Raw genomic sequence first — 56,149 nt, forward strand, 5'->3', positions numbered from 1 at the left:
GCTGACGGCCAATGATGTGTTGAACAACTGCTATCTCAACAATCTGGCCAGCTACTGTGCCGACTACGGTCGCGACGCGGTCACCGGCCAGGTCACTACGCTGAGCCGCGGCAACGTCAACCTGGGCCGTCTGGAAACCGAAGGCTATAACTTTGGCGTGCGTTACCGCATGCCGGAAACCGCCTACGGCAAGTTCGCCGTCAACCTGGACACCAACTACCTGACGACCTACAAGTCGCAGGCCGAAGCCGGTGCCGATTGGTCCAACGCGGCTGGCTACTGGAACTTCCCGCGCGTGCGCGCCACCTTGGGTCTGGACTGGTCGCTGGGTGCGTTGTCGGCCAACTGGAACCTGCGCTACTACGGCGGCTTCCGCGATTACTGCTGGGATGCAGCGGCAGGCATCGAGTGCAACGACCCGAACTACCAGACGCCGAACCCGGGTTGGGGCGGTGGCACCGGTTCCAACAAGAAGGGCTCGATTTCCTATCAGGACGTCTCGGTCACTTGGCAGGCTCCGTGGGACGGCAGCGTGACGGTTGGTGCCCGTAACATCTGGAACAAGCAGCCGCCGATCACCTATTCGATCACCAACAGCAGCACCGCTGCGATCGATCCGATGCTCGACTACGACCGCTTCCTGTTCGTGCAGTACAACCAGCGCTTCTGATCACCGAGGTGTTGTAAGTAGAAAAAGCGGGCCGAAAGGCCCGCTTTTTTTGTGCTTGTGACTGGCCGTGCCGAGTGTGCTGCGTGCCTGAAAGGCGCGGCGATTGCCAGGTGGTGGGTAGACAATGGAGCGCTGCCGGATGACGCGACCTACCTCCGATGTTCGGTTGAAGGTTCATAGCGCAAACCACTCGATGCGCGGGCGCGATTGAAGATCATTCGAGTGGCAGGTCGAGGTCGATCAGAGCAGCACGGGTATCGATCTGGAGAGCGGGTATTGCATGCGCTTTATGTCAACTTGGCTTGCCGATTGCCCGCTCCCGGCGTGGTGGCTCTGCAAGCCGCAACGCCCGTCGTGTAGCCTGCAGATGCTAATCCCGAGTGCGTCGTGCAGCAAAGGCCAAAAAAAAGGCGCGATGTCATCGCGCCTCTGGTGACTTCAATCGCTGCCATCCACCGCTGCCGCTTACGCCTCGGCAAGCCCCAGCAACGTGTCGGCCTGTTCGCGCCAGCTCGGCAGGCGAGCGATGACGCCGACCTTGGTCAAATATTCTTCATCCACGCTTTCGCCACTGGCCAGTGCCGTGGCCACATGCACGGCGCCGGTGACCCAGAAGCTGCGCAGGCTGGAGCGCTGCGGATGGCGATGGAAGGCCACCGCTTCGATGATCGGCATCGGCAAGCCCCACAAGCCGAGCAGATAGGCGCCGGCTTCGGTGTGGCCCAGACGGTCGTCGCCAGCCTCGGCCGGCGGTTCGCGCTCGTCGCGCACGCCGGGCAGCAACAGGCCGATATCGGCCAGCAGCGCGGCGGTGGAGCCGAGTTCGGCACTGGTCGGTGGCAATACCTTGGCTGCCAGGCGCGAGGAGAGCAGGGCGCGGCGCTGCATCGCGCTGCGCTCGGCCGGGGTGAGCGTCTGGACCGAGAACACTTCGCTGGCCAGCACCAGATCGCGCAGCGTCGCCACACCCAGGCGGGTCACGGCCGTGCGTAGGTCGGTGATGCTGCGACCACCGGAGAAGAACGCCGAATTGCAAAGTTGCAGTACTTTCGCCGCAATCGCCGGGTCGCCGGCGATCAGCTTGGCGATATCGGCCGCATCGGCGCCGTCGTCTTCTTCCAGCGCATGCATCAAGCTCAGGTACAAGTGCGGCGGCGAGGGCAGTTTTTCGATGCGCCCGATTGCCGCGCGCAGGCGCGGATTGCTCAGCAGGTCGCGCAGCTCTTCCAGGCTGGTCACGGCTTCGAGCAGCACTTCCGGTGCCAGCGGCATCGGCAAGAAGCGATGTGCCACGCCGATGATGCGGGCCGGCGGCGTACGTTGGCCGTCCTGCGTATCGATCAGCGCAATACGAATGGTGTCTGGGCGCAGCGTGCGGATCTGCCCCAGCAAGGTGGCGGCAGTCAGGTCCGGCAATAGTGGTGCAACGATGACCGCATCGAATGGCGACAGCGCGGCAGCTTCGATTGCCGAGTTGCCGTCGGCCACCTGCTGCGCCTGCCATTGGTCGCCGAGATCGGTAACGTAATCGACAAGGTCGGACGGAAGACTGGCTTCGTCCCCAACAAACAGAATACGCAAGACACTTCCCCAGAAGTCACCGGTGACGGACACCGGCCAAACGCTATCGGCAATGTACCCAATCTGCCGGCTGCGGTCACCGGGATCACGCGTGAAGCGTGATCTCGATCGCCCCGCATGGGCGGGGTAGCAGCACGGTCACTGGATCAGGGTGCGTCGGAATTGTAGCGTTCCACCGACTCCACCAGGATGCGCTTGGCCTCGGCCGCGCCGCCCCAACCGTCCAGCTTGACCCACTTGCCCTTCTCCAAGTCCTTGTAATGCTCGAAGAAGTGGCCGATGCGCTCCATCCAATGGCTGGAGACCTGGTTGATGTCTTCGATATGCGCGTAGCCGGAGAAGATCTTCTCGACCGGCACGGCCAGGATCTTTTCATCGCTTCCTGCCTCGTCGCTCATGCGCAGCACGCCGACCGGACGGCAACGCACCACCGAGCCCGGGACCAGCGGCAGCGGCAGCACCACCAGTACGTCGGCCGGATCGCCGTCGCCGCACAGGGTGTTGGGAACGTAGCCGTAGTTGCAGGGGTAGCGCATCGGGGTCGACAGGATCCGGTCGACGAAGATCGCGCCACTGGCCTTGTCCACTTCGTACTTGACCGGCTCGGAATCCTTGGGGATTTCGATGACGACGTTGATTTCTTCCGGCAGATTCTTGCCAGAGGTGACCAGTTCAAGACCCATGCGCGTAGCTCCGAGGCGTCAGCAGTGTGTGGAGCGCGATTCTACGCGTTCGGCTGTTGCGCTGCAGCGACACTGAATAGGCAACGTTCTGATAGCCGAATGCGGCATAGCCTGCATTCATCACAGGCAACGGCCCGATCCCGGCGGGCCGGCCCCGGAGCGCACGCTGCAGGCTCATCCACCGTTAGGGAACCGTTATGTCCAGGCTCACGCGCTTGCTCGTTGTCTTGCTGCTTTCGCTCACCGCACATGCCGCTGCCGCGGCAACGCCACCACCGACCTATATAGATGCCGTGGACTGGCCCGCCGATGGCGAAGGCTGGGAAGCGTTCATCGACCTGGAGCAGCGGCTGGATCGCGATTTCGACAATATCTGCGGCGACACCTTCTGCGCTGGCGAATTCAGTGACTACCAGCCGCTGCGCTTTCGCTGCTCGGTGCACCGCGTCACCGGGGTGGTGCGTAGCTGCATCTGGACCTTCGGCGCCAGCGAGGCGAGCGTCGACCCGCGCAGCGGCTACCTGCGCTCGGACAGCCGTGTCTGGCGCTGCACGGCGCCGTTGAAGTCCGGCACCCGCCTGGACGAGATGTATCGCGCGCTTGCCGTCACCAATCCGCTGTTCGAGCCACTGCCGGGCGGCGCACCGCCGATCTATGACGGCTTGATCGGCTGCCTGTGATCGATTGCCGAAGAGGGGCCTTGCCAGAGCTGGCGGGCCTCCTCTGCGTCGGTCTCCTGCTTCCCGTCGGCATGGCCGCAGGTCTGGCGACCTGCGGCCATGCCCCATTACAACAATGGCACCAGCAACAAGGCCACGATATTGATGATCTTGATCAGGGGGTTGATCGCTGGCCCCGCGGTGTCCTTGTACGGGTCGCCGACCGTGTCGCCGGTGATCGCGGCCTTGTGCGCCTCGCTGCCCTTGCCGCCGAAGTGGCCGTCTTCGATGTATTTCTTGGCGTTGTCCCAGGCGCCGCCGCCAGTCGTCATCGAAATCGCCAGGAACACGCCCGTGACAATCGTGCCGATCAACACGCCGCCCAAGGCCCGCGGCCCGAGCAGCAGCCCGACCACGATGGGAACCACCACCGGCAACAGCGAAGGCACGATCATTTCGCGGATCGCCGAGCGGGTCAGCATGTCCACCGCACGGTCGTATTGCGGCTTGGCAGTGCCGGCCATGATGCCCGGGAGTTCGCGGAACTGGCGTCGCACTTCTTCCACCACCGCGCCTGCCGCGCGGCCCACCGCCTCCATCGCCATCGCACCGAACAGGTACGGAATCAGCCCGCCAATCAGCAGCCCGATGATCACCGTGTGGTCGGACAGATCGAAGGCGAACACCTCGCCGGGATTGGCCGCCTGCAGGTTGTGCGTGTAGTCGGCGAACAGCACCAATGCGGCCAGCGCCGCAGAGCCGATCGCGTAGCCCTTGGTCACTGCCTTGGTGGTATTGCCCACCGCATCCAGCGGGTCGGTGATGTCGCGGACTTCCGGCGGCAACTCGGCCATCTCGGCAATGCCGCCGGCGTTGTCGGTGATGGGTCCATAGGCATCCAGCGCCACGATCATGCCGGCCATCGACAGCATTGCCGTGGCGGCGATGGCAATGCCGTAAAGACCACCGAAATGGAACGCGCCCCAGATCGCTGCGCACACCGCGATCACCGGTAGCGCGGTGGATTTCATCGAGATGCCCAGGCCGGCGATGATGTTGGTGCCGTGACCGGTGGTGCTGGCCGATGCAACGTGCTGCACCGGTTTGTATTGCGTGCCGGTGTAGTACTCGGTGATCCATACGATCAGGCCGGTGAGCACCAGGCCGATCAGTGCACAGGCATACAACGCCGTTGCACCATGGGTGTTGTCGCGCATCAGCGATTGGGTGATAGGCCAGTAGGCCAACGCCGCCAGTACGCCGGACACGATAACGCCTTTATAGAGCGCTCCCATGATCGAGCCGCCGGCTTTGACCTTGACGAAGGCCGCGCCCACGATCGAGGCGATGATCGAGACACCGCCCAACACCAGCGGATACAGCACCGCATGCGGCCCAGTCTCGGCCAGGGTGAGGCTACCGAGCAGCATCGTGGCGATCACGGTGACGGCATAGGTTTCGAACAGATCCGCCGCCATGCCTGCGCAGTCGCCGACATTGTCGCCAACGTTGTCCGCAATCACCGCCGGGTTGCGCGGGTCGTCCTCGGGAATGCCGGCCTCGACCTTGCCGACCAGGTCCGCCCCCACGTCGGCTCCCTTGGTGAAAATGCCGCCACCCAGGCGCGCGAAAATCGAGATCAACGACGACCCGAACGCCAACCCGACCAACGCATGCAGATTCCGCTCCAGCGGCAGGCCCATCGCTTTCAGCACCGCAAAGTAGCCGGCCACGCCAAGCAGCCCGAGGCCGACCACCAACATACCGGTGATCGCGCCGCCACGGAACGCCACATCCATCGCACGGCTGATGCCGTGCCGCGCCGCTTCAGCGGTACGTACATTGGCACGCACCGACACGTTCATGCCGATATAGCCGGCCAACCCCGACAACACCGCACCAAGCGCAAACCCGATCGCTGTGTACCAACTCAGAAACAGTCCGACCAAGACGAACAACACGCCGCCGGCAATCGAAATGGTGAGGTATTGCCGGTTGAGGTAGGCACGTGCGCCTTCCTGGATCGCGGCGGCAATCTCCTGCATGCGCGCATTGCCGCTCGGCTGCGCGACCACCCAGCGTGCCGACACGATGCCATAGACGATTGCCAAAACCGCACAACCTAGCGCGAGCAACAACCCGTAGTGTTCCAGCATGACCCCTCTCCCACAAGAATGGATGTCGTCCGGTCGGGACGAACCAAGGGCGATGCACACAACGAGTGGACTGACGAATACGGACTCGACGGCCGCATGGGCCGTAATGCGCGTCGCGAATGTTCAGGTGGCCGGATCGCGACCGAGTATGCGCCGCAGCTTGCGTAGCTGCCAGCGCCCAGGCTTTGGCGCGTCGTTCAGTTGAATCATGACAGCCTGCGGCCAACGTGATCCGGCCGACCCCAGGAGTCTCCATGTCCACTCATGTCGCACAAAAATCTGCCGCGATGCTTGCAGCGTTGCTACTGACGAGCCAAGCGTTTGCGGTCGAACCCACGCCCGAACTCAAGCAGCGCCCGCCAGGCACCGCACAAGCGGTTGGTGCCGTGCACACCTTGCGCCAGATCCCGGAAGCCTGCGCGCGCCTGGAAGGCGCGTTCACCGGCAATGCTGCACAGCCGTACACCTTGTCGGTGGTACGCAGTAGTCCCACCTGCCAGCCCCGCGCACGCTTTGTGGATTTCGCCAAGGCCGCGCCCAGCGTTGCCTCGGGGTGGATCTTCAATGATGTGATCCGCGTGCCGAGTGCGGCGTGCCCGGCGCAACAGGCGGTTGTCCGTGTATGGCGCAAGCCGGTGGATGCCAAACCGCAGCTCGACGGACAAGGCCAGTCACGTATCTATCTGGAAGATGCCAAGCAACAAGCCGCCGCCGGTAAGCTCCCGCAGGTACCGATGTTCGCTGCGCAGATGACGGTGGAAGGCCAGGCGTGTCAGTGATGAGGTCGTGTCCGCACCGGGCTCGATCCCGATGCGGACATCTCCTTTATTCGGCGCGTTCCAGCTTGGAAGCCATGCCATCGAATGTCGCTTGATCTGACGGCGACAGGTTCGGACGGCCGGAGAGAATACCCATGGTGATGCCGCCCTGGACGTAATAGGTCTCGCCTGCGTCGACTTCAATATTCAGCACATCTTTTTTTTCCGAGTGCACCGTGTACTGATGGGCGCCCGGTGCAACAAGCGACACAAAGTATTTGCCGCTGCGCAGTTTCCCCAATTCGGTTTCGCCCTCGCGCACCTTGAATCCGACGGCTCCGCCCGCGAATTTGGACGGCCGAAAAAACACGATTTGTGCCTTATCTGCCGGTGCAGGGCCGATCACATTGGTTCCAACCAAAGCCGTGGCCTCTGCGGAAGCGGTATTTCCTCCACTGATTGGCACTGCCAGCGCTTGAGCGGTCGTCAACAACAAGGCAAGCGAGGTGATACTCAACAGTTTACGTATGGTTACGCCAGTGGATTAGTGGAAGGAAATACGTGAATTGCGCAGATTGCGCGAGGTATTGCGACTGCAATTTTCCCGGTACCACGAGTGCCAGGCGGAATTTCGATCTGTCCGCCACGGACAAACAGTCCCAACGGCCCACCCAGGGTGGCAACGCCAATTGCGGACGCGCTGTGGTCTTTTCCGGTTGCGCCTAAGTTGAAGCTGCGTAATGCGACGGTTTGCGCGTTGCATTGGAGGCTGCGCGCTGCAAGCAGAAGTTCGCCCGCTGCACCGCCTCCGCGAGCTGCTGCGGCATGCACCACTTTTCCTGTGCCCGGCACTCCTGCTGCAAGCAGCTGCTGTCCATCAATGACCAAAGGCTCCGCCAGCCGCAGCCGGAAACGATCGCCGCATCGATGCGTCGCCGAAGACACTGCTTCGGCGAGCTCTATGGTGACAAGCGTGCCTTCCGGAAAAATGAGGGCGGACGATTGCGCACCGTCAGCTGCCGCCCCGGTATCGGAAGATAATTGCAACAAAGATGGTTGCGACCGGTGCTGCATCGCATCTGCGGAATGAGCTGCCTGTTCTGCGTGTGTGTTTCCAATCACTAACTGCAACGCGAGCAATCACATCGCGCCCGCCGTTGCCGACCGGGATGGCGTTCCTTGCACTGGTGGTTCCCCTAAACGCAGCGACGACCGGCGTGGTCGTCGTGCAAGCGAAGCCTAGTGCAACTTCTGCATCGCGCCAATGTCAACGTGGGATCGTTCTTTGACTTGGTCATGCTCTGGGACGCGTGTCAGATCAGTCGTATAGCTCGTCGCCAGTCATAAGCGTGGTTACAAGCTATCCCTCCCACACCGGCAGTTTCTTCGCCACCGCCACATTCTTCAGCGTCACATACTTCGGCAGTCCGTCGTTGCCGTAGGCCAGCGGGGCTTCGCCCTTGATCAATGGGGCGAAGTAGCGGCGCGCACGTTCGGTGATGCCGAAGCCGTCCTTGCGCAGAAAGCTGGGCGGCATTTTCTTTTCGTGGTTCGCCACCTTGTGCAGCGGGGCGGGCACGATCTTCCAGCGGTACGGCGCGTCGCTGACGCGTTCGATCACCGGGATCACCGCGTTCATGCCCTTGAGCGCGTATTGCACGGCGGCCTTGCCCACGGCTTGCGCCTGTTCCCAGTCGGTCTTCGATGCGAGGTGGCGTGCGGAGCGCTGCAGGTAATCCGGCAGGGTCCAGTGCACCTTGTAGCCGAGTTCCTGCTTGACCTGCGCGGCCAGGAACGAGGCCACGCCGCCGAGTTGTGCGTGGCCGAACGAGTCGGCCGCGCCGCCGGCGTCGGCGACGAAGTGGCCGTGTGCGTCCTGGATGCCTTCGCTGGCGACCACCACGCACCAGCCGACCTTGTCCACCACCTGTTTCACCTTGGCCAGGAAGGCGGTCTGGTCGTACGCGCGCTCGGGCAGCAGGATGATTTGCGGTGCGTCGTCGGGGCCTTGACCGGCCAGGCCTGACGCTGCGGCGAGCCAACCGGCATTGCGGCCCATCGCTTCATAGATGAAGACCTTGGTGGAAGTGTCGGCCATTGCGGCGACATCCAGGGCAGCCTCGCGCACCGACACGGCGGTGTACTTGGCCGCCGAGCCGAAGCCGGGACAGGTGTCGGTGACTGCCAGATCGTTGTCGATGGTCTTGGGCACGCCGATGCAGTGCAGCGGGTAGCCGTAGGCCTTTGCGAGTTGCGAGACCTTCCACGCGGTGTCGGCCGAATCGTTGCCGCCGTTGTAGAGGAACCAGCGCACATCGTGCGCGCGCAGCACGTCGAGCAGACGCTCGTACTTGGCGCTGTCTTCTTCCAGCGACTTGAGCTTGTAGCGGCACGAGCCGAATGCGCCGCCGGGCGTCTGCGCCAATGCGGCAATGGCGGTGGCGGATTCTCTTGAGGTGTCGATCAGCTCCTCGCGCAAGGCACCCAGGATGCCGTTGCGTGCGGCCAGCACCTTGATCTTGCGTGCGCGCGCTTCGGCGATGACGCCCGCAGCGGTGGCGTTGATGACGGCGGTGACGCCGCCGGATTGGGCATACAACAGGTTGCCAGTGGACATAGGGGGACGGGCTCCTCACATGGAAACATGGCGCAGGGGACAGTGCCGGGACATTCCCCGGATGGGGTAAGCTGCACGACCATACGGTCAGCGTCGGCGAAGGCTTGAGTCTAACGCCGCCAACCGCAACGCGTTTTTATTCGAAAGTGGAGTCCACTGATGCGACTGGTTCTGTTGGGACCGCCCGGTTCGGGCAAGGGCACCCAGGCGACACGTCTTAAAGACACGTTTGAGATCCCGCATATTTCTACTGGTGACCTGTTGCGCGCCGAAGTGGCCGCCGGCTCGCCGCTGGGTCTGAAGGCCAAGGAAGTGATGGCACGGGGCGATCTGGTGTCCGACGACATCCTGCTCGGCATGCTCGAGGCGCGCCTCGGTCAAGCCGATGTGGCGAAGGGGTTCATCCTGGATGGCTACCCCCGCAACGTGGCACAGGCCAATGCGCTGGATGCGCTGCTCAGCAAGATCGGGCAGCCGCTCGATGCGGTGGTGCAGTTGGATGTGGCCAGCGAATTGCTGGTCGAGCGCATCGCCGGTCGCGCCAAGGCCGAAGGCCGCGAAGACGACAACCCGGAATCGGTGCGCAAGCGTCTGCAGGTCTATACCGATTCCACCGCTCCGGTGATTGGGTTCTACGAGCAGCGTGGCAAGTTGGCGCGCGTGGATGGCGTTGGGTCGTTGGACGAAGTGCTGGAGCGCATCCGCAAGGCGCTCGGCCACTGAGCCGGCAGGGACCGGGCGTAAGGCCCGGTCCGTCGCAGTCGCGGCTACGGGGCGCGTTGCTGTTTCAGCGTGGGCTCGCCCACAGGCGCGACCGCCCAAAAGAAAAACCCCCGACGTACAAAACGCCAGGGGCAGAATAACGCCAGTAATAGACTTGCTCAGAGCCCCAACAGCATGAGCTCCCTGGGGATGTGGCCTCTTGGGGAGTAGGACCAAAGGGATACTGCGACTTGCGTTCAGTAGAGTGATGTATGTGATGAAGTTCGCATATCGGGAGATTCCCGACAGTACGCTAGGAATTTTCTGACACGCCGCGCTGCGGCGGATTGGAATGTCCCGCAACTCCGGCGATCGGCGACAATGTGCAACATGAGCAAACTCCACATCCTCGGCATCGCCGGAACTTTCATGGGCGGTGTGGCCGCCCTGGCGTGTGAGCTGGGCTGGCAGGTGGAAGGCAGCGACCAGGCCATCTATCCGCCGATGTCCACACAGCTGGAAACGCTGGGCATTGCGCTGAAGCAGGGCTACGCGCCGTCCAATATTTCGCCGGACGCGACCGACATGGTGATCGGCAATGCCTTGTCGCGCGGCAATCCGGCAGTGGAAGCGGTGCTGGATGCGGGCCGCCGCTATACCTCGGGCGCGCAATGGTTGGCCGAGCAGGTGCTGCCTGGCCGCGACACGCTGGCGGTCGCCGGCACCCACGGCAAGACCACCACCACCACCATCCTGAGCTACCTGCTGGAGGCCGCCGGTCGTGCGCCGGGGTTTTTGATCGGTGGCGTGGCCGAAAACTTCGGCGTGTCGGCGCGGCTGGGCCAGGGGCGCGAATTCGTGGTGGAAGCCGACGAGTACGACACCGCGTTCTTCGACAAGCGCAGCAAGTTCGTGCACTACCGGCCGCTGGTGGCGATCCTCAACAACCTGGAATACGACCACGCCGATATCTTCCCGGACGTGGCGGCGATCCAGCGCCAGTTCCATCATCTGGTGCGCACAGTGCCTGCGCGCGGGCGGCTGATCGTCAATGGTGAAGACGCGCGCCTGGCCGAGGTGCTGGCGATGGGCTGCTGGACGCCTGTGGAGCGCTTCGGGTTCGATGCGTCGCTGGACTGGAGCGCGCGCTTGATCGCGGCCGATGGCAGCGCCTTCGCGGTGCTGCACCGTGGCGTGGAAATCGGCCAGGTGCAGTGGCCGCTAGTTGGGCGGCACAACGTACTGAATGGATTGGCGGCGCTGGCGGCGGTACATGCCGTGGGCGTGGATCCGGCAACGGTGATGCCGGCGTTGGCGCGCTTCCAGAGCGTCAAACGGCGTCTGGAAGTCATCGGCAACGCGCGCGCGATTACCGTGTACGACGACTTCGCACACCATCCCACCGCGATCGCGACCACGTTGCAAGGCTTGCGTGCGAAGGTCGGTGCAGCGCGTGTGGTGGTCGCGATGGAACCGCGCAGCAATTCGATGCGGCTGGGCGCGCATGCGCAGGCATTGGCACCGTCGCTGCACGATGCCGACGCAGTGGTGTTTCTGCATCGGCCGGAACTGGCCTGGGATGCGGTACCGATCATCGCGCAGGTGCGCGGGCAGGCGCACGTAGCGCAAGACGTGGAAACCTTGTTGCGTACGCTGGGCGACATCGCGCAGCCGGGCGACCACGTGGTGTTCATGTCCAATGGCGGATTCGACGGCGCGCCGCGTCGCTTCCTGGAGCAGCTGTCGTGATGGCATCGATCCCCGACACTGCCGACACCAGCGCATTGCCGCTGTTTCCGCTGCACAGCGTGTTGTTGCCGGGCGCGGCGATGGGGCTGCGTGTGTTCGAGCGCCGCTATCTGGATCTGGTGCGCGAGTGCGGGCGCAACGGCACCAGCTTCGGCGTGTGTCTGATCCTGGAGGGCAACGAGGTTGGCGTACCGGCCACACCGGCCGCATTTGGTACCGAAGTGCGCATCGAGGATTTCGATGTGGGCGCTGATGGTGTGCTGGTGCTGCGCTTGCGCGGTACGCGCCGCTTTCATGTGCAACGCTCGCGTATCCGCGACAACGGCCTGGTGGTTGGCGAGGTGAGCTGGTGCGAGCCCGACAGCGATGACGAATTGCGCCCCGAACATAGCCTGCTGTCCACGGTGCTGGAACGCATGCTGGAGCAGGTGGGCGGGGAGTTCGCCTCGGTGGGTCCGGGATTGCTGGATCAGGCCGCTTGGGTCGGTTGGCGGCTGGCCGAGTTGCTGCAGCTGGACGAACAGCAGCGCCTGTCGTTGTTGCAGCAGGACGATCCGCATCGGCGCCTGGATCAGTTGCTGGCCTGGATGCGCTGAGAGCGACCCGCAGACGACTGCGCAGCTGCCAGGCGGGTGCGACAGGTGCTCGAACGTGCATCTGCCGCCCGCCGTACAGTCCGGTTACTGCGCGCGGTTTACACCCACCTGAGCACTGCTCGCCACGTTTTTTTTAGCACTTCAAACAGGCGAGCCAATCGTTTCGATCGACCCCATCACCACGCTTGCACCGCGGCGACGGCAAAGTTTGCGTGCTTGAGTGCGCTACCGATGGCATCCATGCACTGGATGCGCGCCATGGCGACACTCGTTCCTTCACTAGGGAGTGTGCCTTTGATTGTCGATGCAAAGCCACGTGTGGCCGAAATGATCAGCCAGGTCTGGCGGACCCTGGCGGTGTTATTCGTATGGGACGTGTTGATCACCATCAACTACTACGTGCTGCCGTTCCGTGCGCCCGCATTGCCGTTGACCATCTTCGGTTCGGCGCTGGCGTTGTTCCTCGGCTTCCGCGCCAATTCCACCTATCAACGCTGGTGGGAGGGGCGCGTGTTGTGGGGCCAGATGATCAATGCATCGCGCAATCTCGTGCGTTTGAGCGTGAGCATTCTTTCCGCGCCGGACGCCGCAGCGCTGGGACGCACGATTGCGCTACGTCAGATCGCCTACGTCAATGTATTGCGCTGCCAGCTGCGTCGCTTACCAGTGGCAATGGCGTTGCAGCCGCGGCTGGACGCCGACGAAGTCGCAGCGGTGATCACCCGCACGAATGTGGCCAATGGCCTGCTCGACACGACAGGCCGCGCAGTCGAACAGGCGCGCCGCGATGGCTGGATCGACAGCATCCAGCAGGCCAGCATCGAGCGCATCCTGGTGGACATCGCCAACGCGCAAGGCGGCATGGAGCGACTGAAGAACACGCCGCTGCCGTATCAGTACCGTTTCTATCCCAACCTGTTTACGCGCGTGTTCTGCCTGCTGCTGCCGATCGGTCTGGTGGAGACGCTGCAGTACGCCACGCCGGTTGGTTCGACCGTGGCCGGGTTGATGTTTCTGGCGGTGCTCAAGATCGGCGACGAGCTGGTCGACCCGTTCGCCAACACCATCCACGACCTGCCGCTGGAAGCCATGTGCCGCACGGTGGAGATCGATGCCTTGCAGGCCATCGGCGAACCTGCGCCGGAGCCGATGCAGCCGGTAGATGGCGTGTTGTGGTGAAGCATCGTGTGTCAGGCCAATGCGGCCTTTGCATCGCCGGACTGCGCTGAGTCGCAATCTCCCGTTCGCTTTGAGAAACGATTGAACGGTGCGAGCAGGTGTAGAGCGGCCAACCTGCTTGTTTTCTGCAGGGCCCTTGCCCGCCCACCATCGCGGGACACGCTGCAAGTACGTCCTTGTAAGCCTTTACACGGGATCCATGCCGTGTCAGGTCCCGCGACGGTGGTCGGGTAAGGACCCGTCGAGTTGGCCGGTGCGCAGAGTTTTCAACAGAGCAGCTAACAGCCAGCGGCACGGTATTTCTCGCTCTTCAACAAACCACCGACAAACGTTCTGGTGCGGTGTCCTCGCCGCTTGCGGGACTGTTGGCGGCATGGATGCCGCCATCAAGCCCCCAGGGACGGGTTCACGGCGTGTCCCGCAAGTGGCGAGGGCAACGCGCGCTCGACCAGCGAAGCTTTCACCCGGAAAGTTCAGCTGCTTCTATCAGCTGCTTCTACATGACGCCAGCACGTGACTGCCATCGATACAGCGTTCAAGATGCGTTGCTGGCACCCCATATCGACACGACTGCGCGATCGCCGACCGATCGCCTGTTGCCCGATCGATCAACGGCGTTGGTGTAGCGGACCCGATGCAGCGGAATCGGACGCAGTGGCTTGGGTCTGCGGTGCAACCTTGTCGTTGTCCTCACTGCGCACCGCACTACCCGAGGTGCTGTCGATCAAGATCACCGGCACCTGCGAGCGGCGACGCTGCCCCACGCGATGCGGCAGCGGGCCGAGCGCGTCGCGCAATGCGCTCAATGCAGGGTCTACGCCGCGCAACGGATACCACAGGCCGATCAAGCTGAAATGGCGGCTGTAACGCAAGGTCTGGGTGCTGCCCACCCACAGCGGCTGCGCATCCGGTTGAAGGCGTGCGGCTGCCGGCCACAGGCGCAGCACATGCACGTGGCCGGGCGCAGCGTGGCGCACCATCAACAGCGCTTCGACCTGGGTGTCCAGCGTCGCCGGCAGGATCGGCACCTCGTCGGGACGGCCGCTGACGTCGAGCAGATGCAGCGCCTGTTCCCAGCCGGCCTGCGGTTGCGCCCGCCAGCCATGCGCTTCGAGCTGGCGCTGCAGTGGGGCAAGCGGACCGGCCAGCTGCACATCCAGCGGCCAGCGCTGGTCGTCGTCGAATTCGTTGCGGCGTGCCGGCAGCAAACGCCATTGGCCTTCCCACCACGCGTTTGCCGGCAACTCCATCAGCAACGGCGGCGGCGGTTCGAACTTTGCCAGCTTGGCATCGAGGTTGCGCGGAGCAAAGAAGATCGCGCAGCTCACGAACACGCCGTAGAAGATCCACGACACCGGCTTGACCCAGAACGCGCGCGTGGCGCGGCGGCGATACGCAATGCCCAGCACCAGCAGCCAGAAGATGCCGAACAACATGCCGCCGACCACGTCGCTAAGCCAATGCGCGCCCAGGTACAGGCGTGCGAAACCGATCAGCGAGACGATGGCGCCGCTGACCAGGTACGGCCACACGCGGCGGCGGCCGGGCAACTCGCGCGCGATCAGCAGCGCGAAAAAACCAAAACCAATCGTGGCCATGGTGACCGCGACCGATGGAAACCCGAAGCCGCTGCTGGCTGCCGGCGGGCGCACCACCTGCACGGTGGCGCCGAGCAATTGGGTGAGCGCAAGGCCGAACGCCAGCGCGATCACCCAATGGGCCACGGCCATCCAGCGGCGGCGCCAGGCCAGGTAGCCCATCGCTGCGGCAATGGCCGGCAACAACACTTGCCAATCGCCCAACGAGGCCAGCGCGACCATCGGGTAGTCGGCCAAGGGATTGCGCAGCGCCAGCATCAGGTCGTGTACGGCCAGGTCCACGCGCAGCGGCTCGCCGTGCGCCAGCACCACCATCAGCAGCACGAACCAGCCCCAGCCCAGCAGCAGCAACATCAAGGCCATCATCGCCAGCGGCACCGATTCGCGGCGCCGCGGGTCGAACACGCTGACCGACCAGTTGCCCAGCACCGGATGCCGGTGCGACCACTCCAGCAGCCGGGCCAGCAGGGCATCCAGATGGCCGGCGGACCAGCGATAGGAATACAGCACCACGGCCCAGGCCAGGCCGATCACCGCGGCCATCAAGGCGACCACCACGAACAGGCGCCCGGCCACCGCAGCCACCGCGTCGTAGGCGGTGCCCAGCACCCAGCCCGGCACCAGGAACAGCAATGCCCAGGAAATGCAGGCCAGCCCGCTGGCGGTCAGATAACGCTTGAACGGCATGTGGGACATGCCGGCGATGGCCGGCACGAACGGCCGCACCGCGCCCACATAGCGGGCGATCAGGATGCTCTTGAAGGCATTGCGCCGGAACAGCAGCTCACCACGTTCGAGCAGTTGCGGATAGCGCCGGAACGGCCAATAGGTGTGCAGCTGGTGGCCCCAGCGATGGCCCACCCAGAAACTCAGCATGTCGCCGACGAAGGCGCCGAAGGTAGCGCACACCATCGCATAGGGCCCGTTGATCTGGCCGAGCCCGATCAGCACGCCGATGGCGAACAGCAACGGCAGCGCGGGCACGATGGCGCCGAGCACGATCACCGCATCGCAGAATGCGATGGCAAAGATCGCCACGCCAGCCAGGGTAGGGTGGTGTCCGATCCACTCCAGCGTGGCGTCGATCCATGAGTTCATTTCCGAATTATAGGTGGGCACGGTGATGGCTGACTTGTGCCCTGCTCACATCGGGCGGTTTGCTTCACATCAGGTTGCAACCGGCCCGGCGTTGCCTGCTCTTGGCACAGCGGCGGCGTTGGCGATGTGGCGATGCGGACCGCCCGTCTACAATGGGCGATGAGCGACGATCCCGCCGGCAACCTGCCGCTGAAGTCCGATACCTTCGGGCGCATTTTGTTGATCCGCGATGGCGAGCGCGTCTTCGTGCGCCGCGACCTGAGCGTGGCGCCGTGGCTGCTGCGGGGCGTGGCGTGGTGGCTGGCGCGGCGCGAAGCGCTGGCGCTGCGCCAGCTGGATGGCTTGCCGCGCACACCGCGTCTGCTGCACTGGGACGGACGCCATCTGGACCGCAGCTACCTGGCCGGCGATGCAATGTATCAGCGCCCGCCGCGCGGCGACCTGGCCTATTTCCGCAACGCGCGCAGGCTGTTGCAGCAGTTGCATCGGCGCGGTGTGGCGCACAACGATCTGGCCAAGGAAGCCAACTGGCTGGTACAGGACGACGGCAGCCCGGCGGTGATCGATTTCCAGCTGGCGGTGCGCGGCCACCCGCGCGCGCGCTGGATGCGTCTGCTTGCCCGCGAGGATCTGCGCCACCTGCTCAAGCACAAGCGCATGTACTGCCCGGCCGCACTCACTCCGGTAGAACGCCGCGTGCTCAAGCGCACCTCCTGGGTGCGCGAGCTGTGGTTCGCCACCGGCAAACCGGTCTACCGCTTCGTGACCCGTCGCGTGCTGCATTGGGAAGACAACGAAGGGCAGGGGCCGAAGCCGTGAGGGCGGGGAATTGGGAGTGGGGAATCGGGAATGGGCAAGGCAGCATCGCGAGAACTTAGAGTCTGTCGCGCGATCAAGGCGCTAAGCTCTTCCCGATTCCCGATTCCCGATTCCCGATTCCCCAATCCCATGACGTTAAATGGCAAAACCCTCTTCATCACCGGTGCCTCGCGCGGGATCGGGCTGGCGATTGCGGTGCGGGCGGCGCGCGATGGGGCGAATGTGGCGATTGCGGCCAAATCGGCGGTGGCCAACCCCAAACTGCCCGGCACCATCCATAGCGCGGCTGCGGCGGTGACTGCGGCCGGCGGGCAGGCGCTGGCGCTCAAGTGCGATATCCGCGAAGAAGATCAGGTGCGTGCGGCCGTGGCGGCGACGGTCGATGCGTTTGGCGGGATCGACATCCTGGTCAACAACGCCAGCGCGATCTGGCTGCGCGGCACGCTGCAGACGCCGATGAAGCGCTTCGATCTGATGCAGCAGGTCAACGCGCGTGGCAGCTTTCTGTGCGCGCAGGCGTGCCTGCCGCATCTGCTGCAGGCGGCCAATCCACATCTCCTCACCCTGGCCCCGCCACCAGCGTTGAACCCTGCATGGTGGGGGGCGCACACCGGTTACACGCTCGCCAAAATGGGCATGAGCCTGGTCACCCTGGGGCTGGCAGCGGAATTCGGCCCGCAAGGCGTGGCGATCAATGCGTTGTGGCCGCGCACCGTGATCGCCACCGATGCGATCAACATGCTTCCCGGCGTGGACGCAGCGGCCTGCCGTCGGCCGGAGATCATGGCCGACGCCGCGCACGCAGTGCTGACGCGCACAGCAGCAGGGTTTCATGGGCAGTTCCTGATCGATGACGCGGTGCTCGCCCAGGCCGGCATCACCGACTTGAGCGGCTATGCGGTGGACCCGTCGCGTGCGTTGTTGCCGGACCTGTTTCTGGACTGACGACGAACACGTAGCCGCTGGCTGCCAGCAGCGCAGTCCCTGCCGGCGAGGAAGTCACGCACCGCAGGTGCATGGCGGCCGGCATGAATGCCGCCTGCAGCCTTCGAGCATTGAGACACTGCACATTCTCGTCTCGGGTTCTCGTCTCGGGCACGCTGCGGCACGCACGAAAAGTTCACAGCCCGGTCTGCTACCGTGCGCGTCTGAAAACGCTTCCAACAAGGATGTTTCGCCATGACTCTCGACGTCTTGCGGGCAATGCGCCGCACGCTGGTCGCTGATGCCACGCGCCAGGATGACAACGACGACCGATACGCAAGGGCACACCGCTGTCCTCGTCCCTGATGGTCGCGCTTGCGGTGAATCCGCAGGCCATTCCCAGACACTCCCCATGGAAACCCACATGACTCATCGCCTTCGTTATGCGCCGCTGACCGCGGCGATCGCCCTCGCCGCACTGCTTGCCGGCTGCCAGAAACACGCGCCCGCCGCCGCCGTGGAGGGCGCCGACAAGATCAATGCCTACATCGCGTGCTTCAACGGCGTCGAGCAGCCGATCCATGAGAGTTATCAGACCTACATCGCTTGGATGCAGGACCCGCAGGCCGGCCCCACCGGCAAAGAGCGCGGTATTCGTGCGCCGGGGACGGTGCTGTCGCATCGGGTCGAGGCATGCGGTGCGCCGATGACTGCGGCGTTGGCACAGCAACCGGCCAATCCCGAGCTCGATCCGGTGGCCAAGACCTATCAGGATCGTTTCACCGCGCTCAACGAGCGGATCGGCGAAGCGGTGCGCTACTACGACCGCGAGGATTATCTGCGCGACGACGGCAAGGGCATGAAGGCGCTGCACGCGCCGCTGATGCAGGCCTATCACGCGTTCTTCGAAGCCGGCGAAGCCATGAATACCGTGCTTGAACGCAATGAAGACATGCGTCGCCAGGCGCAGATCGATGCGATCGAAAAGGAGGAAGGCCGCAGCGCCTCCTGGTATCACTTGAAGATCATCGGCGAGGGCAAGCAGCTGGTGACGGTGCTCGACAACGACACGCCGGATCTTGCCGCAGCGCAATCCCAGCTCGCGCGCTACCAGGGCATTCTGGAAGAGGCGCAGAAGGCCAAGGTCGGCCAGGGCGATGCGATGTGGGGCCATATGGAACGCTCTGCCGACAAGCTGGCGCGTGAGTCGGGGCGACTGGTGGAGCGTATCCGCACCAAGACCCCGTTGAACAAGAGCGAGCAGATGCTGCTGGAAAGCGGTTCGATGCCGCCGGGGGGCACCCGCCAGGCCGTGTTGGCCAGCTACAACGATCTGATCGACATGAGCAACCGCATGTCGCAGTGATGCTGTGCACGCATCTGTTGCCCTGTGGAAGCGCATCGAGCAGGTGATTGTGCAAGCTTCAAAGATGCTGCTATCTCGACCTTCGGCGCCGTGGGATGTTTCCCAGCAGAACTGGTTGAGGGCGTGGTGCCCTCACCGCTTGCAACACACGCGGCGAATCCGTCCCTGGACGCCGCGTGGCAGCATCCATGCCCGCACGCGGCACGCAATCGGCAAGGACACCATACCTGCCAGTGTGTTCGTGCGCTGATGGGAGCCGCAAAGCCGGCTGTGGCCACGTATCGGTGGGTGCAGTCGTCGCTTTACGCCCGCGGCACCGGGTCAGCCGGTGGAGATTTCCGGAAGCGGCTCGGCGCATTGCCGGCAATAGCGTGCGTCGGCTGCGTGGCCTTCCAGCCCGCAGCGCGCGCAGTTGCGCACATCGCGTTTGCCGGTGTGGCCGCCTTCGCGCAATGAGCTGGCGAGTTCGGCGGTATAGATGCCGGTGGGCACGGCGATGATGCTGTAGCCGATCAGGATCAAGGCCGAGGTGACGAAGCGGCCCAGCGTGGTCTGCGGCACCAGATCGCCGAAGCCCACCGTGGCCATGGTGACGATGGCCCAGTACATGCTGGTCGGGATGCTGGTGAAGCCGTGCTGCGGACCTTCGATGATGTACATCGTGGCGCCGGCGATCACGGTGATGGTGATGACGGTGAACAGGAACACCAACACCTTGCGACGGCTACGCCAGAGCGCGTCCAGCAGTTGCCCGCTTTCTTCGATGTAGCGGGTGAGTTTGAGAATGCGGAACAGCCGCAGGATGCGCAGCACGCGCACCACCAGTAGCGTCTGCGTGCCGGGGACGAAGAAGGAGAGATAGCTGGGCAGGATCGACAGCAGATCGATCACGCCCCACACGCTGAGCGTGTAGTGCAGCGGGCGCCGCACCACCGCCAGACGCAGCGCGTATTCGATGGTGAAGATCACCGTGAACGCCCATTCCAGTGGCACCAGCCAGTGCGCCGCGTGCGAATGAATGCGCGGCACGCTGTCGATCATGATCACCACCACGCTCGCCAGGATCGCGACCACCAGCATCAGGTCGAAATTACGCGAGGGGCGAGTGTCGTGGCGGTAGATGATGTCGAACCACTGCCGGCGCCAGCCGTCGTTGCTGGCAGGAGTGAGTTGCGGATCGGAGAAGGGGCGCATGCGCGCATTGTGCCGCAGGCCGGCGAATGCGCGAGAATGCCGGCTCTCCCTCCGTTTCTGCGACCCATCCTCATGAGCACCGCTGCCGATTCGCCCCTGTCCCTCGCGCATTACTACCTGCCGGTGTATCGCCCGCGCCAGGTGGTGCTGGAGCGCGGACAGGGCAGTCGCGTGTGGGACGACCAGGGGCGTGAGTATCTGGATCTGTCGTCGGGTATCGCGGTCAGCGGGCTCGGCCATAGCGATCCCGATCTGATGGCGGCACTGACCGAGCAGGCGGGCAAGCTGTGGCATACCAGCAACGTGTTTTTCAGCGCACCGCCGCTGAAACTGGCCGAAGAACTGGTGACCGCCTCGCGGTTTGCGCACAAGGTGTTCCTGTGCAATTCCGGCACCGAGGCCAACGAGGCGGCGATCAAACTGGTGCGCAAGTGGGCCAGCAGCCAGGGCCGGCCGGCCGACAAGCGCGTCATCGTCACCTTTCGCGGCAGTTTCCATGGCCGCACGCTGGCATCGGTGACCGCCACCGCGCAGCCCAAGTATCAGGACGGCTACGAACCGCTGCCCGGCGGATTTCGCTATGTGGATTTCAACGACGTTGCGGCGTTGGAAGCGGCGATGGCCAGCGGCGATGTAGCCGCGGTGATGGTGGAGCCGATCCAGGGCGAGGGTGGGGTGATGCCGGCCGCGCCCGGCTTCCTGGGCAAAGTACGCGCGCTGTGCGATCAGCACGATGCGCTGTTGGTGCTGGACGAAATTCAATGCGGCATGGGCCGCACCGGCACCTTGTTCGCGCATTGGCAGGAGCAGGTGACGCCGGACATCGTAACCCTGGCCAAGGCGCTGGGCGGCGGGTTCCCGATCGGCGCGATGCTGGCCGGGCCCAAGGTTGCGCAGACCATGCAGTTCGGCGCGCACGGCACCACCTTCGGCGGCAATCCATTGGCTGCGGCGGTGGCGCGCGTGGCGTTGCGCAAGCTGGCCTCGCCGCAGATTGCCGATAACGTGGTGCGGCAATCTGCGGCGCTGCGCGCCGGTCTGGAAGCGCTCGATGCCGACTTCGGCCTGTTTGCACAGATTCGTGGACGTGGCTTGATGCTGGGCGCGGTGCTGGCTCCTGCACACGCCGGGCAGGCGGGCGCGATCCTCGACCTGGCGGCCCACCATGGCTTGCTGCTGCTGCAGGCTGGCCCGGATGTGCTGCGCTTCGTGCCGGCGCTCAATCTGACCGATGCCGAGCTGGCCGATGGTCTGGCGCGTTTGCGGCTGGCGATTGCCGAGTACGTCGCGCAGCCGTGATCCCGGGCGGTGCCTGGCGCCCTCTGGCCGGCAGTGTGCCGGCCAGAGGGGTGTTGGAGGATGCGCGGCGTGGGGCGTGGGGCGTGCGTCGATGCGGTGCGCGGGTTATTTGTTTTTCTCTGTGGGACGGCTGTCTTCCGCCGTACCCGCACCTCAGCGTTCGTCGCTCGCCCCGACCCGCGCTCGCAATGCGGCCGTTCCAGGACGCGCATGGCTGCGGCGTGCGCGCCGTGCCTTCTCGCCCTGTGGGGAGAAGGGCTGCGTCTTCATGCCAGCGCGTAGCGTTTCAGCACCCGCCGCAATGCGCGGGCGTCGCGCACGGTGTCGGCGTGCAGGCCGGCCGCACGTGCGCCACGTACGTTGACGAACAGGTCGTCGACAAACAGCGTGCGCTCGGCGCGTTGCCCGAGTTGCGCCAGCGCGCGCGGATACACCTGCACATCGGGCTTGCGACCGCCGAGCGCGCCGCTACACAGCACGCGGTCCTGTAATAACGGGAACAAAGACGGCACGATCCGCGCGATCGCTTCCATCATCAGCGGGCCGTTATTGGTGAGTACTGCCACTTCCGTAGTCGCCGAGACCGCCAGCACCTGTGTCACCACCGAAAGGTCGGCGCGGCAGGCGGCGACGCGTGCCGCGATCCAGGTGGCGCGATCGATCGGGTGCCCCAACCCTTCGCTCAACTGCGCCAGATACGCGTGTGTGTCGATCCCGCCGGCATCGTAGGTGCGCTCCAGACCCTGCGCGAACAACACCTCATGCACGCGCTGCGGTGAGCAGCCTGCTGCCGTTGCAAGGGCGGCCATGCGCCGTGGCCGCGCGTAGTGCGCGAGCACGCCATCGAAATCGAGCAACAGCAGCGACGGTGATGCGGGCGACATGGGCGTATTCGTGCGGTGGCTAGGCAGCGTTGTCGATTCGGTGCGGCATGGCAAGCGCGCGCGGCCTGCGATGCCAAAGACCGCGCAGGTAGGTGGATGGAATACCTATTCATAGTTTTGAATTCGGTAGCGACCTACCCGCCTGCGTCGACCCCACCCTCCGCACCGTCGTTGCGGAGGAACCGCGCTGGTTATCGTCAATGCACGCCGCATCTGCGGTCTCAGCCGGTCTCGGGGGAGCACCCGGTCACTCAGTGCGCCCACACGTTTCCAGGGGTTGAATGCATGCGAAAGTGCTTGAACACCGATCAATTGGCAGTCTCGGTTGCCGCCATCCTTACCACCACCCGATCCCGCCACACGCTGGCGTCGATGACCTTGTTGCTGGCCGGCGCGCAGAGCTTGCCGGCCCTGGCGCAGGACGCACAGACGCTGGATGCGGTCAGCGTGGTGGGCACCGGCTCCACGCGCACCACCGCGTCCATCTCGGTTGACGAGATCCAGGCGCAGGTGCCCGGGGTGGCGCCGCAGCAGTTGTTGGCCAGCCTGCCCGGCGTGAATGTGCAGACCACCGACCCGTTCGGGCTGTACGAGTTCGGCGATTCGATGACGATTCGCGGGTTTTCTGCCAATCAGATCGGCGTGACGCTGGACGGCATTCCGATCGAAACCTTCGACGCCCGCGAAGGCGGGCCGATCACGCGTTACGTGTCCAGCGAAAACCTGCTCGATGTGACGGTGTCCGCCGGCTCGGGCGATGTCACCCAGCCGTCCTATCACGCACCGGGCGGCGCGATCCTCTACACCAGCCTGCCACCGAAAGGCGGCGATCGCTGGAGCGGCAATCTTACCCAGACGATCGGCTCGGACGATCTGGTGCGCAGCTTCGTGCGCCTGGATACGCCGCAATGGTGGGACGGCGGCCCCAGTGCTTATGTCTCCGCCTCGCGCACACAAGGCGGTGTCTGGGACATGCAGCCGGCCACGCAGAAAAGCGATCACTTCGAGGCCAAGATCCGTCAGGACTGGGAGGCGGGCAGCCTGACGCTGGGCTGGATCTACAACAAGCGCAAGGACTACGACGTGCAGTCGTACAACTCCGACTGCTCGGTGTCGTGGGATATCAAGGAACGCATCACCGGCAATCCGGAGGTGGACGCCGAGCATTACAGCGAGTGGCAGAACGGCCGGCGCGATTCCTTGCTCAGCCTGCACGGCAATGTCATGTTCAACGATGCCATCGGTGCGACCTTCACCGGCTACTACGAAAACAAGCACGGCTACGGCGTCGGCGGCACGCCGCCCAGCACCGCCACCGGCCTGTACAACGATGCGATTGCCGGCACCCCCGGGCGGACCGATATCGCCATCAACGACCCGCAGATCGTCGATGCCAATGGCAATGTCACCCGTGTCGGTGCGATGACGCGGCGCGAAGAAAGCATGGGCGGCGATCGCTATGGCGTCACCGCGGCAATGTCGTGGGAAACTGAACACAACAAGCTCGAAGTCGGCGCGTGGTACGAAAACTACGACTTCGATCAGGTGCGTCCTCTGTACAAGCTGGACCCTGCCACCGGCGCGCTGCTCAAGAACGCCTTGCCGATCGTGATCTATTACGACAACCATTTCTCCACCGAGGTGAAGCAGCTCTACATCAAGGACACGCTACGTCTGCTCGATGACCGGCTCACCATGGAGTTCGGTGCCAAGGGCCTGGATGTCAAACGCGACTACAACGGCATCGCAAATCTCGATGACTTCAATGTCGGCATGCGCCGCGATGTCACCATCAAGAACAGCGACTGGTTTCAGCCGCAGGTCGGTGCGAGCTTCCAGCTGGCCGAAGGCGTGCAGGTGTTCGCCAATTACGCGGAAAACTTCAGTTCCGCGCCGCGTCTGGCGCTGATCTCCTGCGCCTTCAACCCGGATATCGCGCCGGAAGAATCCACCACCATCGATATCGGCATCCGCGCCGAATCCACGCAATGGAGCGGCTACATCGCCGCCTACAAGATCGATTACGAAAACCGCATCATCGCGCTGACCGACCCGGACCCGCTGGTGGTGGCGCCCACCGTCTACGCCAACGTCGGCGACGTGCAGACCTTTGGTGCGGAAATCTCCGGCATGTGGAAACCGGCGCCGGGCTGGCGGCTGGGCGCATCGCTGAGCTGGAACAGGTCCGAATTCCAGGACAACTACTTCGGCCCGGTCAGCGGCAACCTGGTGCAGGTGAAAGGCAACGACGTGCCGGACTCGTCGAAGGTCATGCTCAGCGTCAACGGCGATTGGGAAGGCGAGCATTCTTTGCTAACCTCGACACCAATTACACCGGCAAGCGCTACGGCGACACGCCCAATACCGACCAGGTGGATGCCACCTTCATCGTCAACGGCAGCGTCGGTTACCAGGGCGAGGACACTGGGTTTCTGCCGGTGGAAGGCTGCCCGATTCTGAGTAATCGACTCGGCCGGCAGTGCAGCCGGCCGCGTGACTGTCCATGACATGCGGGGGAAGTGCGTTGCTGCAAGGCAATCACACGGGAGCGATGACGCGGCGGCAATTGCTGGCGCGCATCGGCATGACCGCCGGCGGCGCGATGATGTATCAGGCGATGAGCAGCCTGGGCATGGCGGCCGAATCGAAATTCAACGGCCCGCTGCAACTGGATGGCGACCCCAACGGGGCCTCGGTGTTGATCCTCGGCGCCGGACTTGCCGGGATGAGCGCGGCCTTCGAGTTGCGCAAGGCCGGCTATCGCGTGCAGCTGCTCGAATATAACGACCGGCCCGGCGGACGGAACTGGACCCTGCGCGGCGGCGACCGCTATACCGAGTTGGGCGGCGCCACGCAGCATTGCCAGTTCGACGATGGGCTGTATCTCAATCCGGGGCCGTGGCGTATTCCGCATCACCACAAGGCGGTGCTGAGTTACTGCAAGCAATTCGGCGTGGCGCTGGAAGCCTTCAATCAGGTCAATTACAACGCACTACTGCATAGCGAAGACGGGTTCGGCGGAAAGCCGCAGCGCTTCCGCGCCATCGATGCAGATTACAAGGGCCACGTGTCCGAGTTGCTGGCCAAGTGCACGCAGCAACACGGCTTGGACAAGACCGTCAGCCGCGAAGACCAGGAGCTGCTGCTGGAATCGCTGCGTACCTGGGGGGCGCTCGATCAAAAGTTCGGTTACGTCAAAGGTAAAGACAGTAGCGAGCGGCGCGGTTTTGCGCGCTATCCCGGTGGCGGCTTGTCGGGCAAGCCCGAGTTCTCCGATCCTTTCAGCGTGCAGGACGTGCTGCGTTCGCGGTTGTGGACCACGCTGGCGGCCGGCAACAACTACGAAATGCAGACCACCATGTTCCAGCCGGTGGGCGGCATGGACCAGATCGGCAAGGCGTTCGCGCGCCAGCTTGGCGATGCCATCACCTACCACGCCAAGGTCACCAAGATCGATCAGGACGGCAGCGGCGTGCGCGTGTCCTGGCAGGACGCCACGCGCGGCGGCGAAGAACGCGTGGCCAGTGCCGACTGGTGCATCTGCACCATTCCGTTGTCGGTGCTCAGCCGCATTCCGGTCACCGCCAGTGATGCGATGACCACCGCGATCGGCAGTGTGCCGTATGCCGCGTCGGTGAAGGTGGGCCTGCAATTCAAGCGGCGCTTCTGGGAAGAGGATGAGGCGATCTACGGTGGCATCAGCTATACCAATCTGCCGATCACCTTGATCAGCTATCCCAGCACCGGGTACCACAGCGCCGGCAAGGGCGTGCTGCTCGGTGCGTATGTGTGGGGGCTGGATGCCTATCAATTCACTTCGATGTCCCCCGAGCAGCGCGTGCGCAAGGCGGTCGAAGACGGGACGCAGCTGCATCCGCAATATCCGCGCGAATTCGAAAACGGCATTGCGGTCGGTTGGCACCGCGTGCCGTTCACGCATGGCTGCTTCGGCATGTGGAGCGAGCAGGCCCGCGCCGAGCATTACGAGCCGCTGTGCCAGATCGACGGTCGCCTGGCGCTGGCGGGCGAGCATGTGTCCTATATCCCGGCCTGGCAGGAGGGCGCGATCCTGTCGGCGCACGATGTCGTCGGCCGCCTGCATCGCAAGGTCATTGCCGGGGGAGGTCGCGCATGAGTCGGTTGCCACGTGTGGTTGCTGCGGCCGTTGCGCTGGTCATCGGCGCTGCGCTGCTTCCGCCCGGTCTGCGCCTTGCGCAGGCGCAAAGTTCCGACGCCACCGCGCTGTATCCGCAAAAGGGGTTCGCCACCGCATCCGGCGAGCATGTCTACCGCGCGGTCTGTCAGGGCTGCCACATGCCGACCGGCAGCGGTGCGCAGGGTGCCGGCGAATATCCGGCGCTTGCCGGGAACCCCAAGCTGGCGGCCGCGCTCTACGTCACGATGATGGTGCTCGACGGTCACGCCGGCATGCCGGGATTTGGCGACATGCTCACAGACCGTCAGGTGGCCGAGGTGGTGAGCTATGTACGCACCCATTTCGGCAACGATCATGCCGAGCGGGTCACCGCCGAAGACGTCAAGCTGCTGCGCCACTAATTTTCTTTTCAAGGAGTTGCCATGTTCCGTCCCGCCGTCAATGCCCTCGTCGCCACCGCCGTGTTGTCTGCAGGCCTCGGCGCTGCAGATGCTGCCGAGGTGATCCGTCACAAGATTCCCAACAGCGATTTCCCCATTTCCGCAGCGGTCGAAATCCCGGCCGGCAAGGCCACCGTGTACCTCAGCGGCAAAGTGCCGGCAGTGGTGGACAGCAGTGCGCCAAAGGATTCTGCGGCCGCGTACGGCGATACCAAGGCGCAGACGGTGAGCGTGTTGAAGCAGATCCAGGACCAGCTGAAATCGCTCGGCCTGGGCATGGGCGATGTGGTGAAAATGCAGGCGTTTCTGGTCGGCGACCCGGCGATGGGCGGCAAGATGGATTTCAACGGCTTCATGGAAGGCTACCGCCAGTTCTTCGGTACCAAGGAACAGCCCAATCTGCCGGCGCGCTCGGCCTTCCAGATCGCTGCGCTGGGCAATCCGCTGCATCGCGTGGAGATCGAAGTGGTTGCCGTGCGTCCTTGAATTCGAATCGTTGCCTTGCCGGAGAGTGTTATGACGACCGCCGTATCGCGTCGCAGATTCCTGCGTGATTCCGCCCTGTTCGCCGGTGCCGCCGGGACCGGTGCATTACCGCTGCTTGCCAGTGCCGCCGAACGCACCGCTGCCATCGCGCCAACAACCGCCGGCGCGCTGTCGCCGGTGATGATCGGCTCCGACGAGTACCCGGATGGTCCTTCCGCAGCAGCGGTCAGGGCCATTGCGCAGCTCGCACCGCAAGGCGGGCGCTATCTGCGCGATGTCCAGATGGAACTGATGACCACCCTGTCAGCCGAGCTCAAGGTGCCGGTGAATCATCTGATGGCCTATGCCGGCTCCACCGAGCCGCTGGACTACACGATGCTGGCCTTTACTTCGCCCAGCGCGGCGCTGGTCACTGCCGACCCAACCTGCGAATCAGGTTGGCGCGCTGCCACGCGCAATGGCGCCACGTTGGTCAAGGTGCCGTTGCGCAAGGATTTTTCGCACGATGTGCAGGCGATGTGCGCGGCCGACGCCAACGCCGGCGTGATCTACATCTGCAACCCCAACAATCCCACCGGCTCGGTCACCGCACGCAAGGATCTGGACTATGCCTTGGCGCATAATCGGCCTCTCGCTCTGCCGCAGCGTGCACCGCGCGCGATGTGCCGCAATTTTCTAACGCAGGAGTGTTTCAGTGAAGCTGTTTTCCACGATTGCCGTCTGTGCGCTGGCGCTGACCGCGCCTTCGGCATGGGCACGGACGTGCGCGGTGACCATCACCGGCAACGATCAAATGAAGTTCGACCAAAGCGCGATCAAGCTCGCCCCCGATTGCACGCAGGTGGAACTCACGCTGAAGCATTCGGGCAAGATGGCTGCCACGGTGATGGGGCACAACTGGGTGTTGACCAAGTCCGCTGATTTCCAGGCGGTGGCCAACGCCGGGGTACGCTCGACCCTCGCCGACAGTTATCTGCCCAAGGCCGACCCGCGCGTGATTGCGCATACCAAGGTCATCGGCGGCGGCGACAGCACCACGGTGAGCTTTCCCACCGGCCAGTTGAGCAAAGGGACCGACTACACCTTCTTCTGCTCGTTCCCCGGCCACTGGGCGATGATGAAGGGCACGCTGACATTCGGGTGATCCGTGCTGGCGGCCATTGCTGTGAGGTCTGGCCGCCACACTTGCGGACCTGCGTTGAACGTGGGGATGCACGCAGATCCGGCTCAGTCAGGGAGCGCAGCCTGCTCTGCATGCGGGTCGTTTCCACGCAATAACCCGCGCTGCAATGCCTGCGCCAGTGCGCTTTCGCGGCTGCGTGCGTCAAGCTTGCGGTACAGGTTTTTCAGATGGAATTTGACCGTATTCTCCGATGGACGCAGGCAGCGTGCGATTTGCTTGTTGGAATAGCCGCGCGCCAGTTCCGCCAGCACCTCCGGTTCGCGCTCGCTGAAGATGTCGCCGGCCGGGTCGTCGTCGCCGCTGAGGCGTTCCAGCAAGGCCTGGATGGTCAATGCACGCGTGGTGCCGCCAATGGTATGCGGATCGTGTTGGCGTAGCGAACGCAGCATCGCTTTGGCGGGCAAGCCCAATTCCACGATGGTCTGCCAGCTTTGCGTGAGTGCGACATGCTCCAGCGCGCTGTATAGATGCGGCAGGGCGGCAACCAGTTCGCCGCGTTGCTGCAGTACCAGCGCAATGCGCGCACGGGTGCGTGCCAGATGACAGGCATTGTCGTTGGCCAGGCAGGCCTGTTCGATCTGCCCAAGAATGGTCAGCGCCGCGCTGCTGCGTCCGGCCAGGCGATGCCAGCGGGCAAGCGCGAATCCAATCGCCGCGCGATCGTGCCAGCGATGCGGCGAGCGCAACGTATGCGCCAGGCCGGATTCGCCGCCGGTGCGTGCGGGTCCTGGTCGCGGTTATGCAGTACTACGGCGCACAGCGCGTTGTCTGCGCCTGCGTTCTGCAGTGCCAGCGCAAGATGGCCGAGAAAGCGCGCGGCATCGGCATCGTCTTCGTCCAGCGACAGCCAGGCCACCGCGCCCGGGTCACGCGCACTCAGTTGCGCATGCCACTGCGCGAGCAGCGGAAGCCGGGTGGGGCAAGCAAGAGCGTCAGCGGGCGTGCCTGCGCCTGATCCAGCGCAGCCAGCAGCGCGTCACGCACCACTGCACCGGCGCGCGGCAGCTGCGGCTCCAGCTTGCCGGCAAGCAGCCAATCGGGAATAACCGGGTCGCGCGACAGTGACGGGCGCGGGGTGAGCAACGCAACAGGCTTGAGCATGAGGCGAGAGCGACCGTATCAAGCGTCGGCAGCATGCCGGCTCGACACGCTGCAGATCGTGGTGAAACAGCGGCAATGCAGCGCGATCACCCGACTCGGCGACGACGTACAGCAACTGCTTCGAGGGTCCCCACCCATGCCCGTCCATGAGTACCTTTCAGAAATGTATGACGGCCGCGCAACAAAAGCAAAGCGTGTTACGCCGAGTTACCGACTTTCGCGCGATGGATGCGCCAGCTTGCGCGCAGGGGCAAGAACGCGCCGGTCGTCTGGCCCCAGGGGCGGCCCCACCACGGAGTGACGCCCACAGGTGTTCCTGCGACCCGTGCGGCGGCGCGTCGGCTATGACCGCGAGCAGCCCGCACCGCACGCCGTACACACGCACGGCCAAGCCCGTCAGCGATTACCGCAGCGCGGCCAGCCGCAAGGGCCTAAAGCCACTCAGGAGCGCAAAGCCGCGCTCCCATAAGGCTCCGGCAATCACCGATTCCCCATTCCCCATTCCCCATTCCCCATTCCCAATTCCCAATTCCCGATTCCCAATTCCCGATTCCCGATTCCCGATTCCCGATTCCCAGCCGCTCAGCGCGCCACTTCGGCAAACGCTTCGTGCGCCGCCGCCAGCGTGGCTTCGATCACCGCCGCGTCGTGCGCGCTGGACATGAAGCCGGCCTCGTACGCCGAGGGGGCCAGATAGACGCCCCGCTGCAGCATCGCGTGGAAGAAGCGGTTGAAGCTGGTGATGTCGCACGCCGTGGCCTGTGCGTAGCTCTCCACGATCTCGTCGGTGAAGAACAGCCCGAACATGCCGCCGACCTGATTGGTGGTGACGGTCATGCCGGCCGCGCGCGCGGCATCTTCCAGGCCCTCGCACAGCATGATGGTGGCCTCGCTCAGGCGGGCGTGGAAGCCCGGTTCCTGCACCAGTTCCAGCATCGCCAGGCCGGCCGCCATGGCCACCGGGTTGCCCGACAAGGTGCCGGCCTGGTAGATCGGCCCGGCCGGTGCGATCTGCTCCATCAGGTCGCGTCGGCCACCGTACGCGCCCACCGGCATGCCGCCACCGATGATCTTGCCGAAGGTGGTCAGATCCGGCGTCACCCCGTACAGCGCCTGCGCGCCACCCAGTGCGACGCGGAAGCCGGTCATCACTTCGTCGAATATCAGCAGCGCGCCGTGTCGCGTGCATAGCGTGCGCAGATGCTGCAGATAGCCGGCCAGCGGCGGAATGCAGTTGGCGTTGCCCACGACCGGCTCGATGATCACTGCCGCCACCTCCACACCGATCTCGTCGAACAACGCGGTGGCGCCTTCGAAGTCGTTGAAGCTGAGCGTGGCGGTCAGCTCGCTCAGCCCTGCGGGCACGCCGGGCGAGGTCGGCACGCCCAGGGTCAGCATGCCGCTGCCGGCCTTGACCAGGAACGAGTCGCCATGGCCGTGATAACACCCTTCGAACTTGATGATGCGATTGCGCCCGGTGGCGCCGCGCGCCAGGCGCACCGCCGACAGCGTGGCTTCGGTGCCGGAGTTGACCATGCGCACCATCTCGCAGGAGGGCACCAGCCGGGTGATGGTGTCGGCCATGGTGACTTCGGCTGCGCACGGCGCACCGAACGACAGCCCGTCGCGGATCGCCCGCTCCACCGCTTCCCGCACGGCCGGGTGGTTATGCCCGGCGATCATCGGCCCCCACGAGCCCACGTAGTCGATGTAGCGGTTGCCGTCGACGTCGAACAGGTACGGGCCATCGGCGCGCGCCACGAAAAACGGCTCGCCACCGACCGATTTGAAGGCCCTCACCGGCGAGTTGACGCCCCCGGGTAGCAAGGTCTGCGCCTGGGCGAACAGGGCGTGGGAGCGGGAGTGGTTCATGCGCGCAGATCCTTGAGGAATACCGATTGGGGGCATCGACGCCCGGCAGTGGGCATCGCGTCCGCCATTGTAGGCCTGCAGCCCCGCGCGCCTACCCACCGGACGCCTGCCTACCCGTCGGAGTGGGCGGGTAGGGGAACTTGGCTGCCTATGATCGAACGCGACGGAATCGACAGTTCTGGAATGAGTTCATGGCGGGCGGTCATTGGCGTCCTGCCGCGGATGTTCAGAAAGTGCGATTCCGCTAGCCATTGGCGCCGTTCGTTTGTCGCCTTGCCGACAGTTCAAGACCTGGGGAGAAAGCATGAACCGGAATATCCAGAAGCGTGCCTTGGCATTGGCGTTGGTGGTGGCCATGGGCAGCGTGCATGCACAGTCCACCACCGGCAGCATCGTCGGCAGCGTGGGGCAGGGCAGTGGCACGAGCGTGCTGGTGGAAAACAAGAGCGGCCTGCGTCGCGAAGTGCCGGTGGACGCGCGCGGCCGCTACACCGCCGGCAATCTGCCGCTGGGCACCTACAAAGTGACGGTCAAGCGCGATGGCGTGGTGGTGGAAACACGCGAGAACGTCGCCATCACTGTCGGGGCCAATACCGAGGTCTCGTTCGCTGCCAACGCTGCGGGGAGTAGCGTGCAGACCCTGGACAGCGTGACCGTCACCGCCGCCAGCCTGACCAGTATCGACGTCAGCAGCGTGGATACGCGCACTGTCGTTACCGCCGAACAGCTGCAGCAACTGCCGCTGGGCCGCACCGCCGAAGCGATCGCGTTGCTGGCACCGGGCGTGGTGGTCAACAGCGGCGGCTTCGAAAACGGCCCGCTCGGCGGCTCGCTGCCCAGCTTCGGCGGCTCGGCCGCCAGCGAAAACGCCTACTACCTCAACGGCTTCAACACCACCACCATCAGCAACAACCTGGGCGGCTTGACGCTGCCCTACGGCGCCATCGACCAGCAGGAAATCTTTACCGGCGGCTACGGCGCGCAGTACGGCCGCGCCAATGGCGGTGTGATCAACCAGATCGGCAAGCGCGGTACCAACGAATGGAAGTTCGGCGCCGCGGTGATCTGGGAGCCGAACGGCTTGCGCGCCAATCAGCGCGATATCTATTGGCGCCCGGACAGCCAGGCCAGCACCGTCAACAACGCCGCCTACCGTTATGCCCGCGCGGCCAACGGCCTGTACCAGCCGGCCAGCGAGGCAGAAGCCAACCAGACCACCTACAGCGCCTATGTCGGCGGGCCGATCATTCAGGACAAGCTGTTCTTCTTCCTGGCCGCCGAACAGGTCGATTCGGACGGCGTGCGCGTGGGCACCAATCGCGATACCGACAACGGCCGCACCGGTGGCCTCACCGACTACGACTACAAGCAGAAGCGCTGGTACGCCAAGGTGGACTGGAACATCACCGACAACCACCTGATCGAGGTGACCGGTGCCAGCGACGAGGCCGAAACCAATGGCTCGATCTATCGCTACGACTATCTTGCGCGTCAGCGTGGTGCCTATTTCACCGACGAATCCATCTGGAAAACCGGGCCGACGCTGTTTACCGGCAAGTACACCGGCTATCTGGGCGACAACCTCACCGTGACCGCGTTGTACGGCAAGATGAAAACGCCGGACGAACTGACGCCGTTCAACTACGACGCAGCCGGTGGCCCGGTGATCAATAGCGCCGCGCTGCAGAATCCTGTCTATACCGGCGGTACACCGCGCATCGGCAACCAGCTGGTCACCTCGGTCAGCTTGCCCGACCGCGCATACAAAAAGGACAACCAGCGCCTGAACCTGGAATGGCGCATTGGCCACCACACGCTCAACTTCGGTCTCGATCACCAGATGTCCGAAGGCATCGATGTCGGCTCGATCCTCTCGGGTCCCGGTTTCGCCTGGACCTACGGTCAAACCAATGATCCGTACGGGCTGGCTACCGGCGGGCTGGTGAGCCAGTCGGCCAACGAAGCCGGCAGTGTCGGTGCGCCGAGTCCGGGCCTGGTGGATCCGGTCAACGGGTCGAGCGGCTACTACGTGGTGCGTAACGTCAACACCAGCCTGTATTCGTACGAGGCCAAGCAACGTGCCTATTACATCGAAGACAAGTGGCAGGTCACCGATAACCTGCTGCTGAGCCTGGGCCTGCGCAAGGACGAGTTCACCAACTACACCCCGTTCGGCGATCCCTATATCGAAATCGATAACGCCTGGGCGCCCAGGTTGGGCTTCAGCTGGGACGTCAATGGCGATTCCAGCTTGAAGGTGTTCGGTAACCTTGGCCGTTACTACCTCGGTCTGCCGCTGTCGGCGGTGAGCCTGTTCACCCCGGCGACCACCACCGATACCTACTTCACCTACAGCGGTATCAATGCCGATGGCACGCCAATTTTGGCGCAGCAGCTGGGCTCGGCGGTATCGGCCAACTCGCGCTTCGGTCGCATCGCCGATGTGCGCACGGCAGTGGTCAAGGACATCGAGGGCGAGAATCAGGACGAGGTCATCCTCGGCTTTACCAAGCAACTCGACACTGGCTGGATATTGGGGGTGCGCGGCACGCATCGCCGCCTCAATGCCGGCATCGACGACCAGAACTACGACGTCTCCAACACCGCGCTGATCGCCGCTGCCGCCGCGCAAGGCGTGACCATCGACTTCTCGCAAGTCGCCGGCGCGTCGCTGATCAATCCCGGCCAGACCAACACCTGGGGCGTGATCGGTACCGACGGCCAGTTTCACGAAGTGCCGGTGAGCCGCGAGGCGGCCGGTTTCCCGAAGTTCAAGCGCAATTACTCGGCGGTCGAATTCAATCTGGAACGCCCGTTCGACGGCCAGTGGTACGCCAAGGTCAACTACGTCTGGTCGCATAGCTACGGCACCACCGAAGGTCAGGTACGCTCGGACCTGTGGCGCACCGGCGGCGCGCTGGGCAGCTATCAGGGCCAGGCGTCAGTCTCGACCACGCAGAGCTGGGACCACGCGGCGCTGATGGAACACTTCAACGGCGATCAGTCCAACGACCACCGTCATCAGCTCAAGCTGTTCGGCTTCTACCAGTTCAACCCGCAGTGGGGCGCCTCGGCCAACTTCAGCCTGATTTCCGGCGCGCCACATAACTGCCTGGGCAACTACTACGGCACTGAATACAGCGGCCGCGATCCGGCCGGCTACGGCGGCAGTGCGATCACCGGTGGGCCGTACCATTACTGCTACAACCCGGAAACCGGCACCGGCAGTGCATCGCCTCCGGACTCGCAGGGCCGGCTAGGCTGGATCGCCCAGCTCGACATGGGCGTGACCTACAAGCCGTCCTTCGCCGACGGCAAGCTGGCGTTGCGCTTGGACGTGTTCAACATCACCAACGAGCAGACCGCGACCAACATCTACCCGTTCTCGCAGCTACCCGACAACACCACCAATCCGCTGTGGGACCAGGTCGTCGCCTATCAGGGGCCGCGCTCGGGTCGGGTGACGTTGAGCTACGACTTCTGATCGCGCCGATTGTGGGGACCGATGGCGGGCATGGATGCCGCCATCGAGCCTGTAAGCATGTACTTGCAGCGTGTCCCGCTGGCGTCGCGTGCAGTGCGCTCGACGCTTCCCGCTTTTCGAATCAGGCGATACCGAGAAATGAAAAACTCACTATCTTGAAACGCATGAGAGGCTTGGAAAAGTTTCACGGCCTGAAAGGCTGCCGCACTACTCCACGAACCCCGCGCGATATGCCTGCACTGCAGCGACCGGATCCGGCGCTGCGTATACGCCACTGACCACGGCAATCAAGTCGGCACCCGCAGTCACCAGCTCAGGCACGTGCGCAGGCGCAATACCGCCGATCGCTACGCGCGGCAGGTGCAGTTCGGCCGCCTGCTGCAGCAGCGCAGGCGTGGCACGTCGGGCGGTCTGCTTGGTGGTGGTGGGGAAAAACGCACCGAAGGCCACATAACTGGCGCCCGCTGCGGCTGCAGCGCGCGCGCGTTCGATCTCGTCGTAGCACGACACCCCGATGATGGCCTGCTCGCCCAGCAGGGCGCGTGCGGCCGCTACCTCGCCATCGTCTTCGCCCAGATGCACGCCCTGCGCGCCGACCTGCGCCGCCAGCTGCGCATCGTCGTTGATGATTAACGGTACACCGTGTGCTGCGCACACCTCGCGCAAGGCGCTGGCCTGTCGTAGCTGTAGCGCCGCGTCTGCCTGCTTGTTGCGGTATTGCAACCAGGTGATCGACGGCAGCAATGGCGCCGTGCGCAGAAGCAAGCGCTGCGTATTGGGCTCGTCGGGGGTGATCAGGTAGACGCCGCGGATGTTGAGACGGTTGGGCATGGCAGCGCTTCCGAAAGCGGTGGATGGAATGGGACAATGCGGTCCCACCGTTGCATGACTGCGATTATCCGATGAGCGAGACATCCACGACCACCTACCGCACCTGGATGTGCGTCGTCTGCGGGTTTCTCTATCACGAGGCCGACGGCATCCCCGAAGAAGGCATCGCGCCCGGCACCGCCTGGCAAGACGTGCCCGATACCTGGACCTGCCCCGATTGTGGTGTGACCAAGGACGACTTCGAGATGGTGGAGATTGACTGAGCGCTTGCCTGCCCGGATCGGGTATCGATCAGCGGCAGCAGAGCCGCGCTGCGGCGGCCAAGCGGATCGCGATGCGGGCGGGTTCAGTGCGCGCGTGAGCGCTGGCTGTTCAACTCGACCAGATGCTCGTGCAGATTGCCTGCGTCCTGCGCGCCTGGATTGAGCAGCAGGTAACGCGACAGATCGTGGCGTGCACCGGAGCGGTGGCCCAGGTGCAGGTAGGCCATGCCGCGATCGCGCAGCGCCTCGGGTTGGTCAGGCACCAGCTTGAGGATGCGGTCGGCGCTGCGTGCAGCGCGGTCCCAGTGCTCGGCATCGGCGTAGACGCCATGCAGATTGCGCAGGATGCGGATCAGGATCGCGCGGTGCGGGGCAGGGTCGAGAATCTGCGCCAAGGCGCGGTCGTCGGGAATTTCGCCCCCCAGATGCGGGCGGGCGCGTTCGCGCAGCTCGTCCACGCCCAGCGGGCGACCACCGTTGAACGGGTCCATCACCAGCACGCCGTCGTCCACCGGCAGGCGGACCAGGAAATGGCCGGGAAACGAAACTCCCGCCAGCGGGATGCCCAGGCGTCGGGCCACTTCGATCTGCACCATCGCCAGCGAAATCGGGTTGCCCAGCCGGCGCTCGAACACCTGGTTGAGATAGCTGTTGCGCGGGTCGTAGTACTCGTCGTGATTGCCCGAATAGCCCAACTCATCGAACAGGTAGCGGTTGACCGCCGCCATTTTCAGCGGCCACAGGTCGATCGCATCCACCTCGCGGCGCAGATGCTCGACGTGGCTCTGCACCAGCGTGTCGTACAGCTCGGCGTCCAGCTGCGGATATTCGTCGCGCGCGATCAGCAGCGCGGTGGACATCAACGGCACCGCATCGTCGTCCAGGCTGGCGAGCGCGGTCCAATGGGGAAGTGGGAGCATGTCGACCATGCTGACAAGAGTGTCGGCAAGCGCCGCGAGGTTCAAGTCCGGTGCTTCCTGACAGGAGACACCGCATCGCTGTGAATCACTTCAGATTGGGAATATCCGGACTGAAAACAAGTTCGGTGCCATCCTGGAGGTTGAGCTTGGCCGCCTGACCGGCGTTGAGTTCCAGCACGTAGCGCGCCGGTGCTTTGCTGGGGTAGGGCGGGCAGGCATCGCCGGCCGAACACGGCGGCACATCGCGCTGCTGCGACACCAGCCGGCGCTGCTCATCGAAATACAGGATATCCAGCGCGATCTTGGTGTTCTTCATCCAATACGCCATCGGCTCCTGGCGGTCGTGGATGAACAACATGCCGCGATCTTCGTCCATGGCATCGCGGAACATCAGGCCCTTGGTGCGATCTGCATCGTTCTGAGCCAGCTCTACCTTGTAGCGCGTGCCCGCGAGTTCCACCCAGCTGCCGCTGCTGGCGCAGCCGCCGAGCAGGATCGAGAATGCAAGGGCGAAAAAACGGAGACGGCGCATGCGGCAGACCAGCGGACGGGGATGCCGCACCATCTTTCAAGCGGCCGCGTGCGTCAAGCTGCTGCGGTGCGTTGTGCGGTCGCTGCAAGTTCTCTGTGTGCGGCCCGTCATCGCTTCGCAATGCGGGCCGCAACTGTGCGTGCGCGTGCCCGAATGCGCTCGTTCAGATCACCCGCGGCGGTTCGCCGCCGACGATCACCACATCGGCCGGGCGGCGCGCAAACAGGCCCACGCAGACCACGCCGGGAATCTGGTTCAAGCTGCGCTCCAGCGCCACCGGGTCGGTGATCTGCAGGTTGTGCACGTCCAGCACCACGTTGCCGTTGTCGGTGACCACGCCATCGCGCCACACCGGCTGGCCGCCAGTCGTGGCCAGGATCTGGCGAGCGACCAGGCTGCGCGCCATCGGAATCACTTCCACCGGCAGCGGGAACTTGCCCAGCACCGGCACCTGCTTGCTCGGGTCGACGATGCAGATGAAGCGCTCGCTGGCCTCGGCGATGATCTTCTCGCGTGTCAGCGCTGCGCCGCCGCCCTTGATCAGGCAGCGGTTCGGGTCGCACTCGTCGGCGCCATCCACGTACAGCGACAGCGTGCCGGTGTGGTTGAGGTCCAGCACCTCAATGCCGTGCTGGCGCAGCCGCGCGGTGCTCTGTTCGGAGCTGGACACTGCGCCCTTGATGCGATGGCCGATGCGGCCCAGCGCGTCGATGAAGTAGGCCACCGTCGAGCCGGTGCCGACCCCGACGATCATGCCGTCTTCCACGTAATCGATCGCCTTTTCGGCGGCCAGGCGTTTTGCTTCGGACATGGGTAAGAGCTCGGGATTAGAGATTTGGGATTGGGGATTCGGCAGAGCGGTGCAACGCAGGCGGGCATTGAGCGAATCCCAATCCCCCACTCCCGGCTATTCCAGCGCTAACAGCAGCGTCCACTGCGCGGCAGTCACCGGCAGGATCGACAGCCGGTTGCCCCGCGCGATCAGCGGGAAGCCTTCGCCCAGCGCATCGGCGTGCTGCTTGATCTCGTCCAGCGCGATGGTGCGTTTGAGCTTGCGCTCGAACGCCACGTCCACCAGCATCCAGCGCGGATCTTCGCGGCTGGACTTGGGGTCGTGGTAATCGGACTTCGGGTCGAACTGGGTGTCGTCCGGATATGCCGCGCTCGCCACCTTGGCGAGGCCGACGATGCCGGGCACCTTGCAGTTGGAATGGTAGAAAAACACGCCATCGCCAACCTGCATGCCATCGCGCATGAAGTTGCGCGCCTGGTAGTTGCGCACACCGTTCCACGGCTCGGTGCCGACGCGCTCCAGATCATCGATGGAGAACGTGTCAGGCTCGGATTTCATCAACCAATAGCGCTTGCGGGCAGTCATTCGGAAACGGCGTCGTTTTTCAGGAAGGTGGCGTGTTCGGTGCAGATGGCGTCGACCGCCACATCCCACGCTTCGGTGGGCAGGGCGGGCACCTGCTGCGCAGCGAAGCCGACGCCGACCAGCCAGGGCGGCGGCGCCTGGCGATGCCGGAACGCGAAGCTGCGATCATACCAGCCGCCTCCCATGCCCAGCCGGCGGCACGCCGCATCGAAACCCGTCAACGGCGTCACCACCAGCGCCATCTCCTCTGGTGCCAGCGTGTCTGCGCGCGCCATGTCCGGCTCGGGAATGCCGTAACGATTGCTCACCAACGGCTGGCCCGGCCGCCACGGCGCAAAGCGCAGCACCCGTCCATCCAGCACCGGCAGGCAGTAGCGCACCTCGGCCGGCAGGGTCAGCTGCCAGCGATGCAGCGCGATTTCGCCATCCATCGCCCAATACCCGGCCACCGCGCCGCTTTGCGGCGCAAAGGGCAGCGCCAGCAAGCGTTCCGACAAGGCATCGGCAGCGGCCAGACGCTGCGCGGCTGGCAGGCAGCGCCGCTGCGCGCGCAACTGTTGGCGCAACGCATCTCGGTCCTCGGTCATCGGTGTCTCGCGGCGCAATCGGTGCTGCATTGTCGGTGGCGCGCGCGCGCATGCCTAGCGGCGCGTGCCATGCCGCTCGCAGAGGCGCTTGGCCTGGAGGCCGGCGCAAAGCGGGCGGTGCGCGCGCTGCCGGCTCCTGTCCTTGGCATCCGCTCGTGCATGCGCGATGCAGCTTGTGCATCGCTGCGCGCGGTAACGCTGTCGATACAGCCGCATCGCTCAAGGCACCAGACCAGCTGGGCTGCGTCGGCTATCACCCGTCAGACGTTCGGACACGCAAAAAGAAACGACGCCCGAAGGCGCCGTTTCAGATTTGCATTCTCCGCCATGACGATGCGGGCGAAACGACCTTGAACCCGGGGTTCAAGTGGGGACGTTGTGAGGCCATCGGGCTTCCCGCTACAAGGCGGACTTGCACTCCCGGCTTCGTCGCGCCCCCGTGGTCGTAATTAAGGGACAAGGCGAATGTTTTGCACGCTGTCGTTTACAGCAGAGAACGCAGAGGAAGTATAGACGTCTGTGCCGCGATGGCTAGCCCATTCGTCGGCCGACGGGCTTGAGGATTCATATTTGCGATGGCAGTGCGAATTCCACTCAACGCGGCGTGTCGGCAACGCTGTCGAGCCTGCGATTCAGGGTGTCCAGCGTGTTGGCCAATTCACGCTCGTAGAGCGCCTGCTGTTCGCGCAATTGCTGCAACTCATGCGCCAGATTGAGCGCAGCCAGCACCGCCACCCGATCCACCGCCGCCATGCGATTGCTGCCGCGGATCTCACGCATGCGCAGATCCAGCAGCCGCGAGGCCGCGGTGAGACTTTCGCGCTCGTCGGCAGTCACGCCCACCGTGTATTCACGATCCAGAATACGCACGCTGACCGGTTCGTTGTTGCTCACGTGTGCTGCTCCAGTGACTTCAAGCGGGCGATCATCGCCTCCACGCGCGAGCGCGCCTGCTCGTTCTTGGTCAACAGTTGCGAGCGCTCGCCGATGAGCTGCTCCTGCTGATGTCGCAGGCTGCGGTTCTCGTCGGTCAATCGTTGAGTACGCTCGACCAACGCCTCCACGCGGGCGGCGAGTGCGCGGAGTTGAGCGAGGGCGGCAGCGTTGTCCATGCGCTCACGATAGGGGCGCGTGCGCGCGGTGGTCAAGCGGTCGCGCATGCCCAGACCGCAGGCGTCAGCCCAAGCCCCGCAAGGCCTCGCACAGGATCGAGACAGGCCGGCTTCACGCGCGTGGAACGCGGCAAGGAGCGCGCAGATCGCGGCTCATGCGGGCCGCCTTGATACACTGGGCAGTCATAGCGCTGGCCCCTGGGCCGGCGCCTCTCGCTCTTCAGCCCGGATGACCCGATGGATCTGCCCGATGTAACCGCTGTGCAAAACGAAAGCCGTCAGCTTGCGCTGGCGTCCTCTGCGGCGGAGTTGCATGGTGGGCTGTGCGGGTGGCTCTCCGGCGGCGGCGCCGACAGCGCAGACTGGCTGGCACGCATCTTGGCAGACTCCGGCCAGGTTGCGCCCAAGCAGGGCGGAGCGCTGGACCAGCTGCGGCAGGCCACCGTGGCGCAACTGGAAGACCGCGATTTTGCCTTTGAACTGCTGCTGGTCGAAGACGGCGCCCCATTGCCTGCGCGCACCGATGCGTTGTTCGACTGGTGCCGCGCGTTCCTGGGCGGATTTGGCCTGGCTGCGCAGCAGCGTCCGGCACTGAGCGAAGAAGGCGAGGAAGCGCTGCAGGATCTGGCGCGGCTGGCGCAGGCCTCCAGCGACGACTTCGACGCGGCCGACGAGGACGACACCGCATTGGCCGAGATCGGGGAATTCGTGCGCGTGGCGGTGCTGTTGCTGCATGGCGACTGCGTGATGGGGCCGCGCTTTCGCCAACGTCTGAACTGACCGGCCCGCCATGAAAAAGCTCACCGGGATCGGCGCGGCCGAGTACGCACGCCGGCGCAGGCAACTGATGCAGATGGCTGGCGAGCAGGCGATCCTGATTCTGCCGGCCGCGCCCGAGCGCGTGCGCAGCCACGATACGCATTATCCGTATCGGCAGGATTCGGATTTCTGGTATCTGAGCGGGTTTCCGGAGCCGGAAGCGGTGCTGGTGCTGGTGCCCGGTCGCAAGCATGGCGAAGCGATCCTGTTTTGCCGCGAGCGCGATGCCGAGCGCGAAGCCTGGGATGGCCCACGCGAGGGCCAGGAAGGGGCGGTGGAACGCTATGGCATGGACGATGCGTACCCCATCGACGATGTCGACGAGATCCTGCCGGGCCTGCTGGAAGGGCGCAGCCGCGTCTATTACCACTTCGGGCGCGATGTCGATTTCGATCTCAAGTTGATCGGCTGGCTCAAGCGTGTGCGCGAGCAGGTGCGCCACGGCGCACAGCCTCCGCATGAATTTTTAGAGCTCGGGCATCTGCTGCACGAGCAGCGGCTGTTCAAGTCGCGCGACGAGATTGCGTTGATGCAGCAGGCCGCCGACATTAGTGTGCGTGCGCACCGCGCGGCGATGCGGCTGGCGCGGCCGGGCGTGCATGAGTACGAACTGCAGGCGGAAGTCGAGCGCGAATTCCGCGCTGCCGATGCATGGCCGGCATACGGCAGCATCGTTGGTACCGGCAGCAATGCCTGCGTGCTGCATTATCGCGCCAACAACGCGCGCAGCCGCGATGGCGAGCTGGTGCTGATCGATGCCGGTGCCGAATACCGCGGCTATGCGGCCGATATCACTCGCACCTTTCCGATCAACGGCCGCTTCACGCCGGCGCAGCGTGCGCTGCACGATCTGGTCGGTGCTGCGCAGGCGGCTGCACTCGCGCAGGCATGTCCCGGCGTGGCCTACGAAGCGGGGCATCTGGCGGCAGTGGAAACCTTGACCGAAGGGCTGCTGCGCCTGGGCCTGCTCAAAGGCAAGCTCGAACGCAACATCGCCGACGGGCACTACAAGCGCTTTTATCGGCACAAGACTGGCCATTGGCTCGGCCTGGATGTGCACGATGTGGGCGACTACCGGCTTGTCGGCGACTCACGGCTGCTCGAGCCCGGCATGGTGTTCACCATCGAGCCGGGCCTGTACGTGTCTGCCGACGACACCTCGGTAGAGGCCAAATGGCGCGGCATCGGTATTCGCACCGAAGACAATGTGCTGATCACTGCCGATGGCCATCGGGTGCTCACCGATGCGCTTGCGCGCAGCGCGGACGACATCGAAGCGGAGATGGCTGGCGCGCGTGTCTAATTGCCGAGGGATCGATCGTCAGAAGCGCCGGTCACCTTGCCGTCGGCACCTTCACAGAGACGCCGGATGCTTGGCATGTCGCTGCATCAGCGCAAGCGGCTGGTGGGCCGGCGCAACCGCACAAGGCACTCAATGTGCGCAAGGCATCTGGAGCAGCCAACAAAACTGTTGTGCAGCCGCCAGGCAGGCGTGGCCGGTGCTCGGTGCGGCATGTACTCCCTCGTGCTGCGGTTCTGGGTGTGCCGCCCGCACCCACCTGACGACTGCTCGCTACGTGTTGCCAGCCGCCCTTGGTGCTACGCGCCAAGCGTGTGTCCAACGCAGCGCGTGCGCAGTCGAGGTGATCTTGCCAGGCGCGCCGCAAGCACGACGCGCCGCCGGTTTCATTGCCCCAGCTGCGGCGTCTGCGTGCGCTCTGGCTGTTGCATCACCTCGCCAGGTGCGGCGCTCTGCTGCGCACGCGCGAAGGACTGTTCTTCGGGCGTAGCCAGTGCCTGCTCGGTTTTCATGTGCGCGCGCAGATGTGCCGGGTTGGTAGGGTCGCCCTGCACCACGAACACGTTTTCGCCGCCGTGCACGCCGGTCTTGTTCGCTTCGCTCATCAGCACGTGATCCACGCGCGATAGCCCGCTTTCTTTGGCCAATGGCAACAAGGCAGCGATCAGTCGCGCGCTGTTCTGATCGGGCGCGCGTCCGTGCGCGGCGTCGATCGCATGCACGCCGCATTCGATCTGCTGGTACATCGGGTGGTCGGGGTGCGAGGTCTGGCGTGGGTCGTTCATGGCGATGCTCCGTGCTGTGATGTGCAGATCAGGGTGCGGCAAAGACCGGGCGGGTCAGGTTTTCCGGTGCGTCATCGGTGCACACCACTTCGTCTTCGATGCGGATGCCACCGTAGGGCTTGAACTCGTCCACGCGCTGCCAGTCGACGCTGGCCGCGTGGCCGTTCTTTTTCAGTTCGTCCAGCAGCATGTCGATGAAGTAGACGCCGGGTTCGATGGTCACCACCATGCCCGGCTCCAGCCCGCGGGTCAGTCGCAGATACGGGTGGCCGGCCGGGCGTTCGATGCGGCCGCCGCGGTCGCTGGCGGCGAAGCCGGCCACATCGTGCACCTGCAGACCGATCAGATGACCAAGGCCATGCGGGAAGAATGCAGCGCTGACGCCGGTCGCCAGTGCCGCTTCCGGCGAGACGGTGAGAATGCCGAACTCCTTGAGGATGCCCATCAACGCCAGATGCGCATCGAGATGCAGCTGCGTGTAGTCCACGCCGGCGCGTACGTTCTGGCCTATGCGGACCTGCGCGGCATCCACTGCATCGATCAATGCCTGGAAGTCGCTGCCGGGATCGGCGGCGTAGGTGCGGGTGATATCGCTGGCGTAGCCGTACGCTGAAGCCCCAGCGTCGATCAGGAAGCTGCGCAGCGGCTGCGGCGGCTGTTGGCCCAGTTCGGTGTAGTGCAGCACCGCGCCGTGTTCGTTGAGCGCGATGATGTTGCCGTACGGCAACGCGTTGGCGTCCTGGCCCACCGCCGCGCAATACGCCATGTGGATGCCGAATTCGCTCTGGCCGGCGCGGAACGCCGCTTCCGCAGCACGATGGCCACGTACGGCCATTTGTTGGGCGATGCGCAGCAATGCCAGTTCGTACGGCGTTTTGAACGCACGTTGGTAGTCCAGGTAGTCGAGCACCGGCTGCGGATTGTTCGGTATATACGCACCGAGCGTGCTGTGCGTCTCGCCAAGAATCGCGCAGCGCTCAGCGTGTTTGGGCAGCAGCGCCAGCGCCTCGTCCGGGGTGCGGATGATGTGGATATCGCAGTGTTCGACCCACCAGCCACTGGGCGCGTCGGGCACCACATGCCAGTAGTCGAACGGCTGATAGAAGATCACCGTCGGGCGCTTGCCTGGCGTGTAGACCAGCCAACTGTTGGGGACCCGTGTCAGCGGCACCCAGGCCTTGAATTGCGGGTTGACCGCGTAGGGGTAATCGCGGTCGTCGAACAGGTGGTAATGCGTGCTGCCGCTGGGCACCACCAGATGCTCGAAGCCGCCGCGCTGCAGCGCTTCGTCGGCACGCGCGGCGAGCGTACGCAGGTGGTCGGAGTATAGGCTGCTCAAGGAGGGCTGGGGCATACGGGGCTCGATCGGCGATGCAAAGGCAGGACGCGAGTTTGCCGCAAACCCGGTGATGCGGTCAGCCCGCCATGTGTTCTTCGGCGATCCACGCGCGCAGGCGCTGCCGGTGCGGTTCGGACATGGTCAGGAAGCGCACGCCGGCCCAGGACTGTCCGGGCGCGTGCGCGGCTTCGGACCACAGCAGATGTACGCCGACATCGATCTCGGTGGCGCGGCCGACTCGCTCGGGCAGCGTGAAGCGCAACTGATACAAGGCGTCGTCCTGCAGCGGAGCCGACCCCAACAACAGCATGCCGGTTTCGGAGAGGTTGCCGACCCGGCCGATCTGCGCCTCGGTCAGCACGTCGATGACCGGTAACAGATCGGTCGGCTGGCGGCGCGGCGCGCGGCGGGTGTCCTGGATCATGGCTGGGTCTCGGTAACAGGCGATTGACCGGCCAAGCTGCGCAGCGTACGCACGGTGGCATGCCAGGCGCGATCGATCAGTCGCGATTTTTCTTCCACCAGTAGACGCGCCTGCCCACCGGCCATCAACCGCGCCAGGCTATCCAGCGAGTGCTCGCCAATCTTCTGTCCGCGCTGATTCACGAACAGCGCGTTGCCGGTCATCGGGCTATACCAGGACAAGCGTTGCCGGCGCAGATCGCCCTGCTGGTTGATCACGAATTCGAACCAGGTGCCGAACGGCAGGCTACGCACTTGCGTGTAGCACTGCTCTTCGGCCGGCGTGCGCTGGGTGGCTGCCGGTTTGCGCGGAGCACTGTCGCCCTGGTCGCCGAGGCGGGTACGTGCCTTGAGCCGGGCGGCCAGTTCGGTGCGCGACGTCACCTCGTCCTCGCCACCGGGCGTGGACAAGCGCCGCGCGATCGCTGCCGCTTCATCGTGGTGATAGCCCACTTGCAGCAGCGCGGTTTCCACATCGGTGCCGAGTGCGATGTCGGTGGGCTGGCCCTTGCTGCGACAGGTGACCTCGGCAATGCGCGCGGTCAGCGCCTGGCGCTCGTCCCATTCGGGCGATTGCTCGCCCTGGCGCAGCAAGGTGAGCGTGAGCACGTCCGACCAGGCCTGGCGCAGCAGCGATTGCACGAAGCGCGGTGGCGCGCTTTGTTCGCACAGTTGCTCGATGCGCGCTTCGGCCTGTTGCTTGGCCGATTCCAGACGCTCCTTGCCGCGCGCGGCATCCATGTGTCGTCGCTCGGTCACTTCGGCCTTGCGCGCGAGTGTGCGCAGATGCGCCTGGATGTCGTTGTTGGCTGCGGCGAATACCGCTTCGTCGCCTTGATAGTCGTTGACGATGGTGTCGACCGCGCTGCCCAGCTTGTGCAGCAGTTGCGGGTCGCTATCGTTCTCGCCCAGCCACACCGCGCCCGACTCGGCCACGGTGTTGAGCAATTCGCGCACCGGGTGCTGGTCGCGCACGAAAAAATGCGCGTCGGCCAATGCGGCGCGGACCACCGGCACCTGCAATTTGGCCAGCAATGCCTGTGCCGGCGTCTGCTCGCGCACCTCGCGCTGCATCTGCGCGTAGAGCAGGCCGAGCAGGTCGAAGGTGTCGTTGTCCTGCGGCGATAGCGTGGCATCCGGGCCGTACTGGCTGCGCAGTTCCTCCAGTACCTGCCGCTGCACCGCATCGATGCCCGATGCTTGCGGTGTCGCCGCGGCCTGCGTGGCCAGCGCGCGTTGCAGGCTGGCCAGCGCATCGCCGAGCGCAGCCTTCGGCACCGCAGCGGTGGCGCTTTTGTGCGATGTCTGGGTCGCTGCTGCAAGCAGCGTGGAGGAGGGCGCCATCCCGTTGTTGGCCGGCACTCCTGCGCTTGCGTGACCAGCTGCTTGCGACTGGCGTGCCGACGCCATCAAGCCGCCCAGCGCCTGCATTGCCTCGTCGAGCGCCGGCGACAGTGTCTGCGCGTGTGCAGCGATCGCAAGCGCCGGTGGCGCAGCAGCGGGATCCAGCAAGACGCTTTGCCACGCCGTCGGCGCGGAGTGGCCTGCCCAGCCGGTCGCCGGCCGCGGCATCCGCGAGGCTGCAACCGTCATGTGGGTTGCGGCAGCGTCTTTCGCGCCGTGCGCCGATGCCGGCAGCGCATGCCGCGTCTGCACCTGCGTGGGTTTGACCAGGTACGGGTGGTAGATCAGCCCCGGCAGGATGCCTTCCTGGTCAAGCGTGCTGTTGGCGCTTTCGAACAGATCGCCCAGACGGTCCATCACCTGGCGCTCGAAGACCTTGTACAGCGTCAGCTGCCCATCCAGGCTCAGTCCGAGCGATTCCCCGCACTGACCCACGATGCGGCATAACGCGTAGGGGCCAAGCGGCAATTCTTCCAGCTCGAATTCGGCCACCGTCCCGATCACCGCCAGGCGTTGCGCCAGCAAGAGCAGAGCATTGGCGCGCCGGGATGTCTCGCGGCGTGCGATTTCGCTCAGCACGATGTCGCGATCGATATCGGTGTTTTCGACCAGGGTCAGCATCTGCGGCTGCGCAGCGACGTCGCTCAATGGCGCCAGCACCGGGCGTTCGCGCAGGCCGGCCAGCGCCTTGGCCAGTTCATGCAGAAATGCCTGCGGAAACCGGTCGATGTGGTCACGTAGGCCGCGTGTCTGTGCGTAGATTTCCGTCTGGATCTGGCTGTTGCGCGCGTGCTCGGCCTGATGCAGCAGCTCGCGTTCCAGCTCGACGACGGTCAGCCGCAGCGGTCCGCTCAGCGCCTGCGCGCAATGCGCGTGCAGCATGCCGAGCAGGTGCCTGCCGCGTGCGGACACCGGCGCATCGGCAATCGGGCCGCTGGGTGCGGGTTGCAGGGAAGGCACGGGCGTAGACATCCGGGGGAGGCTGGCTCAGTTCGAAGCGTGAGCTATGTAGCATGTTTTCCGGCCGGCCGCGGGGCATTGGCGCGCCCAGCGCAGCCAGGTCGCGTGATGCCAAGCCGCGAACCTACGGGCGCGCCGCGCGCATGCGGCCGGTCGACCCGCGATGTGTGGCGCCTTCAGCGCAGGAACAACTCGACCACATCATTGGTAAAGCGACGTCCCAACTCGGTCGGCACCACGCGCTCGTCCTGCCGGGTCATCCAGCCCTGGGCCACTGCGCGCGCCAACGGCGCCTCGATGACGGAGGCCGCAAGACCGGTAGACGCTTCGAAATCGCTCAGCCGGAAGCCTTCGTGCAAACGCAGCAGGTTGAGCATGTATTCGAATGGCAGCCGTTCGCGCGGCACGATGTCGTCGCCGCCGATGGATGCGGCAGCGCCCGCGCTGGCCAGATAACTCTGCGGATGCTTGTGCTTCCAGCGCCGCAGTACGTGCTCTTCGGCACCGGAGCTGATCTTGCCGTGCGCACCCGCACCGATGCCCAGGTAATCGCCGAAACGCCAGTAGTTGAGGTTGTGCGCGCACTGCCGCCCCGGCTTGGCGTACGCGCTGACTTCGTACTGGGCGTAGCCGGCATCGGCCAGCAGGCGTTGGCAGTGTTCCTGGATATCCCAGGCGGCATCGTCGTCGGGAATGCCCTTGGGCGGCCGCGCGAAGAACACCGTGTTTGGCTCCAGCGTGAGCTGGTAATGCGACAGGTGCGTGGGCTGCAGCGCGAAGGCGCGTTCCAGATCGTGCTCGGCCTGCATCAGCGTCTGCTCGGGCAACGCGTACATCAGGTCGATATTGAAATTATCGTAGCCGGCATCTTGTGCCAGTTTGATTGCGCGTTCGGCTTCGGCGCTGTCGTGGATACGGCCCAACCGCTGCAGCGCCACGTCGTCGAAGCTCTGTACCCCGAAGCTCAGGCGGTTCACGCCCGCTGCGCGGTAGTGCTCGAAACGGCCGTGCTCGGCAGTACCCGGATTGGTTTCCAGGGTGATTTCAAGATTCGGCGCAAACCGCAGTCGTGCCGCGGCAGCTTGCAGGAAGCGGTCGATCGCCTCTGGTGGGAACAGGCTGGGCGTGCCGCCACCGAAGAACACCGAATGCACCACGCGGCCCCAGACCAGCGGTAGATCCGCATCCAGGTCGCGGATCAATGCATCCACATACGCCTCGAACGGCAACACGCCCTTGGCCGCATGCGAGTTGAAATCGCAATACGGGCATTTGCGTACGCACCAGGGCAGGTGCACGTAGAGCGACAGTGGCGGCGGAATCAGCTGTGGCATTGCGCTACGCGTGGGTCACAGCGACAAGGCATGCAGTTTGTGCTGCAGCGTGGCCAGGGCCACGGCACGGTGGCTGAGGCGGTTCTTCAATGCGCTGTCCATTTCCGCGGCGGTCAGTCCGTACACGGGATCCAGAAACACCGGGTTGTAGCCGAAGCCGCCATCGCCGCGCGGCGCGGTGGTGATCACGCCTTCCCAGCTGCCTTCGGCGATCAATGGTTGCGGATCTTCCGGATGCCGCAGCAGCACGATCACTGCATAAAACCGCGCGCTGCGGCGTTCGGCCGGAACCGCGCGCATCGCTTCGAGCAACTTGGCGTTGTTGGCCTGCGCATTGGTCGGGCTGCCGGCGTAGCGTGCGCTGTACAAACCGGGTGCGCCATCGAGCGCATCGACGATCAAGCCCGAGTCATCGGCCAGCGCGGGCAGGCCGGTGACGGCGCTGGCGTGACGCGCCTTGATCAACGCGTTCTCGACGAAGGTCAGGCCGGTTTCCGGCACGTCTTCCACGCCGAGTTCGCCCTGCGCAACGATGCGCAGCGGCAGCGCGGCCAGCATGGCGCGCAGTTCTTCCAGCTTGCCGGCGTTGCCGCTTGCCAGGACCAGTTGTTTCATTGCTTGGGCTCCAGCAGATCCCACTTGGTGCCGTACAGATCGCGGAATGCCACGACCGTGCCGTACAGTTCTTCGCGCGGGGTTTCCAGAAATTCCACGCCAAACCCCTGCATCGCCGCGTGGTCGCGCCAGAAGTCGTCGGTGTAGAGGAAATGATCCACCCGTCCGCCGCTCTGGTCGCCGATGCGCGCCTGCTGCGCGGCGTCGGCCGGCTGCGCGAGCAGCAAGCCGGCGTCCTGCACGCTGCCGGGGCCGATCACCACCCAGCGCTTGCCATCGCCGAGCGCGCGATCTTCCAGCACCTGGAAGCCCAACGCGCCGGTGTACCAGGCAATGGCCGCGTCGTAATCGGCGACCAGCAGCGTGGTCAGGGCAATGCGACGGCTCATCCGGCCAGCGCAGCGCGTTGCAGTGCGAACAATTCGCCCATGCCCTTTTCGGCCAGGGCGAGCAGCGTGTTGAGTTCGTCGCGGCGGAACGCGTGGCCTTCGGCGGTGCCCTGCAGCTCGATGAAGCCGCCGCCATCGTTCATCACCACATTCATATCGGTATCGCAGTCGCTGTCTTCCGGGTAATCCAGATCCAGCACCGGCTCGCCGCGATAGATGCCGACCGACACCGCAGCCACCGCGCCGATCAAGGGATGCTTCTTGATGTCGCCGCGCTTGATCAGCAGGTTTACTGCATCGGCCAGCGCCACGTAGGCGCCGGTGATCGCGGCGGTGCGGGTGCCACCGTCGGCCTGCAGCACGTCGCAGTCCAGGGTGATGGTGCGCTCGCCCAGGGCGTTGCGGTCCACGCAGGCGCGCAATGCGCGGCCGATCAGGCGCTGGATTTCCAGCGTGCGCCCGCCCTGCTTGCCGCGTGCGGCTTCGCGGTCGGAGCGGGTGTGGGTGGAGCGCGGCAACATGCCGTATTCGGCAGTGACCCAGCCTTCGCCCTTGCCGCGCAGGAACCCCGGCACGCGGTTTTCCACGCTGGCGGTGCACAGCACGCGGGTGTCGCCGAAGCTCACCAGTACCGAGCCTTCGGCATGGCGGGTGAAGGCGCGTTCGATGCGCACCGGGCGCAGCTGATCGGCCGTGCGGCCGCTGGGACGGGAAAAGGTCATGCGATGAGTCCGGAAGTCGGGAGGTGGGTCTTGGCGCCAATGCACGGCGGGCAGCAGCCGGCCGGTGTGGGTAGCTAGGGTACCATTCGCGCTTTGACGGCATGGGATTGACGATGATCCGAAGCATGACCGCGTTTGCTGGCGGCGAACGCATCACACCCTGGGGCACGCTTGGTTGCGAGCTGCGCTCGGTCAACCACCGCTTTCTGGAAGTGGGTGTGCGTCTGCCCGAGGAATTGCGCGCGCTGGAACCGCTGCTGCGCGAGCGCGTGGCAGCCAAGAACAGCCGCGGCAAGCTGGATCTGACGCTGCGCCTGCGCGCGCCGGACAACGCACAGACGCTGGCGGTCAATGAATCGCTGCTGCAGGAACTGGGCGCGCTGGCTACGCGGCTGGATGGCGTGTTTCCCAAGTTGCAGGTGGGCTTCACCGAGTTGTTGCAGCTGCCCGGCGTGCTGCAGGTGCAGGATGTGGATGCGCCCGCGCTGCAGGCGCAGGCGCTGGCCTTGCTCGATGAGGTGGTCGACAGTTTCGTGGTTGCGCGCGAGCGCGAGGGCGGCAAGCTGGCCGAGGCGATCAGCGAGCGGGTGGATGCGATCGAACGCATCGCTGCCGAGGTACGCGTCTTGATTCCGGTGATTCGCGAAGGCCAACGCGCCAAGCTGGCCGCGCGCCTGGCCGATCTGCCGCATCCGGTGGACCCGGGCCGCGCCGAGCAGGAGCTGGTGCTGTGGCTGCAGAAGCTCGACGTAGACGAGGAACTGGACCGTCTGTCCAGCCACATTTCCGAAATCCGCCGCGTGCTCAAGCAGCGCGAGCCGGTTGGTCGCCGGCTGGACTTTCTGCTGCAGGAGTTCAACCGCGAGGCCAATACGCTGGGCTCCAAGTCGGTGGATAGCCGCACGTCCAATGCCGCGGTGGTTCTGAAGGTGCTGATCGACCAGATCCGCGAGCAGGTGCAGAACATCGAATAGCCGTGAATAGGCAATCGGGAATGGGGAATCGTCAAAGCAGGTACGATTCCCCACGGCCTGCTTGCTCCGCGCGGTGCCCCATTCCCTATTCCCGACTCTCTACATTCCCTAAAAATGCGCGGCACCCTCTATATCGTTGCGGCCCCCTCGGGCGCCGGCAAGAGCAGCATCGTCAACGCCACGCTGGCGCGCGACCCGAAGATCGCCTTGTCGATCTCGTTCACCTCGCGTGCGCCGCGGCCGGGCGAGCGGCATGCCGAGCACTACCATTTCGTCTCCGCCGACGAGTTCCAGCGCATGATCGAGGCCGGCGATTTCTTCGAATATGCGCTGGTGCATGGCGACTGGAAGGGCACTGCGCGGCAGTCGGTGGAGCCGCAGCTGGCCGCCGGCCACGACGTGCTGCTGGAGATCGACTGGCAGGGCGCACGCCAGGTCCGCCAGAAAGTGCCTGACGCGGTCAGCGTGTTCATCCTGCCGCCCTCGCGCCAGGCGCTGGACGAGCGCATGCGCAAGCGCGGGCAGGACAGCGAGGACGTGATGGCGCAACGCCTGGCGGCCGCCCGCGAAGAAATGCTGCATTTCGAAGAGTTCGATTACGTGATCATCAACGAGACCTTCGAGACCGCTGTCTCGGAGATGTGCGCCATCTTCACCGCCAGCCGGCTGCGTCGGCAGGCGCAGCAGCAGCGACATGCCGGCCTGATCCAGGCATTGCTGGACTGAGTCCGCAGTGGCTGCCTGTAGGCGGCGATGCCCGATAATGCTGCATTGGTCCGGTGCCATGCCCGGCAGGTCAGCCATAAAGCCTTGCGCTGCGGTAGAGCGCGTGGAACGGCGGCTGCCTGGCGGATGGCCGGACGTGAAGGTGCAGTCTGCGCACCCGGACGGCTGCGCGGGCGGGTCGGTGTGTCCCAAGTTGTTGATTTCAAAGTGGACTAAACGGCTGCGGGTTGCCCGGCCAGCGGTGCCGGCGTATACTCCGCACCCTTTCCCTCATTCGATGCGCGACCGTTGCCGGTCGCCGGGAGCCCGCATGGCCCGCATTACCGTAGAAGATTGCCTGGAAGTCGTGAACAACCGTTTTGAACTGGTCATGATGGCCTCCAAGCGCGCCCGTCAGCTCGCCAATGGCGTGCAGCCGCTGATCGAAAATGCCGATGCCAGCGACAAGCCCACCGTGATGGCACTGCGCGAGATCGCCGCACGCCGGATCGACAACGCGCTGATCGACGAAGTCGAGAAGGCCGAACGCGAGCGTGCCGAGCGCGAAGCACTGGAATGGGCTGCCGCCGAAGTGGTCGCCGACGAAGACATGTCCAAGAACGACGATTGATTCCGCAGCGCGGCGATTGATCCGAACAGCCCGCCTAGACGCGGGCTTTTTTCGTTTAGCGGGCCGCCAGTACGCTGGCGTGTGCAAACGTTTGCCGTGACTGCACGGCTGGCATAGTCTTCCGCTATGAACCCAGGCCCTACTGCCCAGGCGACCGTCGCGACGTCTCCGTCTTCCGACCAGGCCATCCCCGACTACGTCCTGCACCTCGAACGCGCGGCCAGCTACCTGCCCAAGGAACAGCTGCCGATCCTGCGGCGTGCCTGGGAAGTGGGGGCCATCGCGCATGCCGGCCAGACCCGCAAGTCGGGCGAGCCGTATATCACGCACCCGGTGGCGGTGGCCGGCGTGCTCGCCGAACTCGGCCTGGACATGGAATCGCTGATCGCGGCGATCCTGCACGACACCATCGAAGACACCCCGCTGACGCGCGAAGAACTGGCGTCCGAGTTCGGCGAAGCGGTGGCCGAGCTGGTCGATGGCGTCACCAAACTGGACAAGCTCAAGTTCCGCGACCGCCAGGAAGCAGCGGCAGAAAGTTTCCGCAAGATGCTGCTGGCGATGTCGCGCGATCTGCGCGTGATCATGATCAAGCTGGCCGACCGCCTGCACAACATGCGCACGCTCGGCGCGCAGAGCACCGAGGCGCGCGGCCGCATCGCCCGCGAGACGCTGGAGATCTACGCCCCCATCGCGCAGCGGTTGGGCATGAGCCTGATCAAGTCCGAACTGCAGAACCTGGGTTTCCGCGCGCTGTTTCCGTGGCGCCACGCCATCATCGAAAAACATATCCGCAGCCAGCCGGTGGTGCGGCGCGAATCGATGGCGCAGGTGGAAGTGCAGTTGTCGCAGCGGCTGGCCAAGGAAGGGCTGGAGCATCGGCTGGTCAGCCGCATCAAGACGCCCTGGAGCATCTATTCCAAGATGCACGAAGAGAGCAAATCCTTCGACCAGGTGATGGATGTGTTCGGGTTCCGCCTGGTGGTGCGCACAGTGGCCGATTGCTACCACGCGCTCGGTGCGGTGCATGCCAGCTTCAAACCGCTGGACGGGCGCTTCCGCGATTTCATCGCGATCCCGAAGGCCAATGGTTACCAGTCGCTGCACACCGTGTTATTCGGGCCCTATGGCTCGCCGATCGAAGTGCAGGTCCGCACCGAAGAGATGGACCTGATCGCCGAACGCGGCGTCGCGGCGCATTGGACCTACAAGGTTGGCTCGGCCTCGCCCAACAGCGCGCAGAGCCGCGCGCACGACTGGATCGTGGAACTGATCGATTCGCAGCGTGCCGCCGGGTCCTCGCTGGAATTCCTCGACAACGTCAAGGTCGATTTGTTCCCGGACGAGGTCTATCTGTTCACGCCCAAGGGCAAGATCCTGGCGTTGCCGCGTAATTCCACCGCGCTGGATTTCGCCTACGCGGTGCACACCGATGTGGGCAACCGCGCCGTGGCCTCGCGCGTTGACAAGAAGCTGGTGCCGTTGCGCACCAAACTGGTCAGCGGCCAGGCGGTGGAGATCATCACTGCGCGCTCGGCCACGCCAAAACCGCAGTGGTTGGAATTCGTGGTCAGCAGCAAGGCGCGCACGGCGATTCGCCACCAGCTCAAGCAACTCGAGCACGAAGATGCCGTGCAGCTGGGGCACCGCATGCTGGACCGCGCGCTGGAAGCGATGGACTCCTCGCTGGAGCGGCTGCCCAAAGGCCGCCTGGACGCCTTCCTTGCCGAGCACCGGTACCCGCGTCTGGAAGCGCTGCTGGCCGATGTGGCACTCGGCAACTGGATGCCCAATCAGGCCGCACAGGCGCTGATGGCCTACGCGGAATTGCGTGGCGGCGGCCTTTCCAAGCATTCGCACGAAAAGATCCTGATCGACGGCAGCGAGCGTGGCGTCATCAGCTTTGCCAACTGCTGCCAGCCGATTCCCGGCGACGAGATCATGGGGTATCACACGGCCGGCAAGGGCATCGTGGTGCACCGTCTGGACTGCCCGAATCTGGCCGAGCTGCGCAAATCGCCCGAACGTTGGGTGCCGATCGATTGGGATTCCAACGTCAGTGGCGATTACGACACTGCGCTGATCGTCGAGGTGGAAAACCGCACCGGCGTGCTCGCGCAGCTGGCCGCAGCCATTGCGCAGAGCCAGTCCAACATCGAGCGCGTGGACTATCTGGACCGCGACTTCAATGCAGCCGTGCTGCGTTTCAACATCCAGGTGCGCGACCGCCGCCATCTGGCCGAGGTGATGCGCCGGTTGCGGCGTCTGCACGTGGTGCAGAGCGTCGGTCGCCAGTAGCGCCTGGCGCGTTCGCACAATAGTCGAGCAAACCCGCACAAAGGCCTAAACTGCTGCGACCCTTTGCAGTGGAGTTTCCATGTCCCAGATCATCCATACCGACCAGGCGCCCGCCGCCATCGGCCCGTATTCGCAAGCCGTGCGTGCCGGCAACACCGTGTATTTCTCGGGGCAGATCCCGCTGGACCCGGCCACCGGCGAGATCGTGCCGGGCGACATCGGTGCGCAGGCACGGCGTGCATTCGACAACCTCAAGGCGGTGGCCGAAGCGGCTGGCGGCTCGCTCGACAAGATCGTGCGTCTGGGCCTGTATCTCACCGACCTGGGCCAGTTCGCCGCCGTCAACGCGGTGATGCAGGAGTATTTTCAGGCCCCGTTCCCCGCGCGTTCCACCATCGAAGTGTCCGGCCTGCCCAAGGACGCTGGCTTCGAAGTCGATGCGGTGATGGTGCTCGAGTGATCCAGCGCGACTGATCTGCCGTGCCGCGCGCGCGCGCCGTTACGCCGAGTCTGGCCGTCGCCGGCCAGGCTCCGC

At 64.7% G+C, this 56,149-nt stretch carries 52 protein-coding genes, 2 other RNA genes and 3 pseudogenes (2 of these 57 cut by a window edge); 28 read left to right on the forward strand and 29 right to left on the reverse strand.

Annotation, left to right across the window (positions count from 1 at the left end; translation table 11 throughout):
- Positions 1–670: the 3' portion of a TonB-dependent receptor plug domain-containing protein gene (locus XBLMG947_RS03140; RefSeq protein WP_065466339.1), read on the forward strand. It extends 2,300 nt beyond the left edge of the window; 670 of the gene's 2,970 nt are visible here — the last part of the coding sequence; its start codon lies beyond the left edge, outside the window; it ends in the stop codon at positions 668–670.
- Positions 671–1,135: 465 nt separating this feature from the next.
- Here XBLMG947_RS03140 and XBLMG947_RS03145 read toward each other — a convergent pair whose 3' ends face one another.
- Both XBLMG947_RS03145 and ppa read right to left on the reverse strand, forming a co-directional pair.
- Entirely contained in the window at positions 1,136–2,284 is a 1,149-nt protein-coding gene (locus XBLMG947_RS03145; protein ID WP_065466340.1) for an HDOD domain-containing protein, read from the reverse strand.
- Between the two features lie 113 nt (positions 2,285–2,397).
- Entirely contained in the window at positions 2,398–2,934 is a 537-nt protein-coding gene (gene ppa / locus XBLMG947_RS03150; RefSeq protein WP_010364408.1) for an inorganic diphosphatase, read from the reverse strand.
- Between the two features lie 197 nt (positions 2,935–3,131).
- Between ppa and XBLMG947_RS03155 the strand changes: the two genes are divergently transcribed.
- Positions 3,132–3,614, forward strand: a complete 483-nt coding sequence (locus XBLMG947_RS03155; protein WP_065466341.1) for a hypothetical protein — start codon at positions 3,132–3,134, stop codon at positions 3,612–3,614.
- Between the two features lie 107 nt (positions 3,615–3,721).
- On the opposite strand, the gene XBLMG947_RS03160 is transcribed toward XBLMG947_RS03155, so the two are convergent.
- A complete protein-coding gene (locus XBLMG947_RS03160; RefSeq protein WP_065466342.1) occupies positions 3,722–5,749 on the reverse strand; it encodes a sodium-translocating pyrophosphatase in 2,028 nt (675 codons plus the stop codon).
- Positions 5,750–6,003: 254 nt separating this feature from the next.
- Between XBLMG947_RS03160 and XBLMG947_RS03165 the strand changes: the two genes are divergently transcribed.
- Positions 6,004–6,528, forward strand: a complete 525-nt coding sequence (locus XBLMG947_RS03165; protein WP_083992817.1) for a hypothetical protein — start codon at positions 6,004–6,006, stop codon at positions 6,526–6,528.
- Positions 6,529–6,574: 46 nt separating this feature from the next.
- On the opposite strand, the gene XBLMG947_RS03170 is transcribed toward XBLMG947_RS03165, so the two are convergent.
- The 3 genes from XBLMG947_RS03170 to XBLMG947_RS03175 form a co-directional block, all read right to left on the reverse strand.
- On the reverse strand, positions 6,575–7,024 hold the full coding sequence (locus XBLMG947_RS03170; protein WP_167351998.1) for a DUF2846 domain-containing protein: 450 nt from the start codon (positions 7,022–7,024) through the stop codon (positions 6,575–6,577).
- A 14-nt stretch (positions 7,025–7,038) separates the two neighbouring features.
- Positions 7,039–7,581, reverse strand: a complete 543-nt coding sequence (locus XBLMG947_RS22425) for a hypothetical protein (protein WP_146090469.1) — start codon at positions 7,579–7,581, stop codon at positions 7,039–7,041.
- A 286-nt stretch (positions 7,582–7,867) separates the two neighbouring features.
- A complete protein-coding gene (locus tag XBLMG947_RS03175) occupies positions 7,868–9,124 on the reverse strand; it encodes a 6-phosphofructokinase (RefSeq protein WP_065466345.1) in 1,257 nt (418 codons plus the stop codon).
- 159 nt (positions 9,125–9,283) lie between these two features.
- Between XBLMG947_RS03175 and XBLMG947_RS03180 the strand changes: the two genes are divergently transcribed.
- From XBLMG947_RS03180 to XBLMG947_RS03195, 4 genes are all read left to right on the forward strand, one after another.
- Positions 9,284–9,847, forward strand: coding sequence for an adenylate kinase (locus tag XBLMG947_RS03180; protein ID WP_065466346.1), 564 nt, complete (start codon positions 9,284–9,286; stop codon positions 9,845–9,847).
- A gap of 360 nt (positions 9,848–10,207) precedes the next feature.
- The gene (gene mpl, locus XBLMG947_RS03185) at positions 10,208–11,575 is read left to right on the forward strand and encodes a UDP-N-acetylmuramate:L-alanyl-gamma-D-glutamyl-meso-diaminopimelate ligase (protein ID WP_181093051.1); all 1,368 of its coding nucleotides are present in this window, start codon (positions 10,208–10,210) and stop codon (positions 11,573–11,575) included.
- The gene (locus XBLMG947_RS03190; protein WP_065466347.1) at positions 11,575–12,171 is read left to right on the forward strand and encodes an LON peptidase substrate-binding domain-containing protein; all 597 of its coding nucleotides are present in this window, start codon (positions 11,575–11,577) and stop codon (positions 12,169–12,171) included. Before mpl ends, XBLMG947_RS03190 begins: the two co-directional genes overlap by 1 nt.
- A 294-nt stretch (positions 12,172–12,465) precedes the next feature.
- Positions 12,466–13,350, forward strand: a complete 885-nt coding sequence (locus XBLMG947_RS03195) for a bestrophin family protein (protein ID WP_065466348.1) — start codon at positions 12,466–12,468, stop codon at positions 13,348–13,350.
- A 608-nt stretch (positions 13,351–13,958) separates the two neighbouring features.
- Here XBLMG947_RS03195 and XBLMG947_RS03200 read toward each other — a convergent pair.
- Positions 13,959–16,046, reverse strand: coding sequence for a bifunctional DedA family/phosphatase PAP2 family protein (locus XBLMG947_RS03200; protein ID WP_065466349.1), 2,088 nt, complete (start codon positions 16,044–16,046; stop codon positions 13,959–13,961).
- A 159-nt stretch (positions 16,047–16,205) separates the two neighbouring features.
- Here XBLMG947_RS03200 and XBLMG947_RS03205 point away from each other — a divergent pair, with 159 nt between their 5' ends.
- From XBLMG947_RS03205 to XBLMG947_RS03215, 3 genes are all read left to right on the forward strand, one after another.
- A complete protein-coding gene (locus XBLMG947_RS03205; protein WP_065466350.1) occupies positions 16,206–16,865 on the forward strand; it encodes a serine/threonine-protein kinase in 660 nt (219 codons plus the stop codon).
- 129 nt (positions 16,866–16,994) lie between these two features.
- Positions 16,995–17,810, forward strand: coding sequence for an SDR family oxidoreductase (locus XBLMG947_RS03210; protein WP_065466351.1), 816 nt, complete (start codon positions 16,995–16,997; stop codon positions 17,808–17,810).
- A gap of 403 nt (positions 17,811–18,213) precedes the next feature.
- A complete protein-coding gene (locus XBLMG947_RS03215) occupies positions 18,214–19,155 on the forward strand; it encodes a YiiG family protein (protein ID WP_245228097.1) in 942 nt (313 codons plus the stop codon).
- Positions 19,156–19,476: 321 nt separating this feature from the next.
- On the opposite strand, the gene XBLMG947_RS03220 is transcribed toward XBLMG947_RS03215, so the two are convergent.
- Positions 19,477–20,349, reverse strand: a complete 873-nt coding sequence (locus XBLMG947_RS03220; RefSeq protein ID WP_065466353.1) for an ion transporter — start codon at positions 20,347–20,349, stop codon at positions 19,477–19,479.
- A 72-nt stretch (positions 20,350–20,421) separates the two neighbouring features.
- Here XBLMG947_RS03220 and XBLMG947_RS03225 point away from each other — a divergent pair, with 72 nt between their 5' ends.
- Entirely contained in the window at positions 20,422–21,648 is a 1,227-nt protein-coding gene (locus XBLMG947_RS03225) for an acetylornithine transaminase (RefSeq protein WP_065466354.1), read from the forward strand.
- A 266-nt stretch (positions 21,649–21,914) separates the two neighbouring features.
- Here XBLMG947_RS03225 and XBLMG947_RS03230 read toward each other — a convergent pair whose 3' ends face one another.
- Complete coding sequence (locus tag XBLMG947_RS03230) at positions 21,915–22,532, reverse strand: HAD-IA family hydrolase (protein ID WP_065466355.1); 618 nt, start codon at positions 22,530–22,532, stop codon at positions 21,915–21,917.
- Between the two features lie 297 nt (positions 22,533–22,829).
- Between XBLMG947_RS03230 and XBLMG947_RS03235 the strand changes: the two are divergent.
- The 6 genes and pseudogenes from XBLMG947_RS03235 to azu form a co-directional block, all read left to right on the forward strand.
- Positions 22,830–24,967 (forward strand): annotated as a pseudogene (locus XBLMG947_RS03235) (TonB-dependent receptor); the annotation flags it as partial.
- 116 nt (positions 24,968–25,083) lie between these two features.
- Positions 25,084–26,667: a flavin monoamine oxidase family protein gene (locus XBLMG947_RS03240; RefSeq protein ID WP_065466356.1), complete on the forward strand. Its 1,584-nt coding sequence runs from the start codon at positions 25,084–25,086 to the stop codon at positions 26,665–26,667.
- On the forward strand, positions 26,664–27,089 hold the full coding sequence (locus XBLMG947_RS03245) for a c-type cytochrome (RefSeq protein WP_065466357.1): 426 nt from the start codon (positions 26,664–26,666) through the stop codon (positions 27,087–27,089). Before XBLMG947_RS03240 ends, XBLMG947_RS03245 begins: the two co-directional genes overlap by 4 nt.
- 21 nt (positions 27,090–27,110) lie before the next feature.
- Complete coding sequence (locus XBLMG947_RS03250; RefSeq protein ID WP_065466358.1) at positions 27,111–27,614, forward strand: RidA family protein; 504 nt, start codon at positions 27,111–27,113, stop codon at positions 27,612–27,614.
- 30 nt (positions 27,615–27,644) lie between these two features.
- A pseudogene (locus XBLMG947_RS03255) lies at positions 27,645–28,235 on the forward strand (aminotransferase class I/II-fold pyridoxal phosphate-dependent enzyme); the annotation flags it as partial.
- 73 nt (positions 28,236–28,308) lie between these two features.
- A complete protein-coding gene (gene azu / locus XBLMG947_RS03260) occupies positions 28,309–28,758 on the forward strand; it encodes an azurin (protein WP_065466359.1) in 450 nt (149 codons plus the stop codon).
- An 83-nt stretch (positions 28,759–28,841) separates the two neighbouring features.
- Here azu and XBLMG947_RS03265 read toward each other — a convergent pair.
- The 3 genes and pseudogenes from XBLMG947_RS03265 to hemL all read right to left on the reverse strand — a co-directional run.
- Positions 28,842–29,519: pseudogene (locus tag XBLMG947_RS03265) on the reverse strand (helix-turn-helix transcriptional regulator); the annotation flags it as partial.
- 154 nt (positions 29,520–29,673) lie between these two features.
- Positions 29,674–29,898 (reverse strand): transcriptional regulator, encoded by a 225-nt coding sequence (locus XBLMG947_RS03270; RefSeq protein ID WP_065466361.1) that lies wholly within the window; start codon positions 29,896–29,898, stop codon positions 29,674–29,676.
- 582 nt (positions 29,899–30,480) lie between these two features.
- Entirely contained in the window at positions 30,481–31,770 is a 1,290-nt protein-coding gene (hemL, locus tag XBLMG947_RS03275; RefSeq protein ID WP_065466362.1) for a glutamate-1-semialdehyde 2,1-aminomutase, read from the reverse strand.
- A gap of 304 nt (positions 31,771–32,074) precedes the next feature.
- On the opposite strand from hemL, the gene XBLMG947_RS23105 reads away from it, so the two are divergent.
- The gene (locus tag XBLMG947_RS23105) at positions 32,075–35,254 is read left to right on the forward strand and encodes a TonB-dependent receptor domain-containing protein (protein ID WP_065466363.1); all 3,180 of its coding nucleotides are present in this window, start codon (positions 32,075–32,077) and stop codon (positions 35,252–35,254) included.
- A gap of 207 nt (positions 35,255–35,461) precedes the next feature.
- On the opposite strand, the gene thiE is transcribed toward XBLMG947_RS23105, so the two are convergent.
- Positions 35,462–36,085, reverse strand: coding sequence for a thiamine phosphate synthase (gene thiE / locus XBLMG947_RS03285; protein WP_065466364.1), 624 nt, complete (start codon positions 36,083–36,085; stop codon positions 35,462–35,464).
- A 23-nt stretch (positions 36,086–36,108) separates the two neighbouring features.
- Between thiE and XBLMG947_RS03290 the strand changes: the two genes are divergently transcribed.
- Positions 36,109–36,348 (forward strand): rubredoxin, encoded by a 240-nt coding sequence (locus tag XBLMG947_RS03290; RefSeq protein WP_065466365.1) that lies wholly within the window; start codon positions 36,109–36,111, stop codon positions 36,346–36,348.
- 83 nt (positions 36,349–36,431) lie between these two features.
- Here XBLMG947_RS03290 and XBLMG947_RS03295 read toward each other — a convergent pair whose 3' ends face one another.
- The 8 genes from XBLMG947_RS03295 to XBLMG947_RS03330 all read right to left on the reverse strand — a co-directional run bounded on the left by XBLMG947_RS03295 (position 36,432) and on the right by XBLMG947_RS03330 (position 40,877).
- A complete protein-coding gene (locus tag XBLMG947_RS03295) occupies positions 36,432–37,313 on the reverse strand; it encodes a SirB1 family protein (protein WP_065466366.1) in 882 nt (293 codons plus the stop codon).
- Positions 37,314–37,353: 40 nt separating this feature from the next.
- A complete protein-coding gene (locus XBLMG947_RS03300) occupies positions 37,354–37,800 on the reverse strand; it encodes a DUF192 domain-containing protein (RefSeq protein ID WP_065466423.1) in 447 nt (148 codons plus the stop codon).
- Positions 37,801–37,963: 163 nt separating this feature from the next.
- Positions 37,964–38,611 (reverse strand): ribose-5-phosphate isomerase RpiA, encoded by a 648-nt coding sequence (rpiA, locus tag XBLMG947_RS03305; protein WP_065466367.1) that lies wholly within the window; start codon positions 38,609–38,611, stop codon positions 37,964–37,966.
- A 96-nt stretch (positions 38,612–38,707) separates the two neighbouring features.
- A complete protein-coding gene (locus tag XBLMG947_RS03310) occupies positions 38,708–39,178 on the reverse strand; it encodes an EVE domain-containing protein (RefSeq protein WP_065466368.1) in 471 nt (156 codons plus the stop codon).
- Entirely contained in the window at positions 39,175–39,765 is a 591-nt protein-coding gene (locus XBLMG947_RS03315; RefSeq protein WP_065466369.1) for a 5-formyltetrahydrofolate cyclo-ligase, read from the reverse strand. Before XBLMG947_RS03315 ends, XBLMG947_RS03310 begins: the two co-directional genes overlap by 4 nt.
- A gap of 315 nt (positions 39,766–40,080) precedes the next feature.
- A non-coding RNA gene (gene ssrS, locus XBLMG947_RS03320) (6S RNA) lies at positions 40,081–40,264 on the reverse strand.
- A gap of 95 nt (positions 40,265–40,359) precedes the next feature.
- The gene (locus XBLMG947_RS03325) at positions 40,360–40,659 is read right to left on the reverse strand and encodes a cell division protein ZapA (RefSeq protein WP_065466370.1); all 300 of its coding nucleotides are present in this window, start codon (positions 40,657–40,659) and stop codon (positions 40,360–40,362) included.
- Complete coding sequence (locus tag XBLMG947_RS03330; protein WP_065466424.1) at positions 40,656–40,877, reverse strand: TIGR02449 family protein; 222 nt, start codon at positions 40,875–40,877, stop codon at positions 40,656–40,658. The genes XBLMG947_RS03325 and XBLMG947_RS03330 overlap by 4 nt, the downstream gene beginning before the upstream one ends.
- 237 nt (positions 40,878–41,114) lie before the next feature.
- On the opposite strand from XBLMG947_RS03330, the gene XBLMG947_RS03335 reads away from it, so the two are divergent.
- The 3 genes from XBLMG947_RS03335 to XBLMG947_RS23910 all read left to right on the forward strand — a co-directional run bounded on the left by XBLMG947_RS03335 (position 41,115) and on the right by XBLMG947_RS23910 (position 43,285).
- A complete protein-coding gene (locus XBLMG947_RS03335; RefSeq protein ID WP_065466371.1) occupies positions 41,115–41,657 on the forward strand; it encodes a YecA/YgfB family protein in 543 nt (180 codons plus the stop codon).
- Positions 41,658–41,667: 10 nt separating this feature from the next.
- Positions 41,668–42,999 carry an aminopeptidase P N-terminal domain-containing protein gene (locus XBLMG947_RS03340; RefSeq protein WP_065466372.1) on the forward strand — a complete coding sequence of 444 codons (1,332 nt, stop codon included), beginning with the start codon at positions 41,668–41,670 and terminating at the stop codon, positions 42,997–42,999.
- A 214-nt stretch (positions 43,000–43,213) separates the two neighbouring features.
- A non-coding RNA gene (locus tag XBLMG947_RS23910) (sX9 sRNA) lies at positions 43,214–43,285 on the forward strand.
- A 97-nt stretch (positions 43,286–43,382) separates the two neighbouring features.
- Here XBLMG947_RS23910 and XBLMG947_RS03345 read toward each other — a convergent pair.
- The 8 genes from XBLMG947_RS03345 to rph form a co-directional block, all read right to left on the reverse strand.
- Positions 43,383–43,781 (reverse strand): XVIPCD domain-containing protein, encoded by a 399-nt coding sequence (locus XBLMG947_RS03345; RefSeq protein WP_065466373.1) that lies wholly within the window; start codon positions 43,779–43,781, stop codon positions 43,383–43,385.
- Between the two features lie 28 nt (positions 43,782–43,809).
- The gene (gene pepQ / locus XBLMG947_RS03350) at positions 43,810–45,135 is read right to left on the reverse strand and encodes a Xaa-Pro dipeptidase (protein ID WP_065466374.1); all 1,326 of its coding nucleotides are present in this window, start codon (positions 45,133–45,135) and stop codon (positions 43,810–43,812) included.
- Between the two features lie 61 nt (positions 45,136–45,196).
- Entirely contained in the window at positions 45,197–45,544 is a 348-nt protein-coding gene (locus XBLMG947_RS03355; protein WP_065466375.1) for a PilZ domain-containing protein, read from the reverse strand.
- The gene (locus XBLMG947_RS03360) at positions 45,541–47,958 is read right to left on the reverse strand and encodes a DUF1631 domain-containing protein (protein ID WP_065466376.1); all 2,418 of its coding nucleotides are present in this window, start codon (positions 47,956–47,958) and stop codon (positions 45,541–45,543) included. Before XBLMG947_RS03360 ends, XBLMG947_RS03355 begins: the two co-directional genes overlap by 4 nt.
- Before the next feature lie 164 nt (positions 47,959–48,122).
- Positions 48,123–49,280, reverse strand: coding sequence for a radical SAM family heme chaperone HemW (gene hemW, locus XBLMG947_RS03365; RefSeq protein ID WP_065466377.1), 1,158 nt, complete (start codon positions 49,278–49,280; stop codon positions 48,123–48,125).
- Positions 49,281–49,295: 15 nt separating this feature from the next.
- Complete coding sequence (gene rdgB / locus XBLMG947_RS03370) at positions 49,296–49,895, reverse strand: RdgB/HAM1 family non-canonical purine NTP pyrophosphatase (protein WP_065466378.1); 600 nt, start codon at positions 49,893–49,895, stop codon at positions 49,296–49,298.
- On the reverse strand, positions 49,892–50,284 hold the full coding sequence (locus XBLMG947_RS03375) for a VOC family protein (protein ID WP_065466379.1): 393 nt from the start codon (positions 50,282–50,284) through the stop codon (positions 49,892–49,894). The genes rdgB and XBLMG947_RS03375 overlap by 4 nt, the downstream gene beginning before the upstream one ends.
- A complete protein-coding gene (rph, locus tag XBLMG947_RS03380; RefSeq protein ID WP_065466380.1) occupies positions 50,281–51,006 on the reverse strand; it encodes a ribonuclease PH in 726 nt (241 codons plus the stop codon). The genes XBLMG947_RS03375 and rph overlap by 4 nt, the downstream gene beginning before the upstream one ends.
- 113 nt (positions 51,007–51,119) lie before the next feature.
- On the opposite strand from rph, the gene XBLMG947_RS03385 reads away from it, so the two are divergent.
- From XBLMG947_RS03385 to recG, 6 genes are all read left to right on the forward strand, one after another.
- Positions 51,120–51,980 carry a YicC/YloC family endoribonuclease gene (locus tag XBLMG947_RS03385; protein WP_065466425.1) on the forward strand — a complete coding sequence of 287 codons (861 nt, stop codon included), beginning with the start codon at positions 51,120–51,122 and terminating at the stop codon, positions 51,978–51,980.
- 114 nt (positions 51,981–52,094) lie between these two features.
- Entirely contained in the window at positions 52,095–52,706 is a 612-nt protein-coding gene (gene gmk, locus XBLMG947_RS03390; protein WP_065466381.1) for a guanylate kinase, read from the forward strand.
- Positions 52,707–53,016: 310 nt separating this feature from the next.
- Complete coding sequence (gene rpoZ, locus XBLMG947_RS03395) at positions 53,017–53,316, forward strand: DNA-directed RNA polymerase subunit omega (protein ID WP_002812428.1); 300 nt, start codon at positions 53,017–53,019, stop codon at positions 53,314–53,316.
- Between the two features lie 126 nt (positions 53,317–53,442).
- Complete coding sequence (locus XBLMG947_RS03400; protein WP_065466382.1) at positions 53,443–55,614, forward strand: RelA/SpoT family protein; 2,172 nt, start codon at positions 53,443–53,445, stop codon at positions 55,612–55,614.
- 79 nt (positions 55,615–55,693) lie between these two features.
- A complete protein-coding gene (locus XBLMG947_RS03405; protein WP_065466383.1) occupies positions 55,694–56,074 on the forward strand; it encodes a RidA family protein in 381 nt (126 codons plus the stop codon).
- 20 nt (positions 56,075–56,094) lie between these two features.
- Positions 56,095–56,149 carry the start of an ATP-dependent DNA helicase RecG gene (gene recG, locus XBLMG947_RS03410; RefSeq protein ID WP_065466384.1) on the forward strand. 2,099 nt of this gene lie beyond the right edge of the window, so the window shows 55 of its 2,154 coding nt (coding positions 1–55); its start codon is at positions 56,095–56,097; the stop codon falls past the right edge of the window.

The organism is Xanthomonas bromi, assembly GCF_900092025.1.
Lineage (GTDB): Bacteria > Pseudomonadota > Gammaproteobacteria > Xanthomonadales > Xanthomonadaceae > Xanthomonas > Xanthomonas bromi.

Coding starts and splice junctions, on each gene's coding strand:
- XBLMG947_RS03190 (WP_065466347.1), top strand. CDS start 11,575: ATGGCATCGATCCCCGACACTGCCGACACCAGCGCATTGCCGCTGTTT.
- XBLMG947_RS03290 (WP_065466365.1), top strand. CDS start 36,109: ATGGAATGGGACAATGCGGTCCCACCGTTGCATGACTGCGATTATCCG.
- XBLMG947_RS03205 (WP_065466350.1), top strand. CDS start 16,206: ATGAGCGACGATCCCGCCGGCAACCTGCCGCTGAAGTCCGATACCTTC.
- XBLMG947_RS23105 (WP_065466363.1), top strand. CDS start 32,075: ATGAACCGGAATATCCAGAAGCGTGCCTTGGCATTGGCGTTGGTGGTG.
- XBLMG947_RS22425 (WP_146090469.1), bottom strand. CDS start 7,581: ATGCAGCACCGGTCGCAACCATCTTTGTTGCAATTATCTTCCGATACC.
- XBLMG947_RS03330 (WP_065466424.1), bottom strand. CDS start 40,877: ATGGACAACGCTGCCGCCCTCGCTCAACTCCGCGCACTCGCCGCCCGC.
- XBLMG947_RS03250 (WP_065466358.1), top strand. CDS start 27,111: ATGTTCCGTCCCGCCGTCAATGCCCTCGTCGCCACCGCCGTGTTGTCT.
- rpoZ (WP_002812428.1), top strand. CDS start 53,017: ATGGCCCGCATTACCGTAGAAGATTGCCTGGAAGTCGTGAACAACCGT.
- XBLMG947_RS03335 (WP_065466371.1), top strand. CDS start 41,115: ATGGATCTGCCCGATGTAACCGCTGTGCAAAACGAAAGCCGTCAGCTT.
- XBLMG947_RS03345 (WP_065466373.1), bottom strand. CDS start 43,781: ATGAACGACCCACGCCAGACCTCGCACCCCGACCACCCGATGTACCAG.
- XBLMG947_RS03300 (WP_065466423.1), bottom strand. CDS start 37,800: ATGCGCCGTCTCCGTTTTTTCGCCCTTGCATTCTCGATCCTGCTCGGC.
- XBLMG947_RS03215 (WP_245228097.1), top strand. CDS start 18,214: ATGACTCATCGCCTTCGTTATGCGCCGCTGACCGCGGCGATCGCCCTC.
- rpiA (WP_065466367.1), bottom strand. CDS start 38,611: ATGTCCGAAGCAAAACGCCTGGCCGCCGAAAAGGCGATCGATTACGTG.
- XBLMG947_RS03210 (WP_065466351.1), top strand. CDS start 16,995: ATGACGTTAAATGGCAAAACCCTCTTCATCACCGGTGCCTCGCGCGGG.
- thiE (WP_065466364.1), bottom strand. CDS start 36,085: ATGCCCAACCGTCTCAACATCCGCGGCGTCTACCTGATCACCCCCGAC.
- ppa (WP_010364408.1), bottom strand. CDS start 2,934: ATGGGTCTTGAACTGGTCACCTCTGGCAAGAATCTGCCGGAAGAAATC.
- XBLMG947_RS03405 (WP_065466383.1), top strand. CDS start 55,694: ATGTCCCAGATCATCCATACCGACCAGGCGCCCGCCGCCATCGGCCCG.
- XBLMG947_RS03315 (WP_065466369.1), bottom strand. CDS start 39,765: ATGACCGAGGACCGAGATGCGTTGCGCCAACAGTTGCGCGCGCAGCGG.
- XBLMG947_RS03340 (WP_065466372.1), top strand. CDS start 41,668: ATGAAAAAGCTCACCGGGATCGGCGCGGCCGAGTACGCACGCCGGCGC.
- XBLMG947_RS03385 (WP_065466425.1), top strand. CDS start 51,120: ATGATCCGAAGCATGACCGCGTTTGCTGGCGGCGAACGCATCACACCC.
- XBLMG947_RS03225 (WP_065466354.1), top strand. CDS start 20,422: ATGAGCACCGCTGCCGATTCGCCCCTGTCCCTCGCGCATTACTACCTG.
- rdgB (WP_065466378.1), bottom strand. CDS start 49,895: ATGAAACAACTGGTCCTGGCAAGCGGCAACGCCGGCAAGCTGGAAGAA.
- mpl (WP_181093051.1), top strand. CDS start 10,208: ATGTGCAACATGAGCAAACTCCACATCCTCGGCATCGCCGGAACTTTC.
- pepQ (WP_065466374.1), bottom strand. CDS start 45,135: ATGCCCCAGCCCTCCTTGAGCAGCCTATACTCCGACCACCTGCGTACG.
- XBLMG947_RS03360 (WP_065466376.1), bottom strand. CDS start 47,958: ATGTCTACGCCCGTGCCTTCCCTGCAACCCGCACCCAGCGGCCCGATT.
- hemW (WP_065466377.1), bottom strand. CDS start 49,280: ATGCCACAGCTGATTCCGCCGCCACTGTCGCTCTACGTGCACCTGCCC.
- rph (WP_065466380.1), bottom strand. CDS start 51,006: ATGACCTTTTCCCGTCCCAGCGGCCGCACGGCCGATCAGCTGCGCCCG.
- XBLMG947_RS03220 (WP_065466353.1), bottom strand. CDS start 20,349: ATGCGCCCCTTCTCCGATCCGCAACTCACTCCTGCCAGCAACGACGGC.
- hemL (WP_065466362.1), bottom strand. CDS start 31,770: ATGAACCACTCCCGCTCCCACGCCCTGTTCGCCCAGGCGCAGACCTTG.
- XBLMG947_RS03245 (WP_065466357.1), top strand. CDS start 26,664: ATGAGTCGGTTGCCACGTGTGGTTGCTGCGGCCGTTGCGCTGGTCATC.
- XBLMG947_RS03375 (WP_065466379.1), bottom strand. CDS start 50,284: ATGAGCCGTCGCATTGCCCTGACCACGCTGCTGGTCGCCGATTACGAC.
- XBLMG947_RS03270 (WP_065466361.1), bottom strand. CDS start 29,898: ATGCTCAAGCCTGTTGCGTTGCTCACCCCGCGCCCGTCACTGTCGCGC.
- XBLMG947_RS03180 (WP_065466346.1), top strand. CDS start 9,284: ATGCGACTGGTTCTGTTGGGACCGCCCGGTTCGGGCAAGGGCACCCAG.
- XBLMG947_RS03310 (WP_065466368.1), bottom strand. CDS start 39,178: ATGACTGCCCGCAAGCGCTATTGGTTGATGAAATCCGAGCCTGACACG.
- XBLMG947_RS03165 (WP_083992817.1), top strand. CDS start 6,004: ATGTCCACTCATGTCGCACAAAAATCTGCCGCGATGCTTGCAGCGTTG.
- XBLMG947_RS03400 (WP_065466382.1), top strand. CDS start 53,443: ATGAACCCAGGCCCTACTGCCCAGGCGACCGTCGCGACGTCTCCGTCT.
- gmk (WP_065466381.1), top strand. CDS start 52,095: ATGCGCGGCACCCTCTATATCGTTGCGGCCCCCTCGGGCGCCGGCAAG.
- XBLMG947_RS03200 (WP_065466349.1), bottom strand. CDS start 16,046: ATGAACTCATGGATCGACGCCACGCTGGAGTGGATCGGACACCACCCT.
- XBLMG947_RS03175 (WP_065466345.1), bottom strand. CDS start 9,124: ATGTCCACTGGCAACCTGTTGTATGCCCAATCCGGCGGCGTCACCGCC.
- XBLMG947_RS03160 (WP_065466342.1), bottom strand. CDS start 5,749: ATGCTGGAACACTACGGGTTGTTGCTCGCGCTAGGTTGTGCGGTTTTG.
- XBLMG947_RS03155 (WP_065466341.1), top strand. CDS start 3,132: ATGTCCAGGCTCACGCGCTTGCTCGTTGTCTTGCTGCTTTCGCTCACC.
- XBLMG947_RS03240 (WP_065466356.1), top strand. CDS start 25,084: ATGACGCGGCGGCAATTGCTGGCGCGCATCGGCATGACCGCCGGCGGC.
- XBLMG947_RS03230 (WP_065466355.1), bottom strand. CDS start 22,532: ATGTCGCCCGCATCACCGTCGCTGCTGTTGCTCGATTTCGATGGCGTG.
- XBLMG947_RS03355 (WP_065466375.1), bottom strand. CDS start 45,544: ATGATCCAGGACACCCGCCGCGCGCCGCGCCGCCAGCCGACCGATCTG.